Origin of the sequence: Chitinivorax tropicus, from assembly GCF_014202905.1 — a bacterium.
GTDB lineage: Bacteria > Pseudomonadota > Gammaproteobacteria > Burkholderiales > SCOH01 > Chitinivorax > Chitinivorax tropicus.
Genome location: NZ_JACHHY010000019.1, coordinates 1 through 57,015, shown reverse-complemented (window position 1 = coordinate 57,015; position 57,015 = coordinate 1). Strand labels below are relative to the sequence as shown.

54 protein-coding genes (1 of these 54 only partly in view) are annotated in these 57,015 nt (G+C 57.0%); 31 read left to right on the top strand and 23 right to left on the bottom strand.

Features of this window, described 5'->3' with window-relative positions; genetic code table 11:
• Nucleotides 1-5, bottom strand: the beginning of a protein-coding gene (yjgA, locus tag HNQ59_RS14620; RefSeq protein ID WP_184040981.1) for a ribosome biogenesis factor YjgA. It extends 544 nt beyond the left edge of the window; 5 of the gene's 549 nt are visible here — the first part of the coding sequence; it begins with the start codon at nt 3-5; its stop codon lies off the left edge, out of view.
• Between the two features lie 335 nt (nt 6-340).
• Here yjgA and pmbA point away from each other — a divergent pair, with 335 nt between their 5' ends.
• The 3 genes from pmbA to HNQ59_RS14605 all read left to right on the top strand — a co-directional run bounded on the left by pmbA (nt 341) and on the right by HNQ59_RS14605 (nt 3,410).
• On the top strand, nt 341-1,699 hold the full coding sequence (pmbA, locus tag HNQ59_RS14615; RefSeq protein ID WP_184040978.1) for a metalloprotease PmbA: 1,359 nt from the start codon (nt 341-343) through the stop codon (nt 1,697-1,699).
• Between the two features lie 9 nt (nt 1,700-1,708).
• Nucleotides 1,709-2,338 (top strand): DNA-3-methyladenine glycosylase family protein, encoded by a 630-nt coding sequence (locus HNQ59_RS14610; protein WP_221320258.1) that lies wholly within the window; start codon nt 1,709-1,711, stop codon nt 2,336-2,338.
• 292 nt (nt 2,339-2,630) lie between these two features.
• On the top strand, nt 2,631-3,410 hold the full coding sequence (locus tag HNQ59_RS14605) for a hypothetical protein (protein WP_184040975.1): 780 nt from the start codon (nt 2,631-2,633) through the stop codon (nt 3,408-3,410).
• Between the two features lie 262 nt (nt 3,411-3,672).
• On the opposite strand, the gene HNQ59_RS14600 is transcribed toward HNQ59_RS14605, so the two are convergent.
• The 5 genes from HNQ59_RS14600 to HNQ59_RS14575 form a co-directional block, all read right to left on the bottom strand.
• Nucleotides 3,673-5,082 carry a PA domain-containing protein gene (locus HNQ59_RS14600; RefSeq protein ID WP_184040972.1) on the bottom strand — a complete coding sequence of 470 codons (1,410 nt, stop codon included), beginning with the start codon at nt 5,080-5,082 and terminating at the stop codon, nt 3,673-3,675.
• A complete protein-coding gene (locus HNQ59_RS14595; RefSeq protein WP_184040970.1) occupies nt 5,072-5,521 on the bottom strand; it encodes a post-PEP-CTERM-1 domain-containing protein in 450 nt (149 codons plus the stop codon). Before HNQ59_RS14595 ends, HNQ59_RS14600 begins: the two co-directional genes overlap by 11 nt.
• 644 nt (nt 5,522-6,165) lie before the next feature.
• Nucleotides 6,166-7,584 carry a PA domain-containing protein gene (locus HNQ59_RS14585; protein WP_184040964.1) on the bottom strand — a complete coding sequence of 473 codons (1,419 nt, stop codon included), beginning with the start codon at nt 7,582-7,584 and terminating at the stop codon, nt 6,166-6,168.
• Entirely contained in the window at nt 7,574-8,005 is a 432-nt protein-coding gene (locus tag HNQ59_RS14580; RefSeq protein WP_184040961.1) for a post-PEP-CTERM-1 domain-containing protein, read from the bottom strand. The genes HNQ59_RS14585 and HNQ59_RS14580 overlap by 11 nt, the downstream gene beginning before the upstream one ends.
• Nucleotides 8,006-8,111: 106 nt before the next feature.
• Nucleotides 8,112-8,813, bottom strand: a complete 702-nt coding sequence (locus tag HNQ59_RS14575) for a choice-of-anchor J family PEP-CTERM protein (protein WP_184040958.1) — start codon at nt 8,811-8,813, stop codon at nt 8,112-8,114.
• Nucleotides 8,814-9,415: 602 nt separating this feature from the next.
• Between HNQ59_RS14575 and HNQ59_RS14570 the strand changes: the two genes are divergently transcribed.
• Nucleotides 9,416-11,794 (top strand): M12 family metallo-peptidase, encoded by a 2,379-nt coding sequence (locus HNQ59_RS14570; RefSeq protein ID WP_184040955.1) that lies wholly within the window; start codon nt 9,416-9,418, stop codon nt 11,792-11,794.
• A 115-nt stretch (nt 11,795-11,909) separates the two neighbouring features.
• Here HNQ59_RS14570 and acs read toward each other — a convergent pair whose 3' ends face one another.
• The 3 genes from acs to HNQ59_RS14555 all read right to left on the bottom strand — a co-directional run bounded on the left by acs (nt 11,910) and on the right by HNQ59_RS14555 (nt 16,052).
• The gene (gene acs, locus HNQ59_RS14565) at nt 11,910-13,880 is read right to left on the bottom strand and encodes an acetate--CoA ligase (RefSeq protein ID WP_184040952.1); all 1,971 of its coding nucleotides are present in this window, start codon (nt 13,878-13,880) and stop codon (nt 11,910-11,912) included.
• Between the two features lie 202 nt (nt 13,881-14,082).
• Nucleotides 14,083-15,729, bottom strand: a complete 1,647-nt coding sequence (locus HNQ59_RS14560) for a cation acetate symporter (RefSeq protein ID WP_184041098.1) — start codon at nt 15,727-15,729, stop codon at nt 14,083-14,085.
• Nucleotides 15,730-15,743: 14 nt separating this feature from the next.
• Nucleotides 15,744-16,052 (bottom strand): DUF485 domain-containing protein, encoded by a 309-nt coding sequence (locus HNQ59_RS14555; protein ID WP_184040949.1) that lies wholly within the window; start codon nt 16,050-16,052, stop codon nt 15,744-15,746.
• 407 nt (nt 16,053-16,459) lie between these two features.
• Between HNQ59_RS14555 and HNQ59_RS14550 the strand changes: the two genes are divergently transcribed.
• The 5 genes from HNQ59_RS14550 (at nt 16,460) to dacB (ending at nt 20,695) form a co-directional block, all read left to right on the top strand.
• Nucleotides 16,460-16,720, top strand: coding sequence for a BufA1 family periplasmic bufferin-type metallophore (locus HNQ59_RS14550; RefSeq protein ID WP_184040946.1), 261 nt, complete (start codon nt 16,460-16,462; stop codon nt 16,718-16,720).
• 276 nt (nt 16,721-16,996) lie between these two features.
• Nucleotides 16,997-17,848, top strand: a complete 852-nt coding sequence (gene bufB, locus HNQ59_RS14545) for an MNIO family bufferin maturase (RefSeq protein WP_184040943.1) — start codon at nt 16,997-16,999, stop codon at nt 17,846-17,848.
• Nucleotides 17,845-18,594 (top strand): HvfC/BufC N-terminal domain-containing protein, encoded by a 750-nt coding sequence (locus HNQ59_RS14540; protein WP_184040940.1) that lies wholly within the window; start codon nt 17,845-17,847, stop codon nt 18,592-18,594. The genes bufB and HNQ59_RS14540 overlap by 4 nt, the downstream gene beginning before the upstream one ends.
• Nucleotides 18,595-18,701: 107 nt before the next feature.
• Nucleotides 18,702-19,196 (top strand): DoxX family protein, encoded by a 495-nt coding sequence (locus HNQ59_RS14535; RefSeq protein WP_246491013.1) that lies wholly within the window; start codon nt 18,702-18,704, stop codon nt 19,194-19,196.
• 68 nt (nt 19,197-19,264) lie between these two features.
• Complete coding sequence (gene dacB / locus HNQ59_RS14530) at nt 19,265-20,695, top strand: D-alanyl-D-alanine carboxypeptidase/D-alanyl-D-alanine endopeptidase (RefSeq protein ID WP_184040937.1); 1,431 nt, start codon at nt 19,265-19,267, stop codon at nt 20,693-20,695.
• A gap of 68 nt (nt 20,696-20,763) precedes the next feature.
• On the opposite strand, the gene HNQ59_RS14525 is transcribed toward dacB, so the two are convergent.
• On the bottom strand, nt 20,764-21,543 hold the full coding sequence (locus HNQ59_RS14525; RefSeq protein WP_184040934.1) for an oxygen-binding di-iron domain-containing protein: 780 nt from the start codon (nt 21,541-21,543) through the stop codon (nt 20,764-20,766).
• A gap of 588 nt (nt 21,544-22,131) precedes the next feature.
• Between HNQ59_RS14525 and HNQ59_RS14520 the strand changes: the two genes are divergently transcribed.
• On the top strand, nt 22,132-22,449 hold the full coding sequence (locus tag HNQ59_RS14520; RefSeq protein WP_184040931.1) for a PadR family transcriptional regulator: 318 nt from the start codon (nt 22,132-22,134) through the stop codon (nt 22,447-22,449).
• Nucleotides 22,442-23,707: a DUF1700 domain-containing protein gene (locus tag HNQ59_RS14515; protein ID WP_184040929.1), complete on the top strand. Its 1,266-nt coding sequence runs from the start codon at nt 22,442-22,444 to the stop codon at nt 23,705-23,707. Before HNQ59_RS14520 ends, HNQ59_RS14515 begins: the two co-directional genes overlap by 8 nt.
• A gap of 108 nt (nt 23,708-23,815) precedes the next feature.
• On the opposite strand, the gene HNQ59_RS14510 is transcribed toward HNQ59_RS14515, so the two are convergent.
• The 4 genes from HNQ59_RS14510 to creB all read right to left on the bottom strand — a co-directional run bounded on the left by HNQ59_RS14510 (nt 23,816) and on the right by creB (nt 28,004).
• Nucleotides 23,816-24,535 carry an NAD(P)-binding domain-containing protein gene (locus HNQ59_RS14510; RefSeq protein ID WP_184040927.1) on the bottom strand — a complete coding sequence of 240 codons (720 nt, stop codon included), beginning with the start codon at nt 24,533-24,535 and terminating at the stop codon, nt 23,816-23,818.
• A 320-nt stretch (nt 24,536-24,855) separates the two neighbouring features.
• Complete coding sequence (locus tag HNQ59_RS14505) at nt 24,856-25,764, bottom strand: LysR family transcriptional regulator (protein ID WP_184040925.1); 909 nt, start codon at nt 25,762-25,764, stop codon at nt 24,856-24,858.
• Between the two features lie 84 nt (nt 25,765-25,848).
• A complete protein-coding gene (creC, locus tag HNQ59_RS14500; protein WP_425491396.1) occupies nt 25,849-27,309 on the bottom strand; it encodes a two-component system sensor histidine kinase CreC in 1,461 nt (486 codons plus the stop codon).
• A 14-nt stretch (nt 27,310-27,323) separates the two neighbouring features.
• Entirely contained in the window at nt 27,324-28,004 is a 681-nt protein-coding gene (creB, locus tag HNQ59_RS14495; protein ID WP_184040921.1) for a two-component system response regulator CreB, read from the bottom strand.
• Nucleotides 28,005-28,081: 77 nt separating this feature from the next.
• Between creB and HNQ59_RS14490 the strand changes: the two genes are divergently transcribed.
• Nucleotides 28,082-28,846: a hypothetical protein gene (locus HNQ59_RS14490; protein WP_184040919.1), complete on the top strand. Its 765-nt coding sequence runs from the start codon at nt 28,082-28,084 to the stop codon at nt 28,844-28,846.
• Between the two features lie 59 nt (nt 28,847-28,905).
• On the opposite strand, the gene HNQ59_RS14485 is transcribed toward HNQ59_RS14490, so the two are convergent.
• Nucleotides 28,906-29,439, bottom strand: coding sequence for an SRPBCC family protein (locus tag HNQ59_RS14485; RefSeq protein ID WP_184040917.1), 534 nt, complete (start codon nt 29,437-29,439; stop codon nt 28,906-28,908).
• Between the two features lie 113 nt (nt 29,440-29,552).
• Nucleotides 29,553-29,993, bottom strand: coding sequence for a DUF2147 domain-containing protein (locus HNQ59_RS14480; RefSeq protein WP_184040915.1), 441 nt, complete (start codon nt 29,991-29,993; stop codon nt 29,553-29,555).
• Between the two features lie 319 nt (nt 29,994-30,312).
• Between HNQ59_RS14480 and HNQ59_RS14475 the strand changes: the two genes are divergently transcribed.
• The 7 genes from HNQ59_RS14475 to mnhG all read left to right on the top strand — a co-directional run bounded on the left by HNQ59_RS14475 (nt 30,313) and on the right by mnhG (nt 36,864).
• On the top strand, nt 30,313-31,098 hold the full coding sequence (locus HNQ59_RS14475) for a TatD family hydrolase (protein WP_184040912.1): 786 nt from the start codon (nt 30,313-30,315) through the stop codon (nt 31,096-31,098).
• Between the two features lie 104 nt (nt 31,099-31,202).
• A complete protein-coding gene (locus HNQ59_RS14470) occupies nt 31,203-33,953 on the top strand; it encodes a monovalent cation/H+ antiporter subunit A (RefSeq protein WP_184040909.1) in 2,751 nt (916 codons plus the stop codon).
• Nucleotides 33,953-34,282, top strand: a complete 330-nt coding sequence (locus tag HNQ59_RS14465; protein ID WP_184040906.1) for a Na+/H+ antiporter subunit C — start codon at nt 33,953-33,955, stop codon at nt 34,280-34,282. The genes HNQ59_RS14470 and HNQ59_RS14465 overlap by 1 nt, the downstream gene beginning before the upstream one ends.
• On the top strand, nt 34,282-35,802 hold the full coding sequence (locus tag HNQ59_RS14460) for a monovalent cation/H+ antiporter subunit D (RefSeq protein ID WP_184040904.1): 1,521 nt from the start codon (nt 34,282-34,284) through the stop codon (nt 35,800-35,802). Before HNQ59_RS14465 ends, HNQ59_RS14460 begins: the two co-directional genes overlap by 1 nt.
• On the top strand, nt 35,792-36,283 hold the full coding sequence (locus HNQ59_RS14455; protein WP_184040902.1) for a Na+/H+ antiporter subunit E: 492 nt from the start codon (nt 35,792-35,794) through the stop codon (nt 36,281-36,283). The genes HNQ59_RS14460 and HNQ59_RS14455 overlap by 11 nt, the downstream gene beginning before the upstream one ends.
• Nucleotides 36,277-36,546, top strand: coding sequence for a K+/H+ antiporter subunit F (locus HNQ59_RS14450; protein WP_184040899.1), 270 nt, complete (start codon nt 36,277-36,279; stop codon nt 36,544-36,546). The genes HNQ59_RS14455 and HNQ59_RS14450 overlap by 7 nt, the downstream gene beginning before the upstream one ends.
• Nucleotides 36,547-36,864, top strand: coding sequence for a monovalent cation/H(+) antiporter subunit G (gene mnhG, locus HNQ59_RS14445; protein ID WP_184040897.1), 318 nt, complete (start codon nt 36,547-36,549; stop codon nt 36,862-36,864). It begins immediately after the preceding gene.
• Between the two features lie 3 nt (nt 36,865-36,867).
• Here mnhG and HNQ59_RS14440 read toward each other — a convergent pair whose 3' ends face one another.
• The 6 genes from HNQ59_RS14440 to gloB form a co-directional block, all read right to left on the bottom strand.
• Nucleotides 36,868-38,088 carry a type IV pilus assembly protein FimV gene (locus tag HNQ59_RS14440; RefSeq protein ID WP_184040895.1) on the bottom strand — a complete coding sequence of 407 codons (1,221 nt, stop codon included), beginning with the start codon at nt 38,086-38,088 and terminating at the stop codon, nt 36,868-36,870.
• 280 nt (nt 38,089-38,368) lie between these two features.
• Nucleotides 38,369-38,758, bottom strand: coding sequence for a YchJ family metal-binding protein (locus HNQ59_RS14435; RefSeq protein WP_184040893.1), 390 nt, complete (start codon nt 38,756-38,758; stop codon nt 38,369-38,371).
• Nucleotide 38,759: 1 nt separating this feature from the next.
• Entirely contained in the window at nt 38,760-39,107 is a 348-nt protein-coding gene (locus tag HNQ59_RS14430) for a translation initiation factor Sui1 (protein WP_184040890.1), read from the bottom strand.
• 2 nt (nt 39,108-39,109) lie between these two features.
• A complete protein-coding gene (locus HNQ59_RS14425; protein WP_246491012.1) occupies nt 39,110-39,298 on the bottom strand; it encodes an oxidoreductase-like domain-containing protein in 189 nt (62 codons plus the stop codon).
• An 85-nt stretch (nt 39,299-39,383) separates the two neighbouring features.
• Nucleotides 39,384-41,045 carry a LysM peptidoglycan-binding domain-containing protein gene (locus HNQ59_RS14420; protein WP_184040887.1) on the bottom strand — a complete coding sequence of 554 codons (1,662 nt, stop codon included), beginning with the start codon at nt 41,043-41,045 and terminating at the stop codon, nt 39,384-39,386.
• A gap of 285 nt (nt 41,046-41,330) precedes the next feature.
• Nucleotides 41,331-42,095: a hydroxyacylglutathione hydrolase gene (gene gloB / locus HNQ59_RS14415; RefSeq protein WP_184040884.1), complete on the bottom strand. Its 765-nt coding sequence runs from the start codon at nt 42,093-42,095 to the stop codon at nt 41,331-41,333.
• Between the two features lie 50 nt (nt 42,096-42,145).
• Between gloB and HNQ59_RS14410 the strand changes: the two genes are divergently transcribed.
• The 6 genes from HNQ59_RS14410 (at nt 42,146) to HNQ59_RS14385 (ending at nt 45,964) form a co-directional block, all read left to right on the top strand.
• Complete coding sequence (locus tag HNQ59_RS14410) at nt 42,146-42,892, top strand: methyltransferase domain-containing protein (protein ID WP_184040881.1); 747 nt, start codon at nt 42,146-42,148, stop codon at nt 42,890-42,892.
• The gene (gene rnhA, locus HNQ59_RS14405; RefSeq protein ID WP_184040878.1) at nt 42,885-43,331 is read left to right on the top strand and encodes a ribonuclease HI; all 447 of its coding nucleotides are present in this window, start codon (nt 42,885-42,887) and stop codon (nt 43,329-43,331) included. The genes HNQ59_RS14410 and rnhA overlap by 8 nt, the downstream gene beginning before the upstream one ends.
• Nucleotides 43,332-43,338: 7 nt before the next feature.
• Nucleotides 43,339-44,073, top strand: a complete 735-nt coding sequence (dnaQ, locus tag HNQ59_RS14400; protein ID WP_184040875.1) for a DNA polymerase III subunit epsilon — start codon at nt 43,339-43,341, stop codon at nt 44,071-44,073.
• Nucleotides 44,060-44,761, top strand: coding sequence for a 2-C-methyl-D-erythritol 4-phosphate cytidylyltransferase (ispD, locus tag HNQ59_RS14395; RefSeq protein WP_184040872.1), 702 nt, complete (start codon nt 44,060-44,062; stop codon nt 44,759-44,761). The genes dnaQ and ispD overlap by 14 nt, the downstream gene beginning before the upstream one ends.
• A gap of 113 nt (nt 44,762-44,874) precedes the next feature.
• Nucleotides 44,875-45,360, top strand: coding sequence for a 2-C-methyl-D-erythritol 2,4-cyclodiphosphate synthase (gene ispF, locus HNQ59_RS14390; protein ID WP_184040869.1), 486 nt, complete (start codon nt 44,875-44,877; stop codon nt 45,358-45,360).
• On the top strand, nt 45,347-45,964 hold the full coding sequence (locus tag HNQ59_RS14385) for a GNAT family N-acetyltransferase (RefSeq protein WP_184040866.1): 618 nt from the start codon (nt 45,347-45,349) through the stop codon (nt 45,962-45,964). The genes ispF and HNQ59_RS14385 overlap by 14 nt, the downstream gene beginning before the upstream one ends.
• A 42-nt stretch (nt 45,965-46,006) precedes the next feature.
• Here the strand turns inward: HNQ59_RS14385 and HNQ59_RS14380 are convergent, their stop codons facing one another.
• Nucleotides 46,007-46,978, bottom strand: coding sequence for a VirK/YbjX family protein (locus tag HNQ59_RS14380; protein WP_184040863.1), 972 nt, complete (start codon nt 46,976-46,978; stop codon nt 46,007-46,009).
• 172 nt (nt 46,979-47,150) lie between these two features.
• On the opposite strand from HNQ59_RS14380, the gene HNQ59_RS14375 reads away from it, so the two are divergent.
• The 6 genes from HNQ59_RS14375 (at nt 47,151) to queF (ending at nt 56,824) form a co-directional block, all read left to right on the top strand.
• Nucleotides 47,151-47,987: a DUF6502 family protein gene (locus HNQ59_RS14375; protein WP_184040861.1), complete on the top strand. Its 837-nt coding sequence runs from the start codon at nt 47,151-47,153 to the stop codon at nt 47,985-47,987.
• Entirely contained in the window at nt 47,971-49,761 is a 1,791-nt protein-coding gene (locus HNQ59_RS14370) for a FecR family protein (protein ID WP_184040858.1), read from the top strand. The genes HNQ59_RS14375 and HNQ59_RS14370 overlap by 17 nt, the downstream gene beginning before the upstream one ends.
• The gene (locus tag HNQ59_RS14365) at nt 49,758-51,104 is read left to right on the top strand and encodes a surface lipoprotein assembly modifier (RefSeq protein WP_184040855.1); all 1,347 of its coding nucleotides are present in this window, start codon (nt 49,758-49,760) and stop codon (nt 51,102-51,104) included. The genes HNQ59_RS14370 and HNQ59_RS14365 overlap by 4 nt, the downstream gene beginning before the upstream one ends.
• 646 nt (nt 51,105-51,750) lie before the next feature.
• Complete coding sequence (locus HNQ59_RS14360) at nt 51,751-53,418, top strand: bifunctional metallophosphatase/5'-nucleotidase (protein ID WP_184040852.1); 1,668 nt, start codon at nt 51,751-51,753, stop codon at nt 53,416-53,418.
• A gap of 276 nt (nt 53,419-53,694) precedes the next feature.
• Entirely contained in the window at nt 53,695-55,779 is a 2,085-nt protein-coding gene (locus HNQ59_RS14355; protein ID WP_246491015.1) for a YgiQ family radical SAM protein, read from the top strand.
• 211 nt (nt 55,780-55,990) lie between these two features.
• Nucleotides 55,991-56,824: an NADPH-dependent 7-cyano-7-deazaguanine reductase QueF gene (gene queF, locus HNQ59_RS14350; RefSeq protein WP_184040846.1), complete on the top strand. Its 834-nt coding sequence runs from the start codon at nt 55,991-55,993 to the stop codon at nt 56,822-56,824.
• Nucleotides 56,825-57,015 lie beyond the last annotated feature (191 nt).

Genomic DNA, 57,015 nt, shown 5'->3' with positions numbered 1-57,015 from the left:
TACATGATGAAACAGGGTCAACACCCAGAAGTGAATTGATGAAAGGCTGAAAATCGTGTGGTCTTGCCGCTCGTCATGTCTACATTGCCTTATGCGATACTGCTCTATTATCAGATAGATAAGGCAAGGGCTCGATGGTGATGGCCAGATGCGCGCCGAGAAGCTGAAGTTTTTCGGGACGCCCTTTGGTATGATAGCCGAAACAGCCGGTTCTCGGCAGCGTTGATCAGGTTGTTTTTAGGTTTTGCCCAAATCTGATCCTGATCGACCTTTTTCCACGGTTTTGCGCGACAGCGGACAGCCTGCTGTCAGGCGAGAGATAAAGTACAAGAAAAATCTGATGACACAATCCGTCACCCCCTCGAATGTAGCGTTTGCCTATTCCCGCGAACAACTGGCCAGTATTGTTCAAGATATCCTGAAGCAAGCCGCCACCGCCGGCGCGACAGCATGTGAAGCCGAGATTTCAGAGGGATTCGGCCAGAATGTGACCGTGCGGCTGGGTGAGGTGGAAACCATCGAATATAACCGGGACAAGGGTGTTGGTGTAACGGTATACGTCGGGCAGCAGAAAGGCCATGCCAGCACCTCCGACTTCTCGCCACAGGCGGTGGCGGATACGGTGAGGGCTGCGTTGTCGATCGCCCGCTATACCGCCAGCGATGACTGCGCCGGTCTGGCAGACCCCGCATTGTTGGCGCTCAATGCGCCGGTGCTGGATCTGTGCTACCCCTGGGCATTGCCGGTGGAGCAAGCCATCGAGCTGGCACGCGAGTGCGAGGCTGCCGCCCAGGCGGCTGATCCCCGGATCAGCAACTCAGAAGGTGCGACGGTCTCAACCCAGCAGTCCCATTTCATCTATGGCAACAGCCTAGGCTTTTGCAATGGCTATGAAAGCTCACGCCATAGTTTGTCGGCATCCGTGATTGCCGAGGCGGAAGGTGCCATGCAGCGTGATTATTGGTACAGCGTTGCCCGCTCCGCAGCAGATCTGGAGCCCGCTGCACGGGTTGGGCGGATCGCCGGGGAGCGTACTGCCCGCCGCTTGGGTGCCCGTCGGATCGATACCACGCAGGTACCGGTGTTGTTCGAGGCATCGTTGGCAGCTGGGTTGATCGGCAGCTTGGTGAGCGCAATCAGTGGTGGAGCGCTGTATCGACGCTCCAGCTTTTTGCTGGACAGCCTGGGCAAGCAGGTGTGCTCCCCGCTGGTGCAGATCCAAGAGCGACCCCATCTGGCCAAGGGGCTGGCCAGCTCCCCATTTGATGCAGAGGGCGTGTTGACGCGCGATCGAGATCTGGTGGCTGATGGTGTCTTGCAGGGTTATTTCCTTGGCAGCTATTCAGCCCGCAAACTTGGCATGCAGTCCACCGGCAATGCCGGCGGCTGCCACAACCTACTGGTGGGCAGCACGGGTGAGGATTTCGCGGGTTTGCTGCGGAAGATGGATCGAGGGTTGGTGGTGACAGAATTGCTAGGTCATGGCATCAACCCGGTGACGGGGGATTACTCACGTGGCGCGGCAGGGTTCTGGGTCGAAAACGGACAGATACAGTTCCCAGTTGAAGAGGTGACCATTGCTGGCAATCTAAAAGAGATGCTCATGGGCATTGTCGCCATCGGCAATGATGTGCTGGTGCGCGGCAGCAAGCAATGTGGCTCGATACTGATTGATCGCATGACGGTTGCGGGGAGCTGAGGTCACACTTTGAATGCAATCGTGACGCCGGGGTATTGGGAGCAGGCCACGCGAGAGTTGTCCGAGGCCGATGAGCTGTTGGCCAAGTTGATCGTGGCCAACCGACCACTGCATATGCGCAGCCGAGGTGATGCATTCACCACGTTGGCTCGTTCAATAGTGGGTCAGCAGGTGTCGGTGAAAGCGGCTGAGGCTATCTGGGCCCGGGTGTTGGACAAACTTGGCAATATGTCACCGCAGGCTCTGTTGTGCCATGCGCAAAGTGATTTGCAGACTTGCGGGCTCTCCAGTCGCAAGGCCATGTATTTGCATGAGCTGTCGCATTATTTCATTGCAACGCCCTATGTCGCCGGTGAGTGGGAGTTGTTGGCTGATGATGAGGTGATGAAACGGTTGATGTCGATCAAAGGGATCGGCCAGTGGACGGCTGAGATGTTCTTGATCTTCTTCATGGCGCGGCCCAATATCCTGCCAGTGGGCGATATCGGGCTGCAACGCGCCATGAGCCTGCATTACAACGATGGTCAGCCGATCAGCAAGCTGAAGATGCGCGAGGTGGCCCGCCGCTGGCAGCCGTGGCACTCCGTCGCGACCTGGTACATGTGGCGGAGCCTGGAGCCATTGCCGATCCAATATTGACGGGCTTTCTGGTTGCCTATTGGCATACCGTCTTTGAGATTGACAGGCTGTGTGGGTAACCAGATAGGCTGATGTTGGCCAGTCTGCTCGACATCAGCCATGAGCCCATGTGGATGGCACGGCCAGCGTTCAATTGGTGTCTGGGTGTTCAACCCGATGGGCCGAATGCTTCTGGGGTAACTCGTCTTGTCACTTGCTGACATGGCTCGCCGCATGGTGTTTGCCGTGTCCAGCCTTGCCCGAATTGATGCGGGCTGCGAAATCATGTCAACGAAAGTACAGGGAGCGTAGCATGGCAGCACTGAAGTGGCAGTCTTTTCCTTTCCCTTCTGACGAATTCATCTATGCCGGGGCGGCGCTGAAAAAGCAATGGGCTCGTCTGCACCGTGGCGACTGCGAGCCATTCCCAGCCGACAAACAGGCCCAGGAAGCCTGGCGGCTATATCATCAGGGCGCGTTTCAGTCGGCATATGAAATCGGCTCGCAAGGGGGGGAGGGTTTGACTGCAGCGGCCAAGGCGCTGGCGATTCATGCGGCAGCGTTGTTGGATGATGAGCGTGCCAAGATGGATGCCTTCCAGGCTGCGATGAAACTGGCGGAATCGGCGCAGGTCGCCATGCCAGACAACCCGAATGGTTATTACTTCTATGCCATGGCCGCTGGCCGCTATGGCCAGACCCTTTCCATCGCCAAGGCGTTGTCAGAGGGACTGGCAGGGAAGATCAAAGAGGCGCTCGACAAAACATTGGCGCTCGCACCCGACCATGCTGAGGCGCACATCGCTTACGGCAGCTACCATGCCGAGATCGTCGGCAAGGTTGGCGGGATGATGGCCGGATTGACTTATGGAGCCAGCAAGGACAAGGCTGTCAGCCATTTCGAACGGGCCTTGGCGCTGATGCCGGACTCTGCCGTGGCCAAGATCGAATACGCCAACGCATTGATCAGCCTGTTCGGCAATAAGAAAATGGATCAGGCAACCCAGCTTTATAACGAGGCGGCTGAGGCTGCGTCGGCGGATGCAATGGAGCGCCTGGATCAGCAGCGGGCGGCTGATGAGCTTGAGGATTGAGCTGCTTGGCCTTTCGCTTCTAAAGAAACATGGCCTCTGCCGTCGCAGGGGCTTTTTTTTGCATGGAATTGAACGCGAAGGTCATCCAACAGTAGCGAGAGGTTGTCTCACATCCAATTCGACGCTGTGTCGCGTCTGATCATTGGTGGAAAAAGAGCCCATGGATTGGGCCATGGGCTCATGAGAGGCTGGCAACACCGGCATGGGTGTGTCTGTTCATGTCAGCAATTGCTTGTCAGCCGAACTGTTTACTGTTTATTGCTTACCAGCCGATATCTTTCAACAGCGGGTAGGTCAAGTCCTGAGGGCTGTCAACGGATCTTTTCACGTCGTCCGTGTTGTGTGGCTCCATCAACAGATTGGGGCTGGCAATCGTGTCGAAATGCGAAACGGATGAGCCTGGGACATATGGATTGGGGGTGTACATCTGTACGCGACCCAAGCTATCTGCACCGGCCAGCTGCTGATCTTTTAGCCCAAATGTGACGAGTAGGCCGGTATTGCTTTGGGCGGCCAACTTGAACTTCTCACCATCCTGCTGAGTGACCCGAATGGATGGAATGGTAATGGTGCTATCTGAGCCTGTCATACCAGGTGGTGGTGAGCCGGGGGCGTTGTCAACGACGATCACGCCGATGGCCCCAGCCACCTGGGCATTCTTCACCTTTTCAACCAAGTTGCAGCCACCACGGTCAATCAGGGCAATTTTTCCAAGCAATAACGCGGCATTGCCTGAGGAGATCGGTTTGCAGGCCAATGCCTTGCCGTTGGCTTGATCCGAGAAGCTGACTGCTGTGCCGCTGAAGCCGCTGGCTGTCAACTTGGGGCCAAACTCGGCTGTGCCGGCAAAATAGCTGCCGGACAACCGACTGGGTGTAGTGACGCGTAATTCGGGCACGCCACGGCTCAATACCTTGGGGGCTTCGCGGGTTACATTGGGGCCCATCCAAACCAGTTTGCGAGGGTTGATGGCAGATGCTCTCCGCTCTGTGGTGGTCATGTCAGACCAGCGTTTATTGGTGGAGGTGTCGAGCAGGAAGTGATCCCAGGCGGAGGGTTTGCCCCCCATCTGTCTACCAGTCTGGCCATCGGTCAGATTCGAGAAGCCCAGCCCGTGACCGAATTCGTGCAGCAATACGCTGACCAGATCAGTCAGTTGGCCATGCTTGCCATCGAGTCCGAGATAAAAACCACTCCCCTTCAGGCAATCATCATTGCCCAAGTTGCTGTTGAACTGGGCCTGGATAACGGGCTTGCCATCAAAATCATCCGAGCCTAGCAGCTTGTTGGCCAACGCGCCGTGATACCAAGTGTTGCGTTTTGGTGCGCCAGGGAAGTTGGAGTTGACCTCCATCGGGCCGGCGCTGCCAAGTGTTGCGCTGTCCTTGTCACACTCCAGCGGGTTGAAATTGGCCTTGATGCGAATGGGTACATCGCTATTGAGTTTCTTGCCCCAGAGCTTCGCCGCATACTTGAACACATTCAGACGCTGTTCGCCCAGGGTTCTGCCTTCGTTGCCGCCAACTGGGTTGACCGGAGTGGGGTCATTGAATCCCTCGCTCGCGTCATCTGCATTCATGATGATGATCTCCGTTGTGGCAGATGCCATCGCCGGAAGGGTCATCAAAGCCATGGCTGAAGCAATGGAAACAACGCTGCGCTTAATGATCATGGTTTTGCTCCGTCTTCTTATCGTTTTTCTCATTCTGAGCTGTTTGGCGCAATGCGTCTGCCGCTGCTTTGCCTTCCACGCAACGCACATCAATCGAGCCATCGGTTTGGCGGACGGCAACTGAATAGTTCAGATGCTCCGGGCCGAGTTGCATGGCGGTGCCGCCACTGCGGGTGCGGCGGGTCTGTGGCTCCGGCGCAATGGCGGGTTCTGCCATTGGCATTGCCGCGAGGCTACGTTTGACGCGGGTGGGAGTTTGAATTTGGGCTTGATCGGTCTTGGCGGCTTCATCGTGCTCGGCCTCTTTGAGCTGGCCGGTTTTCGAATCACGATAGACCTTCATATTTGCTGTGTTATTGGCTTCTGCAGCAAAGGTTTGGGTGGTCATCAATAAGCCACTTGCCAAGATCATCGCCCCAACTGTTGTGATGGATTTCACAATGGATTCCTCTCTCTCATTATTTATGTGGGCATTTAATAGCTGTCCTGCCCTGTTATTTATATTAACAGCATTTTTATTGCCAAGTGCAAGCGAAATTTTACAAATAACAAATTGTCATTTTGTTTTTTGGCGGCTTTGTGGTGGAAAATTGCTTGTCATGGTTGATTTATGTATGTTGATTGCGTATTGAAAGGTATTTTTGATATGAGTCTGCCTATTTTTTGTAATTCCATGCTTTTGTATAACGAGATGAATGTAAACGTTATTTTATTTAATCTGTTTTTCGTGTTGGCGATGGTGCTCCCTGTTTGTCATGATTTTTTCTTTGATTTTTATGAATAAAAAAATCAATTTATTATGGTTTTCGTAATGTATTTTTTGGCTTGTGATATTTGCTAATGTTTGAAATAAGGGTGAATGTGATGATTGGCGGGGTTGTATTTATTGAGGGTATGGATTGCCGGGAATGACCAGTGCAATTTCAAATGGCATGGCTTGATGCAGAGTGACTAAATCAAATCAGTCGGGGGAAGGGCGCGTGGCGAAAAAAAGCCTCACCTGCCAATTTGACAGGTGAGGAGGTAAGCTTGAAGCACTACGCCATACAAGGTGAGGCGTAGTTGGGTCTGATTGTTATGGTTTTACCAGCCCAGATCTTTCAACAGCGGGAAGGTCAAGTCGAAAGGGGCGTCCAGATTGCGTTTGACGCTTTCTGTGTTGAATGGCTCCATCAGCAGATCAGGGCTGGCGCTGGTATCGAAGTGGGATACTGACGAGCCTGGCTGATAGGGGTTGGGCGCAAACATCAACAGTCTTCCCTGTTCATCAGCCCCTGCACGTTGCGTGGCACTGATGCCGAGGGCTGCAAAAATGCCGCTGCGGTTGCGAGAGCGATTTTTCAGGGCCAGTTTCAGCTTGTCACCATCATCTTTGGTGATACGCACCGACGGGATGGTGATGGTCGGATCATCGCCACTCAGGCCAGGAGGAGGGGAGCCGGCGGTATGATCAGCCACCAACACCGCAACTGCGCCAGCCAGCTGAGCATTCTTGACCTTGACGCTGAATGTGCAGGCACCGCGATCAATCAACGCTGTCTTTCCGCGTATGGCTTGAGCGTTGGAGGTTGATAGCGGTTCACATGCCAGGCCACGGCCATCGGCTTGATCGACAACGGGCATGACTTCCGAAGTCGGGCCGTTGTTGGTGATCTGAGGGCCAAAACTTGCCGTGCCGATTTGATAAAGGCCAGCTACGGATGCCATGCCGCTGATACGCAACTCAGGTGCAGCCTGCAATACTTTAGGAGAAGCCTGTGTGACATTGGCGCCGCGCCAGATCAGCTTGCGAGAGTTGATGCCAGATGCAACACGCTCGGCATCGGTCATCTCTGCCCAGGTTTTCTGCGTGGTCAGGTCGTACAGCAAATGATCCCAGCTGGACGGAATATTGCTTTGCTGTTTACCAGTTTGGCCGTTGGTCAGGTTGGAGAATCCCAGGCCGTGCCCGAATTCGTGTAGCAACACGCCGACCAGGTCAGTCAGCTTGCCGTGCTTGCCATCGGTGCCAAGATAGAATCCGCCACCCTCCAGGCAATTGGCTTGTCCCAGGTTCGAATTGAATCGGGCACGGATCACCGGCTCGCCTTCAAAGTCATCCGCGCCAAGCAGTTTGTTGGAGAGGGCGCCGTGATACCAGGTGTTGGCTCGTGGTGCACCAGCAAAGTCACGGTTGATCAACAGTGCGCCTGCGCTGCCCAGTGTGGCGCTGTCTTTGTCGCAGGTCAGCGGGTCAAAATTGGATTTGATGCGGATGGGTACCGCGCTGGTCAGCTGTTTGCTCCAGATGTCGGCTGCGAACTGGAAGGCATTCAGGCGTTGCTGGCCGAGTGTGGTGCCGGTGTTACCGCCGATGGGGAGTACTGGCGTGGGGTCATTGAACCCTTCTCCCGGGCCGTCGGCATTGACGATGATGATTTCCGCCGCAGCCTGGGCCGCAAGCGGTGCGCCCAGCAGGGCCAATGCCAAGGCGACGTTTTGTGCAATCTGCTTAGCGATCATTGTTTTGCTCCTTCTGCTTGTTGGGAGCAGGGTTTTTCACCAGCTCTTCAGCAGCTTGTTCACCTTTGACGCAGTGCATGTCCAGTGAGCCGTCGGCCTTGCGAATTGCGACGGAGTAATTCATCTGATCTTCGGGAACCGTCATGGCGATACCACCGCTGCGGGTACGTCTCGTCTGTGGTGTGGCTTCGGAGGCGGACATGGGCTGTACTGCCATGCTGCGCTTGGTGCGAGTAAGCGGTGCTGCCGCTTTGACTTCATCATGCTCCGGCTCGCGCAAGTGACCGGTGGTCGGGTCGCGATAGACCTTCATTGCAGTTTCAGCTGATTCGGTGGTTGTCTCTTCTGCAGCGTTTGATACACCTGCAGACAGCGCAAACAAAGTGCCCACTAACAGGGCTGTGTGCTTGATGGGACGCATGGTCATATCCTTTCGTGTATTCGACAGCAACAGTAAGCCCGCCATGCCTTCATGATAGGCATGGTGCGTGCAATCTGGCGTCGTCGAGTATCTCGACAGTGGCGGATTATTGGCGGCGGCGGCGTACGGCCATGCCGATCAACCCCAGGCCCAGGCAGGCCAGTGTTGAAGGGACAGGTACGACACTGATGGTATCCAGCCCGATGTAATTGCCGTTGCTGCCATTGGCGCCGGCGTCAGTCACCCAGTAGCGGAAACCGATGCGCGCATCAGCCAAGCCCTTCATGTCGGGAATGACGACGCTGAACATCTTCCAATCGCTGGGGAAACCAGTCGGAGTCAGATCGGAATTGACTGCAGTCAGCAGCATGCTGAAATCCCCCAGGCTGTTGGCATCACTGCCAACATTGGCGCTGCCGCCTTGGCGGCTGAGGCGTACTTCCAGCCGGTCAGCGAATGCTTTGTCATCACTGCCGACCGCTTCGGTGCGTGTGAAAAATGACAATGTTTCACCGCCATGCAGCGATAGTGTCGGTGTCAGCAGCCAATTGCTGATAGTGCCACTCAGGCTGTTGGTGCTGGTGTAGCTGGCACTGACATAGCTGTTGGCAGCACCTCGTTGTGAAGAGAATATGCCGTCATTTCCTTGAAACCAGTTGCTGCCGGCACTGGTGCTGTTATTGATGAATGACCAGCCTTTACCCCCCAGGGTGGTGACGTCGTCGAAGCCCTCGATCAACGCACCTGCATTGGCAGTGCTTGCCAGCGCGATGAGGGTGAATGCCGTCAGGGTATGAATAGCCTTCATTTCCTCTCCTTGCATCTTGTATGTAATTGTGTGAAATCCAGCAAACAGTGTTCTGTAAGCGGTTTCATATAGTAACAATATTTATTTGATTAATGACAGTAAATGTAAACAGATGTGTACATAAATATTTTTTTGCACCAACTTGGTGCAAGAGTGGGCAATTGATTACCAAGTATGTGAGTGGTTATGTTGTTATGCGAAAAAAGAAAATCCGTTGAGCAGCGTGGTGATGTCATGTGAGCATGCGCTAATTTGGTGCGACGCAAAATGTCTTTTTCCATATCTTTTGACATGCTGCTCCATCCTGGTTTAACCAATTTGCATGAAAATGCAGTCGGTGGCGTGGCTTCCAGCGGGTGAGGGCGTTCATCCATGGGTAGACGATGATGCTAGGGGTGACTGTCCGCGTTATTGGTCTGTTGTACTAAACAATGTGTTGTTTCTCTCAAATCCATATTTATCGACTATTCTGCATATTAGGTTAGGCTGCCGCCATTTCATCTTCGATATCGTATGGAATTCGTGGCAAGACCAGATACCATACGCGCCATATGACTGGCCATATCCGTGAGTGGCCGAGCGGGATTGCAGAGGAGGTAAAGATGGATTATGTACATTCATTCCGCGTGCGAATGATTGCGGGAGCTGTATCAATGACATTGGCGCTGGTTTCTTGTGGTGGCGGGGGAGGGGGCTCAGGTACGACGCCAACGCCGACTCCAACACCGACACCGACTCCAACACCGACACCGACACCGACTCCGACACCGACACCAACACCGACACCGACACCAACACCAACACCAACACCAACACCAGTTGTGACGGGTAGCTCATTGATCGCACCGCAGGCTGGCGAAACGGTGACCTTTACCGGTGTTGCGTTGGATCGTGTGTTTCAAATGACCGTTGCTGACGTCAATGTCAGCTTTGATAAGCTGGTCGATATGACGGGTGCGGTATCGTTACGCTTCATCATGCCCAGTCTGCCCATTGCAGCTGGCTCGCCAGCGACGGTAACGGCAATCCTGAATGATGGTAGTCGGGTGGTGCTGGCGGGCGGTGCGGGGGGGAATGTGAACTTCACTTGGTGCCCGGTCTCGCTAAACGCCCCCGCTGGCAACAAGATCCTGGCCAATGTGGTGACGTATCTGACAGGGCAGTGCTTGACATCGGTTACGTCGATACGTGTCAATGGGTTGTCTTATATTCCGACGATCGCCGATGACAATCACCTGTCTGTCACCATTTTGACCGCAGTGGGCGGCACTGCGGTGTTGCAATTCGTCACCAAAGGGGGAAGTGTCTTCAATGGGCCAACTGTCACCTTGGATGTGCCGACTCCCAGTAATTTGAATGTCAGTCTGGCATTGGGTCAGACCAGTATCATGCAATCGGATAGCAGCTTTTTGACCTTGGTGCCCAATAAGCCGGTGATGGTGATTGCACGGGTTAGTACGATCAATGCGTCACTATCATTGCTGGCAACGGTCTTCCTTGAGGGGTTGGATGCAAAGGGCAATGTGTTGTTCAATCTGCCCATGTCGGGTAATGCAAACTACCCTTTCACGACGGGTGCGCTGGATGACGTAACGGACAACTACTGGGCGGTTGTTCCCAAGGCTCATGTTGGCAGCTTTAAAACCTTGCGCGTCACAGCAATCGACCCATCTACGGGCAGTGCCACGATCGGCAGCGTCCAACCACTGATGGGGCGTAGCACCCGCATGAAGGTACATCTGGTGCCGATGCAGCGTGGGGTGTTAGGCACCCCGGCGCCGCTCAAAAGCCTGACCATGATCCAAGACGTATTGACAACCATGTATCCGGTGTCTGAGGTACAGGTGGTCAGCCATGCGCCGATGATCACCAATTATCCTGCCCTACCAAATGACAATGATGATCTGGATGCCTTGAAGCAACTGCACCAAGCTGAAAATGCTGCGGGTTATGAGTTCTATTTTGGCGTATCGCCTGATTGGACAAACAAAGGGCTGGGCATTGTGGGTGGCAATGCATCGGTTGGCGCGGCGGATTGGAGTGATGACTCTGTCAAGGATGCAGATTTCGGTCATGCGAATTCCGAGTATGCAGCTGACCTGGTGGCACATGAGATTGGTCATAACTTTGGCCGGTTCCATACCTTCGATACCGTAAAGAATACCTACCCCTATCTCGCATCGGATGGCACACCTGCCCAGATGGGCAAATACGCTGGGGTCAACCTTTTCCAAGGGGTTTTCAAACACCGCTATCCTGCGGCAACCTATAAGGACGTGATGTCCTACAGCTACCCCAAATGGATCTCGGATTTCACCAGCGACAATATGCGGAGATATGGCGAATTGAATGGGCTGATCAAACCAGGGGCCATGGTGCAGGCCAGCGTGCGCACCGAGCAGTCGGCAACGGTTTCCGCTGTGCACTACAACCTCAGTGTACAAAGGCTGGCAGGCCGATTCCAGCTGAATTCCGTGGTGGGGGTGTCGCCGGCAGCAGACTTGCCGCCAAGTGTGCCCGACAGCGCCATGCGTAATCTGGACAATGCCGGCTATTGGTGTCGCGTTGAAGATCAGTCCGGCAACAGCTGGTGGGTCAAACCCCGCCATCTGAAGCTGGATCATGATGCGTCAATGGATTTTCTGAACTTTAAATTACAAGCCACGACCCGACTCAAATCGCTGGAAGTGTATTACAACGGCAATGTGCTCAAGCGCTGGGCGACCGCGGGCACCCAGGCGGCAGCGAGCACCCGCCCGGTGGTGGCCGAGAGGAATGGGCGCGCGACATTCGGCTGGCCTGCCGGTCAGCAGTTGAGTGTGGTGCATGTTGCCACGGATGGTAAACGGACGGCGTTGGTGCTGGGGCAGGCATCGGGATCGGTCACAATTTCCACTGCGGCATTGCCAGCAGGCGGCAGTTGGGAGTTGTCGGTTTCAGATGGGCCTTTGACCCAATCGGTGGTGAACCTCACCCGTTGAATGAGGCATCCAGAGGCGGCGACTGGGCCGCCTCTCGGCACCAGGGGTGTGTCTGTGAAAAAAACGCGTGCCCAGTGGGCACGCGTCAACCACGCCAGCAATGAACCAGAGAAGATCAGTTCACCGCTTCTTGCAACTGTTGCAGAATGCCAGGGTTCTCCAACGTCGAGACATCTTGTGTGATCTGCTCACCCTTGGCGAGCGAGCGCAACAACCGGCGCATGATCTTGCCTGAGCGGGTCTTGGGCAGATTGTCGCCAAAGCGGATTTCTTCGGGGCGCGCCAATGCGCCGATCTCGTGGCTGACCCATTCCCGCAGGTTTTTGGCGATCTGTTGGGCCTCATCCCGCGATTCCGGGGATTTCTTCAGCACAACGAATGCCACCACGGCCTCACCTTTCACCTCATGCGGCTTGCCGACCACTGCGGCCTCGGCTACCAAGGGGTTGGCGACCAGCGCAGACTCGATTTCCATGGTGCCCAGCCGATGGCCAGACACATTCAGCACATCGTCGATCCGGCCCATGATCCAGAAATAGCCATTTTCGTCACGGTGGGCTGAATCGCCCGCCAGATAAAGCTGGCCGTTGAACTCTTCTGGGAAATAGGTCTTTTTGAAACGCTCCGGATCACCCCAGATGGTGCGCACCATGGAAGGCCACGGGCGTTTGATCACCAGGAAGCCACCTTTACCTGGCTCGATTGGTGCGCCGGACTCATCGACGATGTCCACTGCAATCCCAGGCACCGGCAGCGTGCAAGACCCGGGTTTGGTGGGCACAGCGCCTGGCATGGGGGTGATCATGTGGCTGCCGGTCTCTGTCTGCCACCAGGTATCGATGATGGGGCAGCGGCGCTTGCCGACCACCTCGTAGTACCACATCCAGGCTTCCGGGTTGATCGGCTCACCCACCGTACCCAGCAGGCGCAGGCTCGACAGATCATATTGGTTGGGCAGATCCGCCCCCAGCTTGATCAGCGAGCGGATGGCAGTCGGTGCGGTATAGAACGTGGTGACTTTGTGTGTTTCGATCATCTGCCAAAAGCGACCTGCATCGGGGTAGGTCGGCACACCCTCAAAAATGACCTGGGTGGCGCCCACCGCCAATGGGCCATAAGTGACATAGCTGTGGCCGGTAATCCAGCCCACATCGGCAGTGCACCAGAAGATGTCATTCGGTTTGTAATCGAATGACCAGTACATGGTGTTGATGGTGCCAAGCAGATAGCCAGCCGAGCTGTGCTGGATACCCTTGGGTTTGCCAGTCGAGCCCGATGTGTACAGGATGAACAGTGGGTCTTCTGCATTCACCCATTCCGGTTCGCAGGTTTCAGGCTGACCTTCGGTCAGTTTATGCCACCAGATGTCGCGTTCGTCGTTCCATTGTGCGCAGCCATGATTGGTGCGCTGATAGACCACCACTTTACGCAGCCCATCGCAGCCCCCGAGGCCAATCGCCTCATCGGTCACTGCTTTGAGTGGCACGGCTTTGCCACCCCGCATGCCCTCATTGGCGGTGATGACCACACTGGCGCCCGCATCGATGATGCGCTCTTGCAGCGATTTGGCCGAGAACCCGCCAAATACCACTGAATGGATGGCACCGATTCGAGCGCAGGCCTGCATCGCAATGACAGCCTCGATACTCATCGGCATATAGACCACCACCCGATCGCCTTTCTTGACATCCAGGCTCTTGAGCCCGTTGGCGAATTGGCACACCCGGCGGTACAGCTCGGCATAGGTCACACGCGTGACCTGTCCATCATCTGCTTCAAAAATGATGGCGATTTTATTGGCCAGCTGCGCCAGATGACGATCCAGGCAGTTGTAGGAAACATTCAGTACGCCATCGTCAAACCATTTGAAGAAGGGAGGAGTGCTTTCATCCAGCACGCGAGTGAACATTTTCTTCCAGGTGATCCGTTCCCGGGCCAGCTCCCCCCAAAAGCCAGCGTAGTGCTCATTGGCTTGATCACATAGCTGGTTGTAGGCTTCCATGCCTGAAATGGTGGCCTTGCGCTTGAACTCATCTGTGGGTTCGAAGACTCGTGTTTCTCTCAGAATCGAGTCAATGGTAGACATACTGGGTTCCTTTCCCGATAGATTGCATGTATTGATGTATGGGCACCGACGTGGCCCAACGACAGCTGATGATCTGGCTCGACCGACTTGCTGTGCAGTCGTGTATTCGGTACGTCTTTCCTGAGGAGTTCCCTGCGCGAGATCCGAGTGCATCGACATTGGCATCCCGTCACAACGCGCAGGGGGCAATCCCCAAGGGTTGTCAATGACGGGAAGCCGCTTCCGCGCCGATACCTGTCATCGACCGCACAAACTGCGGCAGGAAAGCACTTTGCTCCCGTTGTGCCTGTTGACTGCGATCCATGATGGAAACCAACCAGGTTGTGACAAACGCCAGCGTCATCGAGAAGATGGCCGGGTTTTTATAAGGGAAGATCGCCGCAGGGTTTTTCAGTACATCCACCCAAACTGTCGGCCCCAGCACAATCAGCAGCACTGCAGAGCTCAGACCGATGAACCCCCCTACCACTGCGCCACGGGTGGTCAGCCCTTTCCAGAACATGCTCAGGAACAACACCGGGAAATTGCTGGACGCTGCGATGGAAAACGCCAGCCCAACCATGAAGGCGATGTTCTGCTTTTCAAATGCGATGCCCAGCACGATCGCCAATGCACCCAATACCAGCGTGGCGTACTTCGATACACGTAACTCTTTTGCCTCGTCGTGCTGGCCTTTGGCGAATACGTTGGCATACAGATCGTGTGAAACGGCAGAGGCGCCAGAGAGGGTCAGGCCCGCGACCACAGCCAGGATGGTGGCAAAGGCCACAGCGGAGATGAACCCGAGGAACAAGTCGCCGCCTACGGCTTTGGCCAGATGGATCGCCGCCATGTTGTTGCCGCCGATCAGCTTGCCTGCTGCATCCTTGAATTCCGGGTTGGTGGAGACCAGCATGATTGCGCCGAAGCCGATGATGAAGGTCAGAATGTAGAAATAGCCGATGAATCCTGTGGCAAAGAACACCGATTTACGTGCCTCCTTGGCGTCTTTCACCGTGAAGAAACGCATCAGGATGTGGGGTAGGCCTGCTGTGCCGAACATCAAGGCCAAGCCCAGGCTGACTGCGTCAATCGGATTGGAAACCAACTGACCCGGAGACATGATGGCTGCCTTCTTATCGTGCACATCCACCGCAGTGGCAAACATCTTTTCCGGGCTGAACCCTACCTGCGACATCACCATGAATGCCATGAAAGTCGCACCAGATAACAAGATGACAGCTTTGATGATCTGCACCCAGGTGGTGGCCAGCATGCCGCCGAACATCACATACAGCACCATCAGAATGCCGACCAGCACGACGGCAGATGTGTAATTCATGCCGAACAGCAGCTGGATCAACTTACCGGCCCCCACCATCTGTGCAATCAGATAGAGCGCCACCACCACCAGCGTGCCGGTGGCTGCCAGCATGCGGACTGGCGTTTGTTGCAGGCGATAGCTGGCCACATCGGCAAACGTATATTTGCCCAGATTGCGCAGCCGTTCCGCAACCAGGAACAGAATGATCGGCCAGCCCACCAGAAAGCCGATGGAGTAGATCAACCCATCGTAGCCTTTCTCGAACACCATGGCGGAAATACCGAGAAACGAAGCGGCGCTCATGTAATCACCCGCGATGGCCAAGCCATTTTGAAAGCCGGTGATCGAACCGCCTGCTGTGTAGAAGTCCTTGGCGGACTTGGTGCGTTGCGCCGCCCACCAGGTGATGCCCAGCGTGAAGGCGACGAATGCCAGAAACATGATGATGGCGTGCCAGTTGAGCGGTTGGCGTTTGACCTCACCAGTCAGCGCCTCACCTGCCATGCATAGGCTAGAGATGGCTCCCAGACTGGTAACCAAGCCCATTTGTATGATGCGATTCATGATTGAACCTCTTTGACAATATTTGCATTCAATACGTCAAACTCACGATTGGCGCGACGAACATAGATGCCTGTGAGTACAAAGGCCGACAGAATCACCATCACCCCCAGCGGAATGCCCAGGGTCATCACCCCACCCGATATCGTCGATCCCAGAATGCCGGGGGCGAATGCCACCAGCAGGATGAAGCCGAAGTAGATCGCCAGCATCACCATAGAGAGCGCCCAACCAAAGCGGGTCTTCTTTCTGACCAGCTCGTCAAAATGCTGATGCTCCAGCACACGTTTCAACAACTCGTCGTTCATGGTCATCCTCCATCTTATCGTGGTCATCCATAGCCTTGGATGTGAGAGGTAATCTACTCCTGGCAAAAAACACGGGTCTAATCGCAAATTCTGATTGGGGAAATCGATAATGACGATTCGTGATCGTCAATGCCTGATGGATCAAGGCTTTTCCGCCTTGGCAATGGTCAAGTTGATGTTGCAAATCAGAAAACATGATGACCGGGCAGATGCTATAGTCATTTCGGAGGCGCCTTTTTCTGATCAGGATGGATGAAGTAAAAAAAGATTTTTGGGCGGGCAGTGAAACAAATTCGACTCTGCTGCGACCAATGCAGCGGATAGTCTGCGAATAGGCTGTTTGCATGGTGGCAGACGCGATTCGCCACCAAATGATCAAATACCTTAACCCCTTGAAAGGAAAAATGATGGATAAGAAACAAATCATGATCAGCACCGCATTGGCAGGTCTGTTGACAGTGAGCGTGGCCGGTCAGGCCATGGCAGCTGAAAAGGAAAAGTGCTTTGGCGTGGCGGCAGCCGGTAAGAACGACTGCGCATCGGCCAGTGGCGGTCACTCATGCGCTGGGCAATCCAAGGCAGACAAAGACCCCAATGAGTGGAAATACGTGCCTAAGGGCACCTGCGAAAAAATGGGTGGCAGCTTGAAGCCGGCTGACAAAAAGTAAACTGGCTTGAGTACGGTGTGACTGACGGTCAGCCGTACCCAGGCGCCGGGTTTTGTTGGCTTGGTTCCATGACGCATATTGAGTCGATTTTCAGGGTATTGCATCTTTCAACCTGCTTTTATGTCAATAGCATGCCATGCTTGGCGGTGCCCTGAAACTGGCTCAATATGGTCTGAAGCGATGTCGATGAAACCGAGGATGCACCAATGATGCCAGATCCAGGCGGTGAGCCGCCCACCAGGGGCCTGGCAGATTGGGCGTCCACTCGGGGGAAGCATGCCGAATCAATTACATCAGTTACCCGTGGCCGCAGGTATCGGTCTGCGCATGCCACATATCCAGAAAGTGCTGGATACCCGCCCAGATGTTGCCTGGTGGGAGGTTCATGCCGAAAATTTCTTTGGTGGCGGGGCCAATCTCGCCGCGCTGGATCGCATCCGGGCTGACTGGCCGATCAGTCTGCATGGGGTCGGCCTTGGCTTGGGGAATGCCGAGCCGTTACGTCAGGCCCATTTGAGCGAATGGAAGCAGTTGATCGACAGGGTCGAGCCTGCCGCCATTTCTGAGCATCTGTGTTGGAATGCCTGGCAAAACGACTACTTCAATGACCTGCTGCCACTGCCATACAGTGAGGCGGCGCTGGCGCATATGATCGAGCGGGTCGGACAGGTGCAGCATGCGCTGGGGCGGCCATTGCTGGTCGAGAATCTGTCCAGTTATGTTGCTTTCCCAGAGGATGTGATACCCGAGGGTGAATTTCTGGCCGAGTTGGCCCGTCGGACCGGCTGCGGTCTGCTGGTGGACATCAATAATCTCTATGTCAACGAACGCAACCTGGGGCGGGATGCCAAGGCGGCCATTGATGCATTGCCAGTGGAGGCTGTGGCGGAGATCCATATCGCCGGTTTCGAAACGCGTGATGATGGCTTGTTGATCGACACCCATGGTGCACCGGTCTGCGAGCCGGTATGGGCGCTGTTGGATTATGCATACCAGCGATTTGGCCCCGTGCCAACCTTGCTGGAACGTGATACGTCATTACCAGCGCTGGAAAGCCTGTTGCAGGAGTCCGGGCGTGCTGCCACGTTATTGGCGTCTCACCAGACAATACAGCAGGAGGGCAGATGAATCCATTGCTATCGGCGCAAGGGCGGTTTGCCGATGCCGTGATCCACGGCACGGTGGTCGAATCGGAGTGGGGACGCTATCTGAACGGGCTTTCCGCCTATGCCAACAACCGGCTTTTCAACCGTATTGACGCATTGAGCGATGCCTTTCCGACTGTCAAAGCCATTGTAGGTGAAGCTTTTTTCGAAGGTCTGGCGAGAGGGTATGCCAAGTGCATGGCTTCGCACTCTGGAAACATCCATCACTATGGAGATGTGTTCAGTGCGTTCCTCCGGCAATTCGAGCCGGCCAGTGTATTGCCGTATCTACCTGATGTGGCGGCACTGGATTGGGCCATGCGGCGTGCCTTTTTTGCGCCGGATGCCAGTCCGATCGACTTGATGACATTGGCCTCGGTACCCATGGAACAGCATGGAGAGCTGGTGGCGACCATCCATCCTGCAGCGGCCATGTTGCATGCGGCCTTTCCAGTCGTGGCCATTTTCCAGGCGCATCACGGGGGGCCTTGGCCCGATCTGGAACAAGCCATGGAGGAGACGGCATTGGTCTATCGTACCGCCAATCAGGTCAAGGTGCGGGCCATCAGTGGTGCGGAGCGCGTTTTTTGTACGGGGCTGATGACTGGTGAATCGCTGGGTGCCTCGCTGAGCGCGGCCTTGCAGCATGATCAGTCTTTTGTGCTTGGTTCATTGTTGATGCAGTTGGTTGCCGACGAATTGGTAACGTCACTCAATCTGCCTGGCTGATCCAGCCTGGGTTTTCATCTGAAATGACAGGGTAAGGCCCGCGCTGTTGATGCATTGGATCAAGCGCCCTGTCTGGCCATGTCGTCAGGAATCTTGAAAGGAAATACATGGAAACGACAATGCAAACCCAGCAGATGAGTTGGCTGGGGAAACTTTTAAACTGGGGGCGGTGTCTGATCGCTCAGATCGACCGTTTGGGTCAACCAGCGGTCTTATTGGGGATTCGCCTGTATATCGCCAATGTCTTTTTCAGCTCGGGTTTGACCAAGATCGATAGCTGGGAAACCACCGTACTTCTGTTCGAGGAAGAGTACAAAGTCCCTCTTTTGCCACCGCAAGTCGCGGCAGCATTGGGGACAGGTGGTGAATTGGCGCTGCCGGTCTTGTTGGTGTTGGGGCTGGCTGGCCGATTCGGCGCGGTAGGCTTGACCATTCTGAATGCCGTGGCATTGCTCTCCTATTACGATGCCTTGAATGAAGCAACCCGGCTGCATCACTGGCTATGGGGCGCGTTGATACTGGTCGTGATGGCATTCGGACCTGGCAAGCTCTCCATCGATGCCTGGCTGAAACGCCGCTGGGCGGGGCCTAGGGCAGATTGACATGCTTGAGATGGCAGGGTGGATCGGGGTACATTGAAAAGCTCATCTACTGAGCGCTGGATCATCGCATGCTGTCTGTCATTCGCCGTTTTTCTACACGTTCATTGGTGCTGGGTGTGCTGGCACTGTCTGTCAATGCTGCGCAGGCAGTTGGCGTACCTGCCGAAATTGTAACCGCATTCGCTCAGGCCAAGGTGCCGATGAGCGACGTTGCCTTGTATGTCAAGCCGGTGAATAACCGCAAGCCATCGCTGATGTATCGGGCCGATGCGGCGATGGGCCCTGCTTCGACCATGAAAGTGGTCACCACATATGCGGGCCTGTCATTGTTGGGGCCGGCCTACACATGGGGGACGGAAGCCTATGTGAACGGCTCCTTGCAGCAGGGCATCTTGCAGGGCAACCTGATCTTGCGTGGCGGGGGCGATCCCAGGTGGACCATCGAGCGCATCTGGCTCATGTTGCGCGACCTGCAAGCACGTGGTGTCAAGGACATTCGTGGCGACATCGTCCTCGACCGGCGATATTGGGCTGAAACACCTACCGACCCCAACGCATTTGATGGCGCGGGTTATCGCCCCTATAACGTGTTGCCCGACGCTTTCCTCGCCAATTTCCAGGCCATCCGGTTCCGGTTGCGCGAAGATGCGGGCAAGGTCGCCATCACCATGGACCCGGCGCTGTCAAACCTGAAGCTGGATACCGACCTCATGATCGGGGCGGGAGACTGTGCCAATTGGCGTGACCAGCTGTCCGTCGAGTCCGTGCCGACATCGGGGCTGAAGCTCAGTGGTTTGTTTCCAGCTGGCTGTGGTGAGCAGGAGCTGTATCTGAGCCCGCTGCCCCCTACCGCCTATTTGAGCGAGTTGTTGCGGGGCATGTGGCGTGATCTGGGCGGGCAATGGACTGGTCAGCTGCGCGATGGGCAGCTGACAGCCTTCCCAGGCAGCACCTTGCTGGCCCGTTATGATTCGCCACCTTTGTCGGACATCGTCCGCGATATCAACAAATTCAGCAATAACACGCAGGCCCGCATGGTGTTTCTGGCGCTGGGCGGCGAGTTCCAGCCGGTCGAGCAATTGTTGCCACAAGCCAGGGCGCGCATATTGGATTTCCTGGCGCTGCAGCATATTCCGACTGACAATCTGATACTGGACAATGGCTCCGGGCTGTCTCGTCAGGCGCGCATATCCGCCCGCCAACTGGGGATGATTCTGGAGCAGGCTGTCAATAGCCCGATCGGGCCTGAGTTGATCGCCTCCTTACCCATTGCCGGGATAGACGGCACCATGAAGAGTCGTTTGCATGACACGCCGGTGCTGGGACAGGCGCATGTCAAGACGGGCACCTTGAGCAACGTGAAAGCCGTGGCAGGGGTGGTGCATACCCGCAATGGTGCAGTGGTGGTGGTCGGTCTGGTCAACCACCCCCACGCCATGGCAACCGGTGAGGCGTTGGACAAATTGATCCAGTGGGCGGCGCTCTCTGCGGCGCGTTGATCGCGCTGCCTTGATTCCATCGTTTGATGAAAGCCTGCCCTGATACTATACAGGGCAGGCGCAAGGCATCAAGCAGGCACGCGGTAGTTGGCCTGCTGCATCAAATCGACACCACACTCTAGCCGTTCGATCCAATCCAGAAAGGCATTGATCGCGATCTTGCCCTTGAAGCTGCGCCCGTGCTGGGGCACCAGCCACTCCACGTCCATCTGACGTACCATCTGCGCCCAGAAGCGGCAGATCTTGTTGGAAACCATATAACGGCGGTGAAAGCCTTCCATGGTCTTCAGGTGCAACTTGAATTCCTCCACCGTGGTGATCGGTTTCGACACCGCGTCGTGATGCACCATGGACGCTCCCATGTCGCCAGAGAACAGGATTTTTGACCGCTCATCGTAAAACTGGAAATTGCCTTCCGCATGCAGAAAATGCGCGGGGATTGCCGCGATCCGGGTGTTGCCCAGCGAAACATAACCGCCTTCGTCCGGTAGGTTGATGATCCGACCGGCCAAGTTGCCTGATGTGCAGAAGTGTGGCACGAACCGCCCCCACAACTTGGAAACCACCAACGAACACTGCGATGACACCATCCACTTATTGAGCGAGCCGACGATGTCCGGGTCTGCATGCGATGCCAGGATGTATTTGAGATCTCGGGCCGGAAAATAACGACTCATTGCCATCAGCAGTGATGAATAAGTCATATTGCCCGCCGGATCGATCAGTGCCCCTTCGCCACCCGTGACGATCAAAAACTGGTTGGCTTGAATTGCATCGGCAGAATCATCCACCAGATCCTCAAACATCAAGCAGATATGCTCTCCGTCATTGTATAGCTCGATTGCCATGTGTATCCCTTAATTTGTTTTTAATAATATTGCAATGCAATATTATGGGGATTGCCAAATAGTCCGGTTGATCTAGATCAAATGGCGGATATGCAGGCTGATCTGACAAGTGCCAAGCAGCGCCGCGCAGAGGGGGCTGCTGTTGTGACTGTCTGGAGATTCAACCATGACATATTCGAGAATATTTGAATCTGAACAAGGAAAGTTTGAATTGCGATCATGCAAAATGAATAGCCATGTCGGCATGGGCCGCCTGGCAAAATTGAATATCAAGCGGTCGAATAGGGTGGGCTGGGCAAATAGAACCGATGCATACCTTTGTATGGCGCGAGGTCATTGCTTCTACCGATCGAGGTGGATCGGTAGAGGCGCAGTCGGCAGTGTCCAGCAGTGGCAGGCTGGCAGGTAGGCGGTGTGTGGCCGCTCTTGATCCATCCGGATGGAAGGGGCGGATGTTTTTCAAAACATATCTTGCATAACAAGATACCATGCGATATAGTGAACTCACACGCGCCAATTCTTGCGCGTTTTTGTGAAAAGGCTACCTTGCTATGTAAGGTAGCTTTCAATAAAAGACTGCAAACTTGAATGAAAACACAGCTAAAAAAAGGGACGCTTGAAATGTGCGTACTGGCCATCCTGGACAAGGCTGACGGATATGCGTACGAAATCGTTTCAAAGCTGGCAGATGGGGTTGAGATGAGCGAAGGCACCATTTATCCACTGATGCGGCGCTTGCAGAACGAAGCCTGGGTGACGACCTATTTGGTTGAATCCGAATCCGGGCCGCCACGAAAATATTATAAACTGACGGACACCGGTCGCAAGGAACTATCCGCTATGAAACAGGAGTGGCATGAGTTTCTGACTGAGGTGAATAAGATATTAGGGGAGGGCAATGAATAAGGAACAATTCCTCCGGGCGCTGAAACGGGAGCTCTCAGCGTTACCCAAGGCCGATCTCGGCGAGATCGTTGCTGATTATGAGGAATATTTTCATGATGGTGTGGCCAGTGGGCGCACGGAAGAAGAGGTTGCCAATGGACTGGGTGACCCCAAAAAAATAGCCCGTGAGCTGCTGGCGCAGGTGCGTATCCAGGCTTGGCAGGACAACAAGAGCATGGGGAACCTCATGCGGGTGGTGTTGGCCATTGCAGCCCTGGGGAGCCTGAATCTCTTTCTGGCCATCCCGATGCTGATATTCATGGTCTTGTTGACAGTCTCCTATACTTGCTCGATCGCGTTGATCGTGACCGGTCTGGTTTGTGGGGTCGCTCTGATACCAGGGGTGTCGGAGAGATTGAATATACAAAGCAATCTCATCATTGAGAATGATTCTGGTAATGGTAAGGCACCATCTAGTAGCAAGATTCTTGCGGATGGCCAGAGTGCGCCTTTGGACGTACCCGAACCCCCGCCGCCCCCACCCCCACCTCCTGACACGCCCGAGCCTGACAGATCGGTGGCATCACAGGGTAAGACGGATGCAGCTGGTCGCCGGGTAGAGGAGGAATTTGTAGACGGCAAACTCGCCAAGCGTGAAATCCAGCATGCGGATGGTTATCACCTGCTTGAAGTCTATGAAGACGGGGATCTGGTCAGCAAGCAGCTCATGGAGGCCAATGGCCGCCAGCTGACCGAGACATTTGAAGACCGGAAGTTGGTGAAAAAGGAAGTGGCTGAGCCAAATGGCTACCATCTCCGTGAAATCTACGAAGATGGCAAGCTGATCCATAAAGAAGTGCAGGAAGCTGGCAAACAGGCCACCTCATCGGACCAGAATGCAAGCCCGACTCGTCAGGAGCTGGCACTCGAAGACGGTGGAAAGGCGACCATCGAAACGGATGCTGCGGGTAACAAACGCCTCAGTGCCGAAGGAGCAGATGGGCGAAAGGTGCTGATTATCAAGCAGGCTGAGTCGAATAAGTCGTCTTTACATATCCATGATAAGGATGGGGATATCCATATCTCTGGCATGGATGGTTTCGATGTGCAACAGCTCAAGCTGACCGGTTTCCTTGGGGGGCTGATTGTTGGCTCGCTGTGGCTGTGGTTCAACATCTGGATCACCAAGGTGTTTTTTCGAGGCTTCATTCGCTACGCCCGCCTCAACGTTTCGATCATCCGAGGGGAGACTCAGGATTCGACACCGGTTGCGAATTGACAGCACAACCTGGTTGGATCACCGACCAATTGAAAAGGAGCCGAGAGGCTCCTTTTTTGTACCCTTTTCATGTCCTACGGCACCGCCGGCAGGTGGCCGCTGTGTCAGTCATTCTTGAAAACCGCTGATGCGGTCGTTCAGCTTTTTGTCGAAATCCCGCGAAGTCTGCGCTGCAAAACGGATCACCTGGGCCAATTGGCAGGCTGGCGAGCTGACTTCAGCTTGATCTGGCTGGTGGAAGTCCCGGTAGGGTGGGTGCAGCAGGTTGGCAAATAGCTCGCACATCGTCAGCAGCGTATCGCGTAATTCGCTGCTGCGTTGCCAGATTGCCCTCAGTTTGACCGGGTCTGGTGTCGGTAATGTTGGTGGGGTGCCCCATTGGGTGGTGAATTGGGCAAGGTTGTCCAGCAAGGTTTGCTCCAGCAGGGCATGGATCTGGCGGACAAAGTGTCCGCACCCTGGGCCTCCGGCATGCAGCCAGCCCTGTTCGGGCAAGGGGGCCAATATATTCAGGATGGGCTCGACCAGTTTGAGCCAATGAGTGTCGCCACCCACTGCCATGGCAAATCCGTATTCCACGCCCCACATGTTGCCGGTCATGCCGATATCGATATAACCCATGCCGCGCTCGGCCAGCTGCAAGGCGCGCTGCTGGCTGTGTTCGAAGGGGGTAAGGCCAAATTCGACTACCAGGTCGCCTGGCCTACCCGCGAGCAGCCAGTTGGGCAGGGGGGCTGGTTGGTGTTGATTATGGCATTCCAGCCAATGGCAGCGTATCCCTTCATGGGCCGTGGTGGCCGCCGCTTGCGGGCCGGTCTGGATTATCACGGGAATGCCATGATTGATCAGTCTGTGGGTAAGGTACTGACCCAGATCGGTGGAGGGGTAAAGCTGGATGGGATACACAGCAATCATCAATCAGAGTGGGCGCCAAAAGTAAGGTTGTGCCCAATGAGCGGATCAGTCGGGCGCCAACGTCGTGTCGATGCTGTGCACGTGGGCAGGTTGAGACAACCTTTGAGGGTGGAAGTCTACTGATCTGGCAGGCAAGACGACATTGAACCAAGTCCTGGTGCCATTGGCATGATGGCGTAGCCCGCATCAGTCAAGAAACGGCCAGCATGGGCCATGCAGCCATGGCAACCGGCCTACACATCCTGCATCAACTCCGAGATCATCTTCTCATCTTGCAGATGGCGCAAGAACCAATGCAGTGCTTTCCCTGGCTGATGGGCACGCCACGCCAGATGTATCTTCGATGTGGGCTTGTTTTCCTGCACTTCCAGAATGCGGACTCGGCCCTCGGCTGCCATGCGCCTTGCCCGGCCAGCCGGGAGGAAACCGACACCCAGACCCGCAGCCTGGGCTTCGGCCTTGAAGTCGATATTGGGCATGGTCAGGACATCCTGGCCCGTGAGCAGGCCCGACGTGCGCGGGGACATATTCCGTGAGCTGTCCGCCGCTGATATCGCCCGATGCCGACGGATGGCCTCTGGCGACAGTGGGGTGGGCTCTTTGCAGATGGGGTGGTGGGGCGCGGCGGTGAATTCGAATTGCACGGTCCCCATTTCTCGTGTGGCATAGCTCCCCCCAGCAGGGCCCTCATCCACCGCGCCAACCGTGATGTCGGCACGGCCTGATACCAAGGCATCCCAGGCCCCGCCAAAGACCTCGCTGGAGATCCGGATGCGGGTCGATCCGCCTGACTGATCAAATGCCCGGATGACTGGGAACAAGCGTGTCGGCTCAATCAGATCAACGACTGCAATCCGCAGCTCTGTCTCCCAGCCCGTTGCGATGCGCTTGACGCGGCACTCCAGCATATTGGCTGCATCCAGCAGCTGGCGGCCTTCGCGGAGCAGCTCCATCCCTGCGGGTGTCAGCTTGGCCCGATGGCCAGATCGATCATAGATCTGCAAATCCAGATCTTGTTCCAGTTTTTGAACTGCATAGGTGATGGCCGACGGGACGCGATACAACTCTTCTGCTGCAGCGGCAAAGCTGCCGCGGCGGTCAATCGCATCCAATACCAATAAGGCATCCAGAGAGATTCTCATGTTCTGAAAATTCGATTGTGGTGATGGGGGGAGAGTCTGAACAGCACTTCAAATCATAGCCTTTACCGTATAGCCGCGCCAACTTCACGGTTTTCGATTTATCAGAACAGCAGACAGATGGTGGCATGGTAGGTTGATTGTCGCACATGCCCCGCCGGTGGGGCGATTGCTGAGGGTGATGCTCCCGCCATGCAGGGTGATGGCCTGCTGTACAAAACTGAGCCCAAGACCGCTGCTTTTACGGCTGCCGTCAGGGCGTGGCAGGGAATAGAAACGATCGAAGACACGTGGTAGGGCATAGTCCGGAATGCCGGTGCCTTCATCCAACAAGTTCAGTACCAGTCTGCTTTCATCACGGCTGCCTTGCCATTGCAGGGTGCCGCCGGGTGGGCTGAATGCAATGGCATTGTCAATCAGGTTGGACAGCGCCTGCCGCAGTAGAAAATGCTCACCTTGGACAGCCATGTCTGTTGGGATGTCGGTCAGGCACACCAGCTGCTTGGTGGCCAGTAATGGCTGCTTGTCAGCGACGACCGATTGCACCAATGCATACAGGTCGATCAGCACGGGGTCGCGCAACTGATGCCGTTTCTCCAGCATGGCCAGATCCAGCAGCTTCTCGATCAGTTGCTGCAGGAAAGCGGTTTCCCGCTGGATATGGCCCAGAAAGCGTTGCTGGGCATCCTTGGGCATGTCTTCATCGATCAGCTCGACACTGCCACGGATCGCCGCCAATGGACTCTTCATTTCATGGGTCAGTGTATGCACATAGTGCTCGACATACTGCTTGCCCTCCAGTTCCTGCCGCATATGTTCCAAAGCGTGGGCCAATTCCCCCAGCTCGCCGCCGCCCATGTCTGGCAATGTGGCGGTTCTGCCTTGGCTGACCGCTGTGGCGTAATCGGCCAGCTGACCGAATGCCCGGGCCAGCCACCATGACAGGGCAAACCCCAGTGCCAGGCTGACGATGACCACCATGATGCCAGCCAGCCGCAGTTTGCGCGTGCTGCGATCTAGAAACGGGTCGATGGTGCTGGCGGGTTTGCCCAGGCTCAGAACGCCAATGATGCGCCCCTCATCGAGTATGGGCGCGGCCACGTACATGGTGCTGGTGGCTGGGTTGTCTGGGTTGGAGCGGGTGGCGCGTGCCCCGTATTGGCCCAGCAGGGTGTAGTGCACATCCCGCCAGCGTGAGTAATCCTGCCCCACGGCTAGTTGGGCCGAATCATAACGCACGATGCCTTTGTCGTCAGTGACATAGATGCGGTGATTAGAGCTGACCTTATGCACCCCCCAGATTTCGGCATCAAACCGGCGATGGAGAAACTGCTCGACCGCTCTGGCAAAGGGGCCATGCTGCAAGGTACCGTTTTCGAGGTCAGTCTTGGCCATCTCCGCCAGCAGATTGGCGCTGTCGATCATGGTCTCCTCGGCAGATTGCAGCAGGGCTGGGCGCAATTCGTCGGAGAATGTTTCCAGCAGCGCCCAGACAGCGATGCCTACCACAACAAAGAAAGCCAGGAAAAAACGGGCACGCACCCGCAATGGCCACCAGCGCCTCATACCCGCTTGGGCCATTGAAAGCTGTACCCCATGCCACGGTGGGTCTCGATGGGGTCGCAGTCGGCATCGATCAGTCGGATCTTGGCGCGTAGTGTTTTGATGTGGGCATCGACAGTGCGCTCCAGGCTGTTTTCCGCCTGCGTCCAGACCTGATCCATCAGCTGTGCGCGGCTGAATACCACCGCAGGGCGTAGCATGAGGGTTTTCAACAGCAGGTATTCATAGCGGGTGAGATCCAGGGCGTGGCCGTGCAGCAACACGCGGGCCTGTGCTTCGTGCAGCTCGAAGCCGTTTGGTTTGCTGGGCGCCACGACAGGGTGTGTCCGTTTGAGAATGGCCTTGACCCTGGCCACCAGCTCCCGTGGGCTGAAAGGTTTGACGACGTAGTCATCCGCTCCGATCTCCAGCCCGATGATGCGATCGATTTCATCGCTGCGGGCGGTGAGAAACAGAACCGGTATGTTGCTGTGCTGCCTGATCTGTTTGCAGAATTCAAACCCATTGCCATCAGGCAGGCCAACATCCAGAATCACCAGATCCGCGCCGTGCTGAGCCAAGTGTGCCATGCCAGACTGGCCCAGTGGGTGCCAGATACACTCAAAGCCATCTCGTTTCATTGCATAGACAATGGTGTCTGCAATCGCTGCTTCATCTTCGATCAGTAATATCCGTTGCATGCTGGATGGATTTGCAATAGTGGAAGCGGGGTGGGCAATAGTATCATGCAGCCCCCATACCCCTTCCTGAATATGCCATGTTCAAAGCTCTCAGAATCATTTTCCTGTTGTTCATCCTCGTCAATGTGGCCCTGGCCACGCTGCTGACCAAGTGGCGGACAACGGATTGGAAGCAGCCGCTCCGGGTGGTGGTCTACCCGATCAACGCTGATGGCAGTGAGGCGAGCCGACGTTACATGGCGGATCTTTCCGATGATACCTTTGCGCCGATCGGGGTCTTCATGCAGCTGGAGGCTGATCGTCACCAATTGCAACAAGCCGAGCCGATACGGATAAGGCTGGGGCCGCCGGTGGCGGATCTGCCTCCTTCTCAGCCAACCACGCCATCCATGCTGGCCAATATGGCATGGAGCCTCAAGATGCGGTGGTGGGCCTGGCGCCACGACAAGGTGAATGGCGGCAAGCCGGATATCCGCCTGTTCGTGCTCTATCATGACCCCGAACAACATGCGACGCTGCCGCACTCGGCGGGGTTGGAAAAGGGCTTGATCGGGGTGGTCAACGTATTTGCTGATCGCAGCATGGCGGGCAGCAACAACATGGTGATCGCACATGAAATGCTGCACACCGTGGGGGCTACCGACAAATACGGTGCGGATGGTCTACCCAGCTACCCGGATGGTTACGCGGAGTCAGACCGTACACCACGCTTCCCACAGCAGCATGCCGAGATCATGGCGGGGCGCATCCCGCTGAGTGAGCAGCGGGCGACCATTCCAGAAAGTCTGGCTGAGGTGGAGATCGGCCCGGCGACGGCTCGGGAGATCCGATGGCGGGAGTAGGCCCCCCACCGCAAGGTGGCACACCATCTATTTAGTCCGCGGATGTGGCCCAACTGCACTCAGGGGTTGGATTCGGACAGCTTTTTGAGGTTTTGCAGGCCTTGTTCGAAATCCGGGCCCACCAGCTTATCCATTGCTAACGCAAAGTAACGCATCAAGGGGTTGTTACCGATATCGCCATCGTTGGTCCAGGTGACGGTGGTGGTATCGCCATTGGGGGTCAGTGTCAACGTGCCGGTGCTGCTGCTGCCGAAATCAGGAAATGACAGCGAATAAGTCAGTTTCTTTGGCGGCTCGGATGCAGTAAAGGTCATCTGGCCATTGCCCTCGGTGCGGCTGACCCATGACCAGCTGGCCCCTGCGCCTTGCTCAGGCCCGGTGTAACGGATACTCATGGCCGGATCACGTTGATTCCATATCGTCCAGCGCTTCCATTCCTTCGGGGCATTCACGAGCGGGAAGATCCGCTCAGCTGATGCATGGATCTCGACGCTCCGTTTGACATGATACTGGCTCGGAATCAACAAGCCACCCAACAAAATCAGTACGATCAAGCCGATCAGGATCAACAGCATTTTTTTCAGCAGCGCCATCCCTTGTCTCCTGCAGAATACCAAAGCCGCGAAGATAACCCTGGGCTGTCGGCAAGGCAAGTCGGCAGGGATGCCAGCTGCATGTCAACAGCGAGGGTGATCGGCGTGGTGACTCACTCCTCGCGTACCCAGGTCTGACTGCGGCCAATCAGCGAGATGCCGATGAAACCACGGACTTCCAGTTTTTTACCGCCTTCGATCACCTTCAGCTTGGAGCTATAGATGTTGCCATTCTCAGGGTCGAGAATCTTGCCATCGGTGTATTCATTGCCATTTTTCTTCAGGCCCTCCAGAAACACCAAGCCGATGATGGGCTTGCCTTTCCGGTCTCCCTCGCATTTATCGCATACTGGGTTTTCCGGCTCGCCCGGTTTGGGAAAGTTACCGACGATGCGACCCGTCAGCACACCATTCTGCTCCGTGATCTCGACAACGCCTTTGGGTTTGCCGGTCTTGTCATCGATGGTTTTCCATTTACCGACGGGCGAGTCACTGGCAGCCAGGGCCACGCCACTCAGCACGGTCAGGGCGAGGATGGGCAGAGTTTTCAGCATGGTGCGGTACTCCTTGAAGAGTCTGTAACGGTGATCGTGGTGATTGAGAATACGGGTTTGCGGCAATCGGATATATCTGGGCGATGATGTTAGGGTGCGGTATCCATGCTCGTCAAGGATAATAGAGCAAATGCTCGTTTGAATGGACTGGTTATGCCAGGGTGCTATGTTGGTGGGCGGATATGTTAGCTGCGCTGTACATAAGCCGTTAGAATCAGACTGATGCCGCCTCGTGTGCCGAGCCCGTGTGGGTGGCGGCGGGTGGATCTGGCGTGGCGGATGCGTGGCGCTTGGATGAATTGAGGAACATAGGTTGGACATGCTGGTCGATACGCACTGCCATCTGGATGCACCGGAGTTTGATGGAGATCGCGAACAGGTTGTGGCGCGGGCGCAGGCTGCGGGCGTGACTGCGGTGGTGGTGCCTGCGGTAGCGCGTTTCAATTTTGAATCGACCCTGGACATGGCGCGACGCCATGGCTGTGTAGTGGCGTTCGGCCTGCATCCAATCTATATCGATCAGCATCAGGAGCACGATCTGGCGCTGTTGCGCGACTGGGTGGCGGCCCACAGGCCGTCGGCCATTGGCGAGATCGGGCTGGATGGATTTGTGCCGGGGCTGGACATGGCGCGCCAGACCCATTTTTTTGTGGAGCAGCTGAAAATCGCCCGTGATTTTGATCTGCCTGTGTTACTGCATATTCGTAAGAGCCAGGATCTGGTTTTGAAGCATTTACGCAGGATCGGTGTGCGGGGCGGTATCGCCCACGCCTTCAATGGCAGCTGGCAGCAAGCTGAGATGTTCATGCAGCTTGGATTCAAATTGGGTTTCGGCGGCGCCATGACTTTCGAACGGGCCTTGCGCATCCGTGATCTGGCCGCGCATCTGCCCGAGACCGCCATCGTGCTGGAAACCGATGCGCCGGATATTTCGCCTGCGTGGGCTTACCAACAACGGAATGAGCCAGCCCATCTGCCACGGATCGCGGATGAGTTGGCCCGCTTGCGTGGGGTATCGGTAGCCGACCTGGCACGACAGACCTGTCGAAATGCCTGCTCGGTGTTGCCGGCACTCGAACACCAGCATTGGACGTATCACCCTTAAAGAGTTGCTGCCTTGATTTCACGGCCCGACCCGACTCGCCGCCATGACAAATTGAGCTAGAGTCGGCTGCTTGACCGGTGCCACCTTCACTTTGAACGGAACACATGCTTGCATTGATGCTTTTCCTGCCTTTTCTGGCAGCCATTTTGATCCCACTGTTAGGCCAGTGGCAGGCCCGCACCGCCCCCTGGCTGGCAGGTGCGACAGCGGGCGGCTTGTTGGCTTGGCTGGCCTGGCATGCACCTTGGCCGGGGTTGGATTTCAGCTTCAGCCATCGCTGGCTGCCCGCACTCGGGTTGCGGTTTTCTTTGTCGCTGGATGGCTTGGGTTATCTATTCGGCTTGTTGATCACGGGCATAGGGCTGCTGGTGGTCATCTATGCCCGCTATTACCTGAGTCGCGTGGATTCCTTGCCTCGTTTCTATGGCTTGCTGATGTTGTTCATGGGGGCGATGCTGGGCATCGTGTGGTCGGACAATTTGCTGCTGCTGTTGGTGTTCTGGGAATTGACCAGCCTCAGCTCGTTTCTGCTGATCGGGTTCTGGCATGAAGGGCGACAGGCGCGGATCGGCGCACGCATGGCGCTGACCATCACCGGCGCGGGTGGCTTGGCGATGTTGGGGGGCTTTGTGCTGCTGGGCGAGATGGCGGGCAGCTACGATGTCAGCGCGCTGATCGCAGCGCGCCAGCAGCTCCAGGCCGATCCGTGGTTTCCGTTTGCGATGGGCCTGGTGTTGCTGGGCGCATTTACCAAATCGGCACAGTTTCCGTTCCATTTCTGGCTGCCGCAGGCAATGGCCGCCCCCACGCCAGTCTCGGCCTATCTGCATTCCGCAACCATGGTCAAGGCTGGTGTGTTCTTGCTGGCTCGCCTCTACCCGGTGCTGGGTGGGAATGATTGGTGGTTTTCGATGGTGGCACCGGTGGGGTTGGTCACTTTGTTGGGGGGGGCTTATTTCGCGTTGTATCGCGATGACCTCAAAAGCTTGTTGGCGTATTCCACCATCAGCCACCTCGGGCTGATCACCCTGCTGTTCGGGCTGAATACCCCAACGGCGGCAGTGGCTGCGGTGTTTCACATCATCAATCATGCCACCTTCAAAGCAGGGCTGTTCATGACGGCGGGCATCATCGATCACGAAACCGGTACCCGTGATTTACGCCAGCTGCGAGGCCTATGGCGGGCCATGCCAATCACCAGCATGCTAGGAACGGTGGCTGCTGCTGCGATGGCCGGAGTGCCGCTGCTGAATGGCTTTCTGAGCAAGGAGATGTTCTACGCAGAGGCTTTGGCAGCCCAGCCGTTGGGAACGTCCTGGCTGTTGCCTGCCCTGGCCTGGGTGGCCACGGCCTTGAGTGTGGCGTATTCAGCGCGGTTCGTTCACCTGGTTTTTTTTGCCAGGCCGCAAGGAGAGCTGCCACGCCAGCCTCATGAGCCGCCACGCTGGATGCGGATTCCCGTCGAATTGCTGGTATTGCTGTGTGTGGCGGTGGGGGTGCTGCCCCAGTACACTGTTGATCCTCTGCTGCGTCTGGCTTTGCCGAGTGTGCTGGGTGACGCGGTGCCTGGTTTCCAGCTGGCGATATGGCATGGCTGGAACACGCCCTTGCTGATGAGCATGGCAGCCCTGGTGGCGGGTTTGCTGATGTATCGCTGGATGCACCTGCTGGGCTGGGTTGATCGGATGGTGCCCGTTCACCTGGGCAGCCGTGCATTTGCCACGATCATGGATAGCCTGATCAAGCACGGGCGGTGGATCGCCCTGCGGAGTAACGATGAACGCCTACGCCCGCTGTTGCGTTGGATCATTTTGATGACGGTGCTGGCTGGGTTGTGGCCCTGGCTGGCATTCGACACGCCTCATCAGTTGCCAGTCGCCCATCTGCCGGATGATCCCGGCCTGATACTGATGTCTGCCCTCACCATCGTAGCGGCCATGGCCACCGTCTGGTGGCGTGATCAGCGCCTGAAAGCCATGTTGGCCATGGCTGTGGTGGGCTTGATGGTGGTGCTGAGCTTCATCCAGTTCTCGTCGCCGGATCTGGCTTTGACCCAATTGGCGGTTGAGGTGGCCAGCACCGTGCTGCTGTTGCTGGCCTTGCGTTGGCTGCCCAGCCCGACTGATAGTGCTCGCGAGCCGAACTGGCCTCGGTGGCGGGATGCCGTGCTGTCGTTGGCGGCGGGCTTTGGGGTGTTCCTGATCCTGCTCAGCGTGCTGCAATCCCCCCAGGACTCCTTGTCCGGCTTCTATCTGGAGCACGCCTTGCCCTTGGGGGGCGGGGCCAATGTGGTGAACGTCATCCTGGTGGATTTCCGTGGCTTTGACACGCTGGGGGAGATCACGGTGCTGGCCATCACCAGCCTGATCATGGTCAAGTTGATGGATGACTATGCAGCCGTGCCCAAGCCGACGGAGCCGGATTCGCTGCTGCTGGCTACTTTGGCCAAGGTGATGTTGCCGTTTGCCCTGTTGTTATCGGCCTATCTCTACCTGCGTGGACATCAGGCGCCGGGCGGGGGCTTTGTTGCCGGGCTGGTGACGGCTGCTGGCCTGGCCACCCAGCACATGGCCTATGGCAGTGGGTGGGCGGCACGGCATATGCCGGTGCGCGGTCGCCGTCTGGCGGCCTCGGGCCTGCTGGTGGCGGTGGCCACAGGCGCGGGCAGCTGGCTGTTCGACAAGAATTTTCTGACCAGCGGCCATGGCCACCTTGCATTGGGCTGGCTGGGTGAGTTCGAGTGGGCCAGCGCGGCTTTGTTTGACCTGGGGGTGTATATGGTAGTGGTGGGGGCGACGATGATCATGCTGACCCGCTTGGCGGCAACGCAGGACCCGCTGGAGGAGCAACACTGATGGAATGGCTTTTTGCAGTTGTCGTCGGTGTGCTGACCGCAACGGGGCTGTATCTCAGCCTGCGGCCACGCAGCTTTGATGTGGTGTTGGGGCTGACCTTATTGTCTTACGCAGTGAATTTGTTCATTTTCGGCATGGGGCGCTTGCGGGCCGGCTCGCCGCCTTTGATCCGCGACGGGGTCACCCATTACGCCGATCCTTTGCCACCAGCATTGGTCTTGACCGCCATCGTGATCGGGTTTGCCATGACGGCCTTGTTGCTGGCCTTGGCCGTCCGCAATCGATTTGCCCGTCGCCACGACCGGGTCGATGACGAAGGGGGCCTTTGATGCAGCATGTATTGATTCTGCCCATCCTGCTGCCGCTGGTAATGGCCTGTTGTTGTGTGCTGGCTGGGGATCGCATCTGGCTGCGGCGCCTGCTCGTATTGGCCGGCAATGCCCTGCTGGCGGGCTTGGCCGTGGTGCTGGTGTGGTGGGCCGAGACCGACATGATCTGGGCCTATATGGCTGGCAGCTGGCCTGCTCCATTTGGAATCGCGCTGGTGCTGGATCGGCTGACAGCCATGCTGCTGCTGACCACATCCCTGCTGTCGGTGCTGTGTTATGTCTATGCCTGGGTGCGTAACTGGGATGCGCGTGGGCGGCATTTCCATAGCCTGTGGCTGCTGCAGATGATGGGGCTGAACGGCGCTTTCCTGACCGGCGACCTGTTCAACCTATTTGTGTTCTTCGAGATCATGTTGGCGGCATCCTATGGCCTGCTGCTGCATGGCGATGGCGAGCCGCGCCTGAGCCGGGGTTTCGCCTATGTCACGGTCAATCTGCTGGGCTCGGCGCTGTTCCTGATTGCGGCCAGCCTGTTCTATGGCGTGGTCGGCACCTTGAATATGGCTGACCTGGCTCGCCGGATTGCCATCATTGATGACAGCCGCTGGATGCTGATCCGCGTGGCGGGCATGCTGTTGTTCGTGGTGTTCGCGCTGAAGGCCGCTGTGGCACCGTTGCAGCTGTGGCTGGGCCGAACCTACGAATCAGCCAGCGGCCCGGTGGCGGCTCTGTTCGCCGTCATGACCAAGGTGGGCGTCTACGCTGTATTTCGCATCTACACCTTGCTGTTCGGCCCAGAGGCGGGCCCCTTGGCGAATCTGTTGCAGCCCTGGCTCCTGCCGTTTGCCCTGTTCACCCTGATGCTGGGCGCAGTGACCGTGGTCGGCGGACGTAACCTTCGGGCATTGACAGGGGGGCTGGTCGTCAGCTCGGTCGGCATGTTGATGCTTGGCCTGACACTGGATAACCAGAACGGGCTGGCTGCGGCGTTGTATTATCTGCCGCATAGCACCTGGGTTGTCGCCACATTCTACCTGATGGCCGATTGGCTGCAGGTGGCACGTGGCAGCGTCGGAGATGGCTTGGTGGCTGCGCCCCGCATGACCTTCGCCAACCTGGCTGGTCTGGGGTTCTTGGTCGCGGCAACCATGGCTGCGGGCCTGCCACCCTTTGGCGGCTTCCTGTCAAAAGCATGGCTGCTGGCTGCGGTGGGCACCGAATATCGTGGGTGGATCTTCAGTATCGTCCTGATGGCCAGCCTGTTGTCCATCATCGGCCTGGCACGGGCGGGGAGTGTCCTGTTCTGGAAAACGACAGACGACACCCTGCATCATCTCGGCACTCGCGAGGTGGCGGCGGAATGGTCGCCGATCGTGATGTTGTTGGCACTGTTGGTGGCGATATCCTTCGGCGCGGGGCCGATTGCAGACTACTGCCTGCGTGCGGCGGATCAGCTGCAACAACCAGCCCTCTACTGGCGGGCTCTGGGCCTGGAAGGAGGCGTACCTCATGCGCCGTGATGTCATCAATCTGCCGCTCAGCGCCGTACTGTTGGCCACCTGGTTGCTGCTCAATGGCAGCCTGGCGGTCGGGCACGTTGTGTTTGGCTTGGCGCTGGGGCTATGCCTGCCCTGGCTGCTGGCGCGCTTCCGCCCCCCCCGCACCACCCGCGTCAGGCATCCGCTGTTGGCGATCAAGCTGGCCTGGATCTTTGCTGGTGATATCCTCCTTGCTAATCTGCAAGTGGCCCGGCTGGTGATGTTCAAGGCCAGATCGCTCAGGCCGGAGCTGATCTATGTCCCACTGGACACAGACGACCCCACTGTCACGGTCGTGTTGTCCGCCATGATCACCCTGACGCCCGGTACCGTGACGCTGGAGGCCGATGCCGGCAGCAGGCGACTGATCGTGCATGTGTTGCACACCACCGATCCCCTGTCGGTGATCACCGACATCAAAACCCGCTATGAACAGCCATTGAAGGAGATTTTCGGATGTTGACCTGGGTATTGTGGCTGGCCCTGGGCATGGTGCTGATCGCCATGCTGCTGGCGGTCTGGCGACTATTGCGTGGCCCAGCCCCAGCTGACCGGGTGCTGTCGCTGGATACACTGTATGTCAACGCAATTGCATTGATCGTGTTATTGGGCATGGTGTGGGATGACCAAAGCTATTTCGAGGTCGCTGTGTTGATCGCTCTGCTGGGCTTCATCGGTACGGTTGCCTTGGCCTACTACTTGGCACGTCGGAAAGTGATGGAATAGATGGATTGGCTGATTGCATTGCTCGTTCTGGCGGGTGCGGTATTGACATTGATCGGCTCGCTTGGGCTGGTGATCCTGCCGGACACCTTGTCCCGTCTGCATGCCCCCACCAAAACCAGCACCCTTGGTGTTGCCTGTCTGCTGATGGCCTCGATTCTGTATTTCTGGCCAATCGCCGCCAACCTGCACGAAGTGCTGATCACCGCTTTTCTGTTTCTGACGGCACCTGTTTCCGCACACTTGATCGGTCGCCTGGCTTTGCGCCATGGGTCCGACAAAGCACCCCACGCCTTGCCACCGGAAGACGCAAGCCGATAGAGCTTACCCGTTGGCTTGACGGGTACGTCGATTCAGCAAGCCTGCGCCAAAGATCAGCACGATCAACATGCCGGCGCCGATGGCCAGGGCGGTGTAGGGTGGGGCGTCGTCACCCAGGGCGGGTGCTGACGAAAGCGGTCGGGTGAGAAGACCGGCAGGGGGTGTCGGGATGGCTGGGCTGGCGACGGCATGGAGGGAGGCGGTCAGCTTTGAGTGACGGCTGCTCTGTAAAGTCAGCTGTTTGTTCAGAATGGAGATCTTTTCCTCCAGTGCGTCCACTTTATCTCTCATGGCCAGCAGCTGAGCTGTCTTGTCATCCGGATCGGTCGGCTTGCCGGTGCCAGATGCGCTGACTTGCGCGGCGGGTGTGGCTTCCAGCTGTGTGCTTGTCAGCGTGACTTGGTAATCGTCTTGTTTCTGCGCCAGGGCCACCCGTTTGCTTTTACCGGCTTCAGGAAGCGTATCGGGCGCCTTGGCGGGTTTGGTGCTGCTGGCCAATTGCACAGGCGTGGCAAGGGGTAATACGTCCGGGACGAGCAACTCATCGCCAATGTGTATCCGATTGGGGTTGGATAGCTTGGGGTTGGCCGAGACAATGGCTTTTTCGAGCTGCCGTTGTTTGTTGATGTCAGCGGGTTCGAATCGTTTGGCGATGCGGAAAATGGAGTCCCCTTTCCGCACTTTCCATATTTCTCCTCGCTTCACTTCCTGAGCGGGGCTGGCCGCCGGGGGGGCGGGCTGGGTTGCCACCTCTTCACGGGCTGGCCGCAGCTGCATGACAGGCAGGAAGACCTGTTGGATCGGCTCCTGGCCGTCCTCCTGGCTGCTTTGCTCTGCGGGCGGCGGGTCGAGGAAGAAAGTATATTCGCGGACGGATTCCCCACCTTGCTCACAATGGGAGCGGATGCGCAGAACGGACACCGGCTCGGTCAAGGCGTGGCTGGTGGACAGCAGCAGCTGGCCACGTTCAGCATTGCCCTCCACCACAAGGTTGGGATGAACCGGCAAATAGCCGCTATCGTTCGCTCCGCTGCGGTCCACACTGAAGCACTGGGCCAGATCTTTTTCCGCAGCCAGGCTCAGATTGCGGAAAGGAATGACCGCATTGAGCCGCTCACCCATGAAGGAACGAACCTGCAGTGCGCCCAGGCCGGTGGCTTGGGCCTGTGGTGTGGACAAGGCGATGAGTGATATCCAGGCGACTGTGATGATCGATATACGCATGATAGCCGGCACCATGGTTTTACCGGATTATAGTGATATTCCAAGCGCTGTCAGGGTGAAATTGGTATGTTGCGGGGTGGTGAATGGTTGGGTGCGGCCTGGCATGCGGATGTGTCAACCCGCTGCCCGCGAAAAGGAGGGAGCCGTATTTCAGTGGCCGATCCTGGTGCCTTGCTGGGGTGCCCGCCCGCTCTGGCTTTGCAGAGCTGCAAATCAGCGTGGCAGTCGTGGGTGGGGAGCGTGGCGGCGAAATCGGCTGTTGGCCACGCTGTGCTCGATTTCACGCAAGCTGATCGCCATCCAGATATTGCCAGAAGCCATCAACCTGTTCGAAGCGGCTACGCTCATGCAACTTGCCGGCCCGGCCACCTATCTTGTAGCGGGCAATGAATTCGACCTCACCCGTGTAGCCATGCTGATGGCTATGCTTGATCTCCAGCCCAATCCATTTGATAGGCGGGTCTTCATGCAGATCCAGGTTGGCCGGACGGGTGCTGGCATGCCAGCTGAACAACAGATAGTCAGGTCGGTTGAGCGCGAACGCGGTGAATCGTGAGCGCATCAGGGCCTCTGGCGAGGCGGCTGGGCGGCCAAGGTGCAGGGGCTCACAGCACTGCTGATAGGCGAGGCGGCTGCCACAAGGGCAGGGCAGGGCGGTTGACTTGGCCACGTCAGCCGCCGGCCAGTTTGACAGTGAAGCCCCGCTTTTCAAGCTCGGCTTTCAGCAGCTCGCGGTGATCCCCCTGGATCTCAACCACCCGATCCTTGACCGCCCCGCCTGTGCCACACCTGCGCTTCAACTCTGCCGCAAGCTGCTTCAGCTGCTCGTCGTCCAGCAGAAAGCCTGTGGCAGTGGTGACGGTCTTACCTCCTCGCCCTCCTGTTTCACGCCGGACCCGGACAATGCCATCCCCTGTCGGGGCTGGGCCTTTCCTGCATTGGCAGGCATTGATCGGCTGACCACAGCCAGGGCATAGGCGGCCATGCTCAGTGGAGTAGACTGGGCGGGTTTGGGACATTCTCAAGCTTTCTCTGAATCAGTATCGGATGACATGTTCTGCTGACGGGCTTCATATTCCATGACCCGCCTGCGGTATTCAGCCAGCTCGGCAGCATACATATCATGCACGCACACTTCGCAGCCATTGCCACAGCAATCCCCTTCTTCGGGGGGATTGGGGGCATCCGGTAAATGTAGGGGTTCTTCCATATCCATCATTTTACGCTGTGTTGGGCTGGAAACAAAAAGCCCGCCTGATCCAAGCGGGCTACGGTGACTCGACATGTCGAGCACATCAGCTGTTGTCGAGATGGATGACCAGCACATCGCCCGGAGTCAGGTGTTTGCCCGCTTTGTTCCAGCGCTGCAAATCTGCAACAGTCACGTTGAAGCGACGGGCGATGCTGAAAATGGTATCTCCGCGCCTCACGGTGTATTGCGTGCTACGTGTTTTCGGCGAGGACTCTCGGGCGGCGCTGGCCCGGATGACCTTGCCTGCCTGGCGTCGCTCCTCCAATACCAATACCTTACCAGCCGCGACATGATTGGTATTGAGCTGATTGAGCGATTTCAGCTCACCGGGGCTCATGCCGTAGTGTTTGGCGATGCTGAACAGTGTCTCGCCACGTTTGACCAGGTGGGTGGCGGGTTTGGTATCGACTCGTTCCAGTTTTGCATAGGTGGGGAGGGAGGGGATGGTTGGCGCTTCAGTCATGGCGGCAGTGTTGACTGCATCGATCTCGCCATTGTGGCTGGGCACCAGCAGCATCTCGCCACGCGCCATTTTTGCCTGGCCGATATTGTTGACTTCACGCAGCTTCTCAACGGTGGTGCCAAATTTAGCGGCAATGCGCTCGAATCGTTCACCGCGGGAGGTGGCGTAGGGCTTCCACGACAGCAATGGCTTGTCATAGCTGGCCAGGTTGCTGGTGAACTCCTCGGCCTTTTCGGCGGGTAGCAGCAGTTTGCGGCTGGGCTTATAGGCAATGACAGGTTTGTTGAAGGCCGGATTGAGCGACAGGAACTCATCCATGGGCATATTGGCCAGCTTGGCCGCCACTTTGGTATCCATGTGGTGAGGAACGTTGACGGCAGTGAAATAGGGCCGGTTCGGAATGGCGCGCATTTTCAACCCGTAACGGGCCGGATTGGCCACCAGGTTGCGGATTGCCAGCAATTTGGGCACATAGTTCTGTGTTTCGGCAGGCATGCGGATGTTCTGATAGTCTTCTGGCAAGCCGGCTGCCCGGTTCTTGGCCAATGCCCGTGCAACAGCGCCCTCACCCCAGTTATAGGCGGCGAGTGCCAAGTGCCAGTCGCCAAACAGGCCATACAGGTACTGCAGGTAGTCCAGCGCGGCTTCGGTTGCGGCCAGGACATCGCGCCGCCCGTCATACCACCAGGTCTGCTCCAGGCCATAGTTCTTGCCTGTCGAGGGGATGAACTGCCAGATACCCGATGCGTGGGCCGACGAGTAGGCCTTGGGGTTGAATGAGCTTTCCACCACAGGCAGCAGAGCCAGATCCAGCGGCATGCTGCGGCGCTCCAGCTCATTCACGATATGGTACAGATAGCGTTGCGCTCGATCAGCCATCCGATACAGGTATTCCGGCCTGGCGGCATACCATTGCTCCAGGTCACGGACTTGCGTTGTATCGAGGTTGTTCAATGCAAAGCCGTGGCGAATCCGATCCCACAAATCTGCATCGGCAAAGTTGCTCAACGTTGGTGCGGTATCGGCCAGATCGCTCTCACCCAGTTCGTCGGAGAACTGTAATGAATAGGGCTGATCCGCCTCAGCCGGTTTCAGGTCAGCCTGCGGTGCCTCGGGTTCCATGCGTTCGTCGGATGGAAGCTGGGCCTCCGGTGGCGGTGCGACGCGAGGCTCGGCGGCCATGGCCGTGGAAAAGACGCCAGCTGCCACAATGGCAAGGACGTGAGATGGCAGTTTTTTCATCAGCATGACCACAACCCAAAACAAACGAGGGCGAATTTTAATCGGGGGCTTTTGGTGAAGTCAAAGCAGCTTGTCTGCCTGCGGGGTGGGCGCGGCCAGGCAATCATCATAGTGTAACCTTGTACTGCATGGGTTTTGAATGCAATAAGCGGACTCTTCTGCCGGTCTTCCGCGCGGGCCCGCCGGGCGGTTGAGTGGGTGCTGGCGGCGCCTCGGCAGGGGTTAATCGAAATTGGACTCAGCCGATTGTTCCGTTTTTGGCCATGATAGACCATGTGGCCTGACTCAGAAACGATCCTTCCAGGCGCGTAGTGCTGCGAAGGTGGCTTCACCCGCCGACAGCGTCTGGCCCATCTGTTGGCTGGCACGCTCGATGAGGGTGGCTGTTTGATGCCGTAAAAATGGATTGGTTCGTTTCTCAAGCCCGATTGTCGAGGGCAGGGTGGGTTGATTGATGGCACGGGCCTGCAGATCGCGCTGGTGCCGTTGGTGGAGATCAGCATTGTCCGGGTCTGCTGCCAGGGCAAAGCGCTGATTGGCCAGGGTGTATTCATGGCTGCAATACACCTGCGTTGTGTCTGGCAGGGCGGCCAGACGGGATAGCGACTGGTACATCTGTGCGGCGGTGCCCTCAAACAGGCGCCCACAGCCACAGGCAAACAAGGTGTCGCCACAAAACAGCATGCCATCACCATAGTAGGCCAGATGGTCCAGCGTGTGGCCTGGTACCGCCAGTGCCTGCAGCGTCAGATTCAAGGTGGGCAATGTCAGGTGTTCGCCATCCAGTACCGGATCGGTCACGCCGGTAAAGGGGGTGATGGCCGGGCCGAAGACCGGACAGTGCCATTGGCTCGCCAGCTGCGTTACGCCGCCCACATGATCAGCATGATGGTGGGTGACCAGGATGGCGTCGAGCGTCAGTTGTTCGCGAGCGAGGTGCGCCTGCACCGGCCCCGCGTCGCCTGGGTCTACAACAACAGCGTGCGAGCCTTCTTGCAAAAGCCAGATATAATTATCATTGAAGGCCGGGATCGGGAAGATGTTCATCATTGCCTCGAAACGGGGCGCCCACTGGGCGCCAATGAAGGAAAGGGTGGTTTATGCCGGACTGGAATGATTGGTGGGAAAGCCCGCTCGGACAGTATGTCATCGAACACGAGCAGGCCTATTTTGACCAGGTGGTGACCAATCTGTTCGGCTTTCATGCGGTGCAGGTGGGCATGTCACAGTTGGATCTGTTGCGGGCCAATCGGATGCCGCACCGTATCAAGATCGGGCGGGTGGGCATGGTCGATCTGCATTGTGATCCGGCCAACCTGCCGCTTGAATCCGGCAGTATCGATCTCATTGTGCTGCCACATGTGCTCGATTTCAATGCCAACCCGCATCAGGTGCTGCGCGAAGCAGAGCGTGTGCTGGTGGCGGATGGTCAGTTGCTGATCGCCGGGTTCAACCCCTGGAGTCTGTGGGGGGGCAAGCGGCTATGGCTCAAGCGGCAAGGCATGCCCTGGCGGGGCCACTTTTTGAGCCTGCCACGGATCAAGGACTGGTTGAAGCTGTTGAGTTTCGATATCAGTGACAATCAGCTGACATGCTATGTTCCGCCTTTTGTCCAGCCACAGTGGCGACAGCGGTTTGGATTCATGGAGCGGTTGGGCGCGCGCTGGTGGCCGGTGGCCGGTGGTGTGTATTTCCTGCACGCAGTCAAGCGGGTGCAGGGTATGCGCCTTATCACCCCCGCCTGGCAACAACATAAACTGCGGGCACGTCTCGCTGCCCTGGCCGAGCGCCAGGGCGCCAACGTCAGTACGCATCAGAAGGGAAGTACAGGTCCACATCATGAGTGAACAAACAGTCGTCGAGATCTATACCGACGGCGCCTGCAAAGGCAATCCCGGCCCGGGTGGCTGGGGGGCTTTGCTGATCTACGGTGGGCATCAGCGAGAGCTGTTCGGTGGTGAGGCCGACACCACCAACAATCGGATGGAATTGCGGGCAGTGATCGAAGCGCTGAAGGTGTTGAAACGCCCGTGTCAGGTACGTGTCTACACCGATTCACAATATGTCCAGAAAGGCATCAGTGAATGGATTCACGGCTGGAAGCGCAAAGGCTGGCGCAACAGTCAGAACGAGCCAGTCAAGAACGCGGATCTATGGCAGCAGCTGGATCTGGCCCAGTCCCAACACCAGATGGAGTGGCGTTGGGTGAAGGGGCATGCCGGACATGAAATGAATGAACGCGCCGACCAGCTGGCTAATCAGGGTGTGGCGTTGATCACTGCTTGAAATGACTATGAGACAGATTATCCTCGATACCGAAACCACCGGTCTGGAGCCCTCGCAAGGGCATCGGATCATTGAAATCGCCGCTGTGGAAATGATCAATCGCGTCATTTCACCTGCAGATCGGCACCTGCACCTCTATATCAACCCTGAGCGCGACAGTGATGAGGCGGCACTGAACGTGCACGGTCTGACGACGGCGTTTTTGTCGGATAAGCCGAAATTTGCTGAGATCGCACGGGAATTTCTCGATTTCGTCAAAGGGGCGGAGCTGATCATCCACAATGCGCCATTTGATCTGGGCTTCATCAACCATGAGTTTGCCATGTTGGGCATGGGGCGGATTCAGGACCAGGTCGCCGGCGTGATCGATACCCTGGCCATGGCCAAGGAGATGCGGCCTGGCAAGCGTAACAATCTGGATGCCTTGTGTGACTTCTTCGGGGTGGATCGGTCCGCCCGGGTGTTGCACGGCGCGCTCATCGACTGCGAGCTGCTGGGGGATGTCTATCTGTCCATGACACGGGGGCAGGAAAGCTTGATGATGGATATGGGTGAGGCCTCGCCAGCGGCGACCATCCAATTCCAGGCGGGCAAGCGCGGCCCGCTTAAAGTGATTGCCGCTACCGACGACGAGTCAGCCGCGCACGAGGGTTATCTCAAAGACCTGGACAAAGCCGTCAAGGGCAGCTGTATCTGGCGTCAATTGACCACCCCATCGGAGCCTGTCGATGCCGGTGGTTGAGCAGCGTATTGCCCTGCTGCCCGCTGCGGGCAGTGGCTCGCGTATGGCATCTGCCATCCCCAAGCAATATCTGCCGCTGGCTGGCCAGCCCGTGCTGCGTCATACCGTGCAGGCATTCATGATCCACCCGGCCATCGACCGGATTGTGGTGGTGATCAGCCCGGAAGACGAGTGGTTCGATGAGTACGATTGGCAGTTTGCGCAATCCAAGCTCACCGTGCTGCGCTGTGGTGGTGCCAGCCGTGCCGAGTCGGTCAGAAACGGGCTGCAGGCAATTGCCCCTGTCATGGCCGATTCCAGCTGGGTCTTGGTGCACGATGCGGCCAGGCCGTGTCTGGCGCAGGCGGATTTGAGCCGATTGTTGCAGACGCTGGCAGATGATCCGGTGGGGGGTATCCTGGCGGTGCCGGTCGCGGATACCTTGAAACGGGCCGGTGAAGGGCAACAGGTCGTAGAAACGGTGCCTCGCGACGGTATGTGGCAGGCGCAAACGCCCCAGATGTTCCGTCATGGTGTATTGAGCAAGGCGCTGTCTGGTGAGTTGGATGCTGGTGTGACTGACGAAGCCTCTGCCATTGAGCGTCTGGGATATGCGCCACGGCTGGTGGCGGGCAGTGCCCGCAACCTGAAGATCACCTTTCCTGCTGATCTGGCATTGGCAGAGTGGATCATTGCGCATCCTGCGTGACGAATCGTTCATTGAGTCGGGGCGGGTATTTTCCCGTCCCTCATGTTTTTTGGTCGGGTATGGTTGAGGTGGATCTGTGCCCAGCTCGGACGGCCAATTGAAGAAGGGCGCTTATGAGAATTGGACAAGGTTTTGATGTGCATGCATTGGTCGAGGGGCGCAAGCTGATCATCGGTGGGGTCACCATTCCTTTCGAGAAAGGGCTGCTGGGGCATTCGGATGCGGATGTGTTGTTGCACGCGCTGACCGATGCCTTGCTGGGTGCGGCTGCGTTAGGTGATATCGGGCGGCATTTCCCAGACACCGATGGCCGTTACAAAGATGCCGACAGCCGGGTGTTGCTGCGCGATGCCTGGAAGCTGTTGCATGAAAAGGGCTACCGTGTGGTGAATGTCGATGCAACGATCATTGCCCAAGCGCCGAAGATGGCCCCCCATATTCCACAAATGGTGGCCAATATCGCAGATGATCTGGGGTTGTTGCCGGATCAGGTCAATATCAAAGCCAAGACAACCGAGCGGCTGGGTTTCACAGGGCGGGGAGAAGGCATTGCCGCCGAGGCGGTGTGTCTGATCTCCAAGCTGGATGGCACGGTTTGAGATTCGGCCCTATCAAGCGGCGGACTTGACGACGCTGTACCGGATCTGCCTGTTGACGGGTGATCAAGGGCTGGATGCATCAGCACAGTACAGTGATCCACAGCTGATTGGGCATGTCTATGCCGGGCCTTATGCCGTGTTGGAGCCTGACTCCTGCTACGTCTTGACCCAGGATGGGCAGGTGGTCGGCTATGTCATCGGTGCGCCGGATTCCGCCCGCTTTCATGCGCGGTGCGAGGAGAGCTGGTTTCCGTCGTTGCGCAGGCGTTATCCGATGCCCGCGGAGCAGGATCGATCCGCTGAGGCGCAGATGATCCGCGCCCTGCACAGGGGGCACCCGCCTTTACCGGACACGGCAGGTTATCCCGCCCATGTCCATATCGATTTGCTGCCGGAGGCGCAAGGCCTGGGTTGGGGGCGTAGGCTGATGCAGACGTTGCTGGATGATTTTACGCGGCGCAGTGTGCCGGGTGTCCACCTGGGGGTGTCTGCTGGCAATCAACGTGGCTTGGCATTCTATCGGCAGACGGGCTGGCGGCGGCTCTCACTCCAGGACTGGGGTGAGGTGCTGGGCCAGCGGTTGCCAGTGGTATCACACACCTGAGCGGTCGTCAGCCATGTCTGTCACCTTGCTGCATGCACGCTGTCACGCAGCCTGATGAAAGCGATTCAGGAAAGCTGGCTGCAGGATCAATACCTGGCCGGATTGGATGGCCGGTGGTGTGCTGATGGCCAGTGCCTCGCTGATGCTGCTGCTCAGATCATCTTCCAGGCTGAAGCGGCGTACATATTGCGCACGTTTTTTGCTGTCGATCTCTTCCAGCTTTTTGCGCGGTTGCTCAGGCGGTAAGGCGAAACGGCCATTGGTGGTCAGCTGCCCGCCCAGCTCCTCCCAAAAGCTGTCATAGTCAGCGGAAATGGTGCGCTGGCGGCGGAAGGGCGTGTGATAGACATGGAAGCGCCCCGCCACCGCGTACACCCGTTGAATGCCCCACTGCTTGGCCAAGTCATACAGGCAGCGCATCACCAGGTTTTTCGGGCGCAGGCCATGCAGATCTCGCGTGGCAGTCTTGATCGCTTCATTGCCGAGATTGCGCCGAGGGCCTTGCAGACAGCCGATTTCCATTGCATATCCCCCCGCATCCTGTCGAATCGAAAATACCGCGCGTGTCAGCACGCCTTCGTTGGATGGCGCGATCAGGCACACCATCAGCTCGCCTTCCTTGTCAAATGAGCGGGTCGGATTCAGCTCGACCCGATAACGCTGCCCGCTCTTGCCGACGCATTCCCCCAATGCCAATCGCCCGGTCTGGTATAGAGCCTGACGCAGATGGCTGGTGAGATGGCGATCCATGAAGTCGTAGTGCGCTTCCAGAATGCTCAGTTTCTCACGCAGGCTGATGTTCTTTCGGATGTAAGGCCGTTGCAGCTTGAGCAGCAGTTGCGTGTTGCAACGGGTCATCTCCGCACGCTGTTCATCATCCATCAGATAGCCCAGCCAACGTCTGGTCAATGGGTAGATCGCTACTGCTCGGATCAGGTATTTCCAATAGCGGGTGCTCATCATCGATGACTGTGGGCCAGCCAGCATGCGGGCGCTGTGCAGAAGATTCTTCATGGTCGGGCTCCTGAGCTGCAATCACCTGCCATCGGAATTGGTTGCCTGGAAGTATGATGACTTGATTGCGTGGGAAAAAATCACTCGCAAATAGTATGTGGAATATTTTCCCGCGTCAATGCTTCATGCTATGATGGTCGGACTATTCCAAATACATGACGTATCCACCGCTATGGACAGTCCACTCCCAGGCGCACCCTCATCCCGCCTTCTGATCGCTGTTCGTCATCTGCTACGCCCGCTGGTTCGCCTGCTGTTGGGGAATGGCGTGACTTACCCGGCCTTGTTGGAATTACTGAAAGAGGCATATGTCAAAGAAGCTGAGACCTTGTCGATTGATGGCAAGCCGCCTACCGACAGCCGGATCAGCTTGTTGACCGGAGTGCACCGGAAAGATGTCAGGCGCTTGCGGGATGAGCCCACGGCCAAGTTGGCGTATGAGTCGCTGACTGCGCAGTTGTTTGCCCGTTGGATAAGCACGCCCGACTATCTGGATGAGGCGGGGAATCCTCTGCCTCTGGCGCGACTGGCGAGCCACGGGGGCGGGCAGTCGTTTGAAGCACTGGTGCAATCGGTGAGCAAAGACATCCGACCCCGCGTGGTGTTGGATGAATGGCTGCGACTACAGCGGGTGGCGGTGGATGCAGAGGATCGTGTCCACCTGAAGGTGAAAGAGTTTCTGCCCAATGCCAGCCAGGACGACAAGGTCTTTTTTGCGGGGCAGAACCTGCACGATCACATTGCCGCTGTGGCGCATAACGTGAGCGGTGCGCTGCCACCATTTCTGGAGCGATGTGTGTTTTACGACGGGTTGACCACCACTGAGGTGGCGGCGCTCAAAACCTTGGCGGAATCAGAAGGCATGAGTGTGCTGCAACTGCTGAGCCGGCAAGCCATGGCCATGAAAGCGGATCGTACCCAGCCGCCAGCCGCGCCTATGCGCATCAACTGTGGCATCTATTTCTATTGTGAACCTGAACAAGAGGTGACGGATGAGCCGTCCAACTGACGCATTGTTGAATAGGGTGCTGGCCTGCAGCCTGGGGTTGCTGCTGTTCGCGACATCTGCCATGGCGGGGGTGTGCGAGGCGCCGCAGGACAACGGTATCGGCGGAACAGGGTATCAGCAGCAGACGCTGCCTCCTAGCGACAATGGTATCGGTGGTACGGGTGCTTTGCCCGGGACAGAACGTGATGGTCGTCCTCGTGATAATGGCATCGGCGGCACCGGAGTCCAGCCGGGGCTGGGCAAGCCTGAGGACAAGTCCATCGAAAATGGTATCGGTGGCACGGGTCTGGTGGCGGGTAACGGCATGGGTGGTACCGGGCGGCGGCAGCTTGCATTGTTTGCCGGTCGAGTCATGTTCGCCAAGGGATCGATCACTGCCAGGCAGCCTGACGGTGAGCCACGGTATCTGAAAAAAGATGATCCAATCTGTGAAGGGGATACCTTGGTAGTGGCCAATGATGCCTTGGCGCAATTGCATATGGCCGATGCTGGGCGTTTGATGTTGCACGAGAATTCACGCGTGGTCATCGATACATTCCGCCGCCCCAGCCAGATGGATGGAACGGAGCGTTTTGCGATCACCTTGGTCGAAGGCGGCCTGCGTGCCATCACCGGTGAAATCGGCAAGCTGCATAAAGAGAACTATGCGATTGCCACACCCGTGGCCAGGATCGGCATCCGGGGCACGGATCATGAAGTATTCCATGTGGCACAGCCAAGCCACGGCCTGGCTGCGGGAACCTATAACCGCGTGTTGAGCGGTGGCACGGTGGTCGAGGCTGGTGGTGGCAAATTGGCGCTGGCGCCGACGCAGGTCGGTTTCGTATCGCCTGGCGCCAGTCCGACCCGACTGAATGGGTTGCCAGCCATGCTGGGCACCACAGCGGCGGATTTGCTCACCACCTCTCGTAAGAGCATGCCTAGCGTCGAGGACACCACGATGGATGACGTGGTGCAGGCCCTGCGATTGAGCAGCAACCGGGTGGTCATTGATTTTGATGGCATTGAGATGGTAATCGCGCCTGCGGGCTCGGCCTATGTCGGGGTGAACCAACTGAGCAAGGGGCATGGCACCGTCCTCAATTCCAGCATTATGGATGCAGCCCTGGAGTCCGCCGCCACATTGCTGGACCCGCTTACTAATATCCCGATGGCCATGGCGGACACGGATACAGGCTTCAACTTCTTCAGAAGCGACGCCAAGCTGGTGCATTTCCGGGGTGCGCTGGTGGATAGTGCACCTGTGTTCTGGGGGCTGTATGCGGGCGGTGCGGAGGGTGCATTCCAGATTGATCAGGAAACCGGTGAGGATCATGCCGTGTCTGCCCATCATTTCATCTATTCCCCTGGTGGCGCCACTACCATGGATGTGATCCAACGCATCAACGGCACCTTCACCTTTGACAAGATCGTGGGGCAGTCCTGCTTGACCGATGAGCATGGCCGCCTGGGTGGGCGTATCCACAATATGGCGGTGGATGTGATGTTTGGTGGCAACCCCGGCGTCACCCGATATGACGTCCACCTGACAGATGCGCAACAGCGGGATTGGCATGGCAGCATGAATGGATTTCAGTCGCTCACGGATTTCGCGGTAGGCCAGGTGCAACTGCAGACCTCGTGCAGTGGAAAGGGTTGTGGAGTCGGACATGGCACCGGTTCCGCCACAGGGTTGCTGGTCGGTCAGCAGGGTAAAGGTTTGGCTACCGGGTTTGGGTTGACCACCCAGACAGGGCAAACTGTCAATGGTGTCGCGGTATTGTCTCGTCCATGAAGAAAATCAGTATATGGCGCCGGCGCATAGTACGCTGGTGGGTAGTGCTTTGCCTGGGTTCGGCCACGACGGTGTGGGGCACCGAATCCAACCTGCTTGATCAGGCAGAGTTGCTGTTGAAACAAGACCAGGCAGGCCAAGCCTTGCAGCTCCTGGCACCCGAGGAGATTCAGCGGGCAGGGCAGGTGGATTATGACTACCTGCTGGGTGTCGCCTATCTGGCCAATAACCTGCCAGAGCCTGCCAGCTTTGCATTGGAGCGCGTTGTGGCACAAAACCCACGCCATGCCGCAGCCTGGTTGGACCTTGGCCGGGCCTATCTGATGATGGGCGACCATATCCGAGCCAAAGCCGTATTCGACACCATCCTGGACTTGCAGCCGCCACCTGCAGCGCGGGCCACGGTGATGCGACATCTGGCTGCATTGGAGCGCCCTAGCGACAGTGGCTCTTATGTGTTCAATGGCTTTGTTGATGCTGCATTGGGGTGGGATTCGAATATCAACACCTCACCCAGACAAGACCTCATGACCGTTCCCGCACTGGGCGGGTTGCAAGTCAAGCTCAACCCCAAAAACGTGAAAATGCGGGATCGCTATGGACGTTTCACCGCAGGTGGGGATGCCTCGATCCTGTTGACAGGCACCCTGCGCTCGGTATCCAGCGTCCGCACCAATTTCAAGCGCTTTCGCCATTCTCCCGAGTTCCATACCGATGATGCGGAAGTCAGAACCGGTTTGCAGTATGGCTTCAGGGACAGCCTGGTGGTCATCAACGCCATTGGGCAGTGGGCAACTCTGGGCCCGCAGCTCAATCGTCGTAGTTGGGGCGGGAATATCGATTGGTGGCAACGCCTGAATACCAACCACCACCTATTGTTTTCCAATCAGCTGATGCGCCACCAGTACCCGGCGCCGTGGTTGGCAGACAACAATTTCGACCAACAAGCCTCGTCCCTGAGCTGGATTTACAGCCCGGATAGCCAGCGCTGGCAGTGGGCCAGCCAAGTGTTTGGCGCACGCGAAGTCGGTGCTGCGGATCGCACAGATGGCAATGCGCGGCTCAGCGGTGTCCGCTTTCAAGGCGTATGGCGCGATACGGTGGATACCGAGTGGTATCTCGTAGCAGGTGCCTTACGAGGCCAGTATGATCGGGCAAACCCAGCCTTCCTGATCAACCGCAAAGACAGGCAGTGGTCCGTTGGCGCAGGCGTGGCTTGGAAGGCCACCAAATCCACCAGCGTGCAACTGCGCTGGGATTACATTGCCCGTCATTCCAATATCCCAATCTCAGAATACGCGCGCCATGATGTCGGCGTCAGCGTGCGGTATGACTTCCGGTGAATCAGTAGGGTGCAATCACCCTGCTATCCGCGGCCAAAGCCAGGTCAGTTTTCTCCTGTATCTTCTGGATCTTGGTACAGAGTTATATCCGCCACCCCTTGTCAGTTGTTGATGTCATCCTCCCAGTGTTGATCTGACGTGTCGTGATGCCTCGGCACCTGATTGGCCATGGTTGATGAGCCATATCAGCAGCATTTGAAACGTCCACCTTCCATGGCCTGGATTGATAGAAATTAGGGAGGATGGACGACACTTTGTTAAAATCCGCGGATTCCGTGAAACCCGGTTGGCCAGCTCGCCAAGCGGGGGCGGCGCAACGATCACCAATGGGGTGTGTGCGGTGATGACGTAGCCCGTTTTCATCACGGACAGACTGCCTGATTGCGCAAAGGGCTGGGGTGAAGGGTGTCGGCTGTCATGGCCGATGCAAGGGCCTGCCGACCCGGCAGACCGCGCTTGATGCAGTGGAATCCGCTCGTGCAGCAATGTGTCGCGAGCAGCCACAAACTGCCCCGGTATCGACTATGGTGCATGAGCAGGCACAGGGATCGGGGTTGCGGAAGCATGTTTCACCGGGGCACCGTCTCACATGATAAGCAATCTGGGTGGTGTGGGTGGATAGATCAATTTGTGAGGAAGTTTCGGAATGTTCAAATTCAAACTGGTAACGCTGTCACTGGCCTTGGCGGCGGCGCTGAGCGGGTGTCAAAGTATTCGCGAAGGGCAGGGGCCGGTTGAGGCCAAGATCATTGCGTTCAATGATTTTCATGGCAACCTGAAGTCGCCAGGTACGGTGTCGGTGCCTGATCCCGCAGACCCAAGCAAAGTGGCGAAAGTGCCTGCAGGTGGGTCAGAGGCGATGGCGACTTGGATCAACATGCTGCGTGCCAAGAACCCGAACCATGTGGTGGTTTCCGCCGGGGATCTGATCGGCGCGAGCCCATTGCTGTCATCGCTGTTCCATGATGAGCCGACGATCGAATCGATGAATCTGATGGGCTTGGATTTCATCGCAGTGGGCAACCATGAATTCGATGAGGGCAAAGACGAGCTGTTGCGCATGCAGAATGGCGGTTGCCACGCCGAGGATGGCTGCCGAAGCGGCGTGAATTTCGAAGGTGCCAAATTCAAGTATCTGGCGGCCAATGTGGTGGACACCGCTACCAGTAAAACATTGCTGCCAGCGTATCAGATCAAGCAATTCAATGGCATTCCTGTTGCATTCATCGGCATGACGCTGAAGGATACACCGACTGTCGTGACACCTTCTGGTGTCACTGGGCTGGATTTCAGGGATGAGGCAGAGACAGTCAACAAGCTCATTCCAGAGCTGAAATCGCAGGGTGTTGAAGCCGTAGTGGTGTTGATCCATGAGGGTGGCCTGCAGGCTGGCAGTTATAACGACTGTAAAGGTATCTCTGGCCCAATCGTCGATATCGTCAATCGTTTCGACAAGGCCGTGGACATAGTGGTCAGTGGCCATACCCATCAGGCATACAACTGCAATATCAATGGCAAGCTGGTGACCAGTGCCATGTCTTATGGGCGCTTGTTGACTGAGATCGATATCAAACTCGATCCGCGCACCCGAGACATCATCGAGTCCAAAGCCGCCAATCTCGTGGTCAAGACTGATGTGGCGATGGATGCAAAACAGACTGCATTGATCGATCGGGTCAGCAAGTTGGTCAAACCGCTTGAAGAGCGTCCGGTCGGTCGGGCAACAGCCATGCTGGACATCGAGAGCAACGCTGATGGGGAATCGCCACTGGGTGATGTGATTGCAGATGCACAGTTGGAGGCGACAAAGGATGCCAAGCTGGGCGGCGCGCAGATTGCTTTCATGAACCCGGGCGGTGTCCGTGCGCCCATCACCCCTGATGCATCTGGCACAGTGAGCTTTGGCAAGCTGTATGCTTCACAGCCGTTCGGCAACAATCTGGTCACCATGACCTTGAAAGGCAGTGAGGTCAAGGAGCTGCTTGAACAGCAGTGGAAGGGTGGCAATCAGGCAAAGCCCAAGGTACTGCAGGTGTCAAAAGGCTTCAGCTATACCTGGGATGCCAGTAAGCCCTTGGGCGAGCGCGTCATTGCAGCATCCATGAAGCTCAATGGCGTTGCCATCGACCCTGCTGCAGCGTATCGCATCACCGTGAACAGCTTCCTATCGACTGGTGGGGACAATTTCACTGTGCTGAACCAAGGCACCAACCGCCTGGGCGGCATGATCGATCTGGACGCACTGGAGGCCTATTTCAAGGCACATGTGCCGGTGGCACCAGGTGCGCAGGATCGTATCAAACGCGTCAACTGAGTTGAGTCCGGTTCGATCCAGACAAAAGGCCGGGGGAACCCGGCTTTTTGTCTGGCGCTGCACCTTGGGCCGGATGTCGATTGTGGTTATCCCGACCGGGCCGGGGTATGTTGATGAAAACACAACTTTTTCCCGCAAGGGGCGATCAAATCTGAGACAATATAGGGCTTGTTCTGTCCAACCGAAGCACTGATGACCAACGTTCTCGCACCCGCCAAACCGATTTTCTCCTACCCGATCAACTCTCCTGCCAGCCGGCCTGCTCCTTTCCTGCCCATGAGCCGGGCCGAGATGGCACAGTTGGGTTGGGATGTGTGCGACATCATTCTTGTCACCGGCGATGCCTATATCGATCATCCCAGCTTTGGGATGGCGCTGGTGGGCCGCTTGCTTGAGGCGCAAGGCTTCCGAGTCGGCATCATTTCACAGCCCGACTGGCAGTCGGCAGAGGCGTTTCGATCATTAGGCAAGCCACGTCTGTTCTTTGGCGTGACGGCGGGCAACATGGATTCCATGATCAACCGGTACACGGCAGACCGTAAGCCCCGCTCGGACGATGCCTATACACCCCATGCCGCATCTGGCAAACGTCCGGACCGGGCCTGCATGGTGTATGCCCAGCGCTGTAAAGAGGCGTTTCCAGGGGTAGATGTGATGATTGGCGGGATCGAAGCTTCCTTGCGACGCATCGCGCAATATGACTACTGGAGCGATAAGGTACGACAATCTGCGCTGATCTATTCCAAAGCAGACTTGTTACTGTTTGGCAATGCTGAGCGGGCCTTGGTCGAGATCGCCCATCGTGCAGCCGCCGGCGAGCGCCTGAGCCAGATCCGGGATGTGCGCGGTACGGCTTTCATGGCGCCGCATCAGTGGCTGCCCGATGATGATTGGTGCGAAATGGATTCCTCCACCGTCGATATGCCAGGTAAAGTCGATCCACACCCCGACCCCTACGCCATGGAGCCCGCCGGTGCGGCACCAGTCACGGCCCCTGCCGGTGCCCAAACGGTGCGCATCGTATCGCGTGACGAACGCTTGGCTGCCCGTAAAGCGCAGCGTGCTCGCACGGTGATCCGCATCCCATCGTATGAAGCCGTGGCGCATGACCCGGTGCTATATGCCCATGCAAGCCGCACATTGCACCTTGAATCGAATCCTGGCAACGCGCGGGCGTTGGTGCAATTGCATGGTGAGCGCGATGTCTGGCTCAATCCTCCCCCGATCCCGCTGACCACGGCGGAGATGGACTATGTGTATGGCTTGCAATATGCACGCAACCCGCATCCAAGCTATGGTGATGCACGCATCCCAGCTTGGGACATGATCAAATTCTCGATCAATATCATGCGCGGTTGCTTTGGCGGTTGTACCTTCTGTTCAATTACCGAGCACGAGGGGCGCATCATCCAAAGCCGTTCAGAGGAATCGATCCTGCACGAGATCGAAGAGATCCGAGACAAGACCAAGGGCTTTACCGGTCACATCACTGATCTGGGTGGCCCGACCGCCAATATGTACCGGTTGGCCTGTAAAGACCCGAAGATCGAATCATCATGCCGCCGTTTAAGCTGCGTCTACCCTGGCATCTGTGAAAATCTGAACACCGATCATGCACCCTTGATCCAGCTCTATCGCAAGGCGCGTACCCTGCCAGGCGTGAAGAAAGTCACCATTGGCTCCGGCTTGCGCTATGACTTGGCGGTCGAATCCCCCGAGTACATCAAAGAGCTGGTCACCCACCATGTCAGCGGTTACCTCAAGATTGCGCCTGAGCATACCGAAGAAGGGCCGCTCAGCAAAATGATGAAGCCGGGCATTGGCACCTTCGAGCGATTTAAGGCACTGTTCGAGCGTTTCTCGGCGCAGGCGGGCAAAAAACAATATCTGATCCCTTATTTCATTGCTGCCCACCCTGGTACCAGTGATGAAGACATGCTGAACCTGGCCTTGTGGTTGAAACGGAATAACTTCAAACCCGATCAGGTGCAATCATTCACCCCTACGCCAATGGCCTTGGCCACCACCATGTGGCATACCGGGCGCAATCCGCTCCGCAAAGTGGCGCGCAGCTCTGAAAAAGTCGAAGTGATCCGTGACGGGCAGCGGCGCAAGCTGCATAAGGCATTCTTACGTTACCATGACCCGGAAAACTGGCCCTTGTTACGTGAGGCCCTGATCCGCATGGGGCGTCGTGACCTGATCGGCAATGCACCGCATCATTTGATCCCGGCTCCTCGGATCGGAGAGCGCCAGCACGCACCGAGCTATGGGAAGTCCAGCGCAAGCCGTACTAAGCCCGGCACCGCAGGGCGAAACCGGCCTCAACCCCAACCACTGAAGAGCCGAGGCCCACGCTGACTCTCCAGGCTCGGCTGGCCGGGCTATGAAGCCGCGTCAATAGAGCCTGCCCGGTCATTATTGGGTAGAATTGGGAGAGGCATCACCACATCGAGATGATGCCCGATCCTTCATCCTAAGTGTTGCCCTGGCCCCTGCCCAAAATGCGAATCAGCGGATCATCAAATCCTGTCACCAGGGCCGGGCCGTTTCATTACAAGACGAATTGACCATGCACAATACCCCTGAAGCCTCCCCGCTTGGCAAAGCGGTGAGCTACCTTAGCCAATATACCCCCAGCCTGCTGCACCCGATTCTCCGCGTTGGCAAACGGGCCGAAATTGGCATTGCAGAAGCTGCCTTGCCTTTCTGGGGTGAAGATCTTTGGAATGCCTATGAGCTCTCGTGGCTGAATGCACGAGGCAAGCCCGTGGTAGCTATTGGTACCTTCCGCGTGCCCGCCTGCTCACCCTGCCTGATTGAATCGAAATCATTGAAGTTGTACCTGAACTCATTCAACCAGACCCGCTTCAGCAGCCTGGATGAAGTGAGCAACACTATCACCACCGATCTGAGTCAAGCCGCCGGCAGCCCCGTCAAAGTCCAGATATCACCTGTCAACGTACTATCACATCGTCACTTTGCCGTGCCAAATGGGGTGCTGTTGGATGAGCTGGATGTCGAAATAGATACCTACCAGCCCGCCCCAGCGTTGCTGACCACCGACTCAGCCCAGCCACCAGTCTCCGAGTGGCTCTACTCGCACTTGCTGAAATCCAACTGCCTAGTCACCGGACAACCGGATTGGGGGATGGTCTCAATTCGATATACCGGCCAGCCGATAGACCGGGCCGGGTTACTGAAATACATCATTTCTTTCCGTGACCATAACGAATTCCACGAGCAGTGCGTGGAGCGTATCTACATGGACATCCAGCAGCGCTGCAAACCGACCAAGCTGGAAGTCTGGGCACGATACACCCGACGAGGCGGCCTGGATATCAACCCCTATCGAAGCAGTGAACAAACCTGGGTGTTTGACAATCACCATGAAATACGCCAGTAGGAAAAACTAAATCAATGAGATGGACTCCTCCCTCTTCATTAGGCATTAACTTGCCAAGCAGGAAGTGCCAACAAACCAGTCAACGGAAACGAGGAGTTCCCTGACCTTTCCCCACCACGGTATACCAAGAATTAGTTAGCATGGAGGGCGATAGGAGCTCACATGCGCAAGGCGAGATTCAACGAAGTCCA

Bases quoted from the DNA above. Each gene is read 5' to 3' on its own strand.
- pmbA (WP_184040978.1), top strand. From the start codon at position 341: ATGACACAATCCGTCACCCCCTCGAATGTAGCGTTTGCCTATTCCCGC.
- HNQ59_RS14605 (WP_184040975.1), top strand. From the start codon at position 2,631: ATGGCAGCACTGAAGTGGCAGTCTTTTCCTTTCCCTTCTGACGAATTC.
- HNQ59_RS14600 (WP_184040972.1), bottom strand. From the start codon at position 5,082: ATGATCATTAAGCGCAGCGTTGTTTCCATTGCTTCAGCCATGGCTTTG.
- HNQ59_RS14585 (WP_184040964.1), bottom strand. From the start codon at position 7,584: ATGATCGCTAAGCAGATTGCACAAAACGTCGCCTTGGCATTGGCCCTG.
- HNQ59_RS14580 (WP_184040961.1), bottom strand. From the start codon at position 8,005: ATGCGTCCCATCAAGCACACAGCCCTGTTAGTGGGCACTTTGTTTGCG.
- HNQ59_RS14575 (WP_184040958.1), bottom strand. From the start codon at position 8,813: ATGAAGGCTATTCATACCCTGACGGCATTCACCCTCATCGCGCTGGCA.
- HNQ59_RS14570 (WP_184040955.1), top strand. From the start codon at position 9,416: ATGGATTATGTACATTCATTCCGCGTGCGAATGATTGCGGGAGCTGTA.
- acs (WP_184040952.1), bottom strand. From the start codon at position 13,880: ATGTCTACCATTGACTCGATTCTGAGAGAAACACGAGTCTTCGAACCC.
- HNQ59_RS14560 (WP_184041098.1), bottom strand. From the start codon at position 15,729: ATGGGCTTGGTTACCAGTCTGGGAGCCATCTCTAGCCTATGCATGGCA.
- HNQ59_RS14555 (WP_184040949.1), bottom strand. From the start codon at position 16,052: ATGAACGACGAGTTGTTGAAACGTGTGCTGGAGCATCAGCATTTTGAC.
- HNQ59_RS14550 (WP_184040946.1), top strand. From the start codon at position 16,460: ATGGATAAGAAACAAATCATGATCAGCACCGCATTGGCAGGTCTGTTG.
- bufB (WP_184040943.1), top strand. From the start codon at position 16,997: ATGCCGAATCAATTACATCAGTTACCCGTGGCCGCAGGTATCGGTCTG.
- HNQ59_RS14540 (WP_184040940.1), top strand. From the start codon at position 17,845: ATGAATCCATTGCTATCGGCGCAAGGGCGGTTTGCCGATGCCGTGATC.
- HNQ59_RS14535 (WP_246491013.1), top strand. From the start codon at position 18,702: ATGGAAACGACAATGCAAACCCAGCAGATGAGTTGGCTGGGGAAACTT.
- dacB (WP_184040937.1), top strand. From the start codon at position 19,265: ATGCTGTCTGTCATTCGCCGTTTTTCTACACGTTCATTGGTGCTGGGT.
- HNQ59_RS14525 (WP_184040934.1), bottom strand. From the start codon at position 21,543: ATGGCAATCGAGCTATACAATGACGGAGAGCATATCTGCTTGATGTTT.
- HNQ59_RS14520 (WP_184040931.1), top strand. From the start codon at position 22,132: ATGAAAACACAGCTAAAAAAAGGGACGCTTGAAATGTGCGTACTGGCC.
- HNQ59_RS14515 (WP_184040929.1), top strand. From the start codon at position 22,442: ATGAATAAGGAACAATTCCTCCGGGCGCTGAAACGGGAGCTCTCAGCG.
- HNQ59_RS14505 (WP_184040925.1), bottom strand. From the start codon at position 25,764: ATGAGAATCTCTCTGGATGCCTTATTGGTATTGGATGCGATTGACCGC.
- creB (WP_184040921.1), bottom strand. From the start codon at position 28,004: ATGCAACGGATATTACTGATCGAAGATGAAGCAGCGATTGCAGACACC.
- HNQ59_RS14490 (WP_184040919.1), top strand. From the start codon at position 28,082: ATGTTCAAAGCTCTCAGAATCATTTTCCTGTTGTTCATCCTCGTCAAT.
- HNQ59_RS14485 (WP_184040917.1), bottom strand. From the start codon at position 29,439: ATGGCGCTGCTGAAAAAAATGCTGTTGATCCTGATCGGCTTGATCGTA.
- HNQ59_RS14480 (WP_184040915.1), bottom strand. From the start codon at position 29,993: ATGCTGAAAACTCTGCCCATCCTCGCCCTGACCGTGCTGAGTGGCGTG.
- HNQ59_RS14475 (WP_184040912.1), top strand. From the start codon at position 30,313: ATGCTGGTCGATACGCACTGCCATCTGGATGCACCGGAGTTTGATGGA.
- HNQ59_RS14470 (WP_184040909.1), top strand. From the start codon at position 31,203: ATGCTTGCATTGATGCTTTTCCTGCCTTTTCTGGCAGCCATTTTGATC.
- HNQ59_RS14465 (WP_184040906.1), top strand. From the start codon at position 33,953: ATGGAATGGCTTTTTGCAGTTGTCGTCGGTGTGCTGACCGCAACGGGG.
- HNQ59_RS14460 (WP_184040904.1), top strand. From the start codon at position 34,282: ATGCAGCATGTATTGATTCTGCCCATCCTGCTGCCGCTGGTAATGGCC.
- HNQ59_RS14455 (WP_184040902.1), top strand. From the start codon at position 35,792: ATGCGCCGTGATGTCATCAATCTGCCGCTCAGCGCCGTACTGTTGGCC.
- HNQ59_RS14450 (WP_184040899.1), top strand. From the start codon at position 36,277: ATGTTGACCTGGGTATTGTGGCTGGCCCTGGGCATGGTGCTGATCGCC.
- mnhG (WP_184040897.1), top strand. From the start codon at position 36,547: ATGGATTGGCTGATTGCATTGCTCGTTCTGGCGGGTGCGGTATTGACA.
- HNQ59_RS14440 (WP_184040895.1), bottom strand. From the start codon at position 38,088: ATGCGTATATCGATCATCACAGTCGCCTGGATATCACTCATCGCCTTG.
- HNQ59_RS14430 (WP_184040890.1), bottom strand. From the start codon at position 39,107: ATGTCCCAAACCCGCCCAGTCTACTCCACTGAGCATGGCCGCCTATGC.
- HNQ59_RS14425 (WP_246491012.1), bottom strand. From the start codon at position 39,298: ATGGAAGAACCCCTACATTTACCGGATGCCCCCAATCCCCCCGAAGAA.
- HNQ59_RS14420 (WP_184040887.1), bottom strand. From the start codon at position 41,045: ATGAAAAAACTGCCATCTCACGTCCTTGCCATTGTGGCAGCTGGCGTC.
- gloB (WP_184040884.1), bottom strand. From the start codon at position 42,095: ATGATGAACATCTTCCCGATCCCGGCCTTCAATGATAATTATATCTGG.
- HNQ59_RS14410 (WP_184040881.1), top strand. From the start codon at position 42,146: ATGCCGGACTGGAATGATTGGTGGGAAAGCCCGCTCGGACAGTATGTC.
- rnhA (WP_184040878.1), top strand. From the start codon at position 42,885: ATGAGTGAACAAACAGTCGTCGAGATCTATACCGACGGCGCCTGCAAA.
- dnaQ (WP_184040875.1), top strand. From the start codon at position 43,339: ATGAGACAGATTATCCTCGATACCGAAACCACCGGTCTGGAGCCCTCG.
- ispD (WP_184040872.1), top strand. From the start codon at position 44,060: ATGCCGGTGGTTGAGCAGCGTATTGCCCTGCTGCCCGCTGCGGGCAGT.
- ispF (WP_184040869.1), top strand. From the start codon at position 44,875: ATGAGAATTGGACAAGGTTTTGATGTGCATGCATTGGTCGAGGGGCGC.
- HNQ59_RS14385 (WP_184040866.1), top strand. From the start codon at position 45,347: ATGGCACGGTTTGAGATTCGGCCCTATCAAGCGGCGGACTTGACGACG.
- HNQ59_RS14380 (WP_184040863.1), bottom strand. From the start codon at position 46,978: ATGAAGAATCTTCTGCACAGCGCCCGCATGCTGGCTGGCCCACAGTCA.
- HNQ59_RS14375 (WP_184040861.1), top strand. From the start codon at position 47,151: ATGGACAGTCCACTCCCAGGCGCACCCTCATCCCGCCTTCTGATCGCT.
- HNQ59_RS14370 (WP_184040858.1), top strand. From the start codon at position 47,971: ATGAGCCGTCCAACTGACGCATTGTTGAATAGGGTGCTGGCCTGCAGC.
- HNQ59_RS14365 (WP_184040855.1), top strand. From the start codon at position 49,758: ATGAAGAAAATCAGTATATGGCGCCGGCGCATAGTACGCTGGTGGGTA.
- HNQ59_RS14360 (WP_184040852.1), top strand. From the start codon at position 51,751: ATGTTCAAATTCAAACTGGTAACGCTGTCACTGGCCTTGGCGGCGGCG.
- HNQ59_RS14355 (WP_246491015.1), top strand. From the start codon at position 53,695: ATGAGCCGGGCCGAGATGGCACAGTTGGGTTGGGATGTGTGCGACATC.
- queF (WP_184040846.1), top strand. From the start codon at position 55,991: ATGCACAATACCCCTGAAGCCTCCCCGCTTGGCAAAGCGGTGAGCTAC.